This window comes from Candidatus Pantoea symbiotica, assembly GCF_056491525.1.
Map to the genome: position 1 here is coordinate 863563 of NZ_JBSZHR010000002.1, position 57671 is coordinate 921233.

Annotated in this window: 53 protein-coding genes, 1 tRNA gene and 1 pseudogene (2 of these 55 only partly in view); 16 read left to right on the forward strand and 39 right to left on the reverse strand. The window is 53.4% G+C overall.

From position 1 onward, the window contains the following. Positions 1–859, forward strand: partial view of a putative ABC transporter permease subunit YbbP gene (gene ybbP / locus ACXIZX_RS04505; protein WP_479403659.1) — the end only. Its footprint begins 1556 nt before the window's first position; 859 of the gene's 2415 nt are visible here — the last part of the coding sequence; its start codon lies beyond the left edge, outside the window; it ends in the stop codon at positions 857–859. A 123-nt stretch (positions 860–982) separates the two neighbouring features. Here the strand turns inward: ybbP and purK are convergent, their stop codons facing one another. From purK to ppiB, 4 genes are all read right to left on the reverse strand, one after another. After that, positions 983–2047 carry a 5-(carboxyamino)imidazole ribonucleotide synthase gene (gene purK, locus ACXIZX_RS04510; RefSeq protein ID WP_479403660.1) on the reverse strand — a complete coding sequence of 355 codons (1065 nt, stop codon included), beginning with the start codon at positions 2045–2047 and terminating at the stop codon, positions 983–985. Next, positions 2044–2553 carry a 5-(carboxyamino)imidazole ribonucleotide mutase gene (purE, locus tag ACXIZX_RS04515; protein WP_008103823.1) on the reverse strand — a complete coding sequence of 170 codons (510 nt, stop codon included), beginning with the start codon at positions 2551–2553 and terminating at the stop codon, positions 2044–2046. The genes purK and purE overlap by 4 nt, the downstream gene beginning before the upstream one ends. 131 nt (positions 2554–2684) lie before the next feature. Continuing rightward, positions 2685–3401 (reverse strand): UDP-2,3-diacylglucosamine diphosphatase, encoded by a 717-nt coding sequence (locus tag ACXIZX_RS04520; RefSeq protein ID WP_479403661.1) that lies wholly within the window; start codon positions 3399–3401, stop codon positions 2685–2687. After that, a complete protein-coding gene (ppiB, locus tag ACXIZX_RS04525) occupies positions 3401–3895 on the reverse strand; it encodes a peptidylprolyl isomerase B (protein WP_061717425.1) in 495 nt (164 codons plus the stop codon). Before ppiB ends, ACXIZX_RS04520 begins: the two co-directional genes overlap by 1 nt. 222 nt (positions 3896–4117) lie before the next feature. On the opposite strand from ppiB, the gene cysS reads away from it, so the two are divergent. Then, positions 4118–5503: a cysteine--tRNA ligase gene (cysS, locus tag ACXIZX_RS04530; protein WP_479403662.1), complete on the forward strand. Its 1386-nt coding sequence runs from the start codon at positions 4118–4120 to the stop codon at positions 5501–5503. A gap of 32 nt (positions 5504–5535) precedes the next feature. Continuing rightward, positions 5536–6627: an AAA family ATPase gene (locus ACXIZX_RS04535; RefSeq protein WP_479403663.1), complete on the forward strand. Its 1092-nt coding sequence runs from the start codon at positions 5536–5538 to the stop codon at positions 6625–6627. A gap of 29 nt (positions 6628–6656) precedes the next feature. On the opposite strand, the gene ybcJ is transcribed toward ACXIZX_RS04535, so the two are convergent. Together ybcJ and folD are read right to left on the reverse strand one after the other, a co-directional pair. Then, on the reverse strand, positions 6657–6869 hold the full coding sequence (gene ybcJ / locus ACXIZX_RS04540; protein WP_007890771.1) for a ribosome-associated protein YbcJ: 213 nt from the start codon (positions 6867–6869) through the stop codon (positions 6657–6659). Further along, positions 6869–7735: a bifunctional methylenetetrahydrofolate dehydrogenase/methenyltetrahydrofolate cyclohydrolase FolD gene (folD, locus tag ACXIZX_RS04545; RefSeq protein ID WP_061717422.1), complete on the reverse strand. Its 867-nt coding sequence runs from the start codon at positions 7733–7735 to the stop codon at positions 6869–6871. The genes ybcJ and folD overlap by 1 nt, the downstream gene beginning before the upstream one ends. A gap of 175 nt (positions 7736–7910) precedes the next feature. On the opposite strand from folD, the gene ACXIZX_RS04550 reads away from it, so the two are divergent. Together ACXIZX_RS04550 and ACXIZX_RS04555 are read left to right on the forward strand one after the other, a co-directional pair. Beyond that, positions 7911–8414, forward strand: a complete 504-nt coding sequence (locus tag ACXIZX_RS04550; RefSeq protein ID WP_479403664.1) for a DUF1198 family protein — start codon at positions 7911–7913, stop codon at positions 8412–8414. A 95-nt stretch (positions 8415–8509) separates the two neighbouring features. After that, positions 8510–8586 (forward strand) — tRNA-Arg (locus ACXIZX_RS04555). A 15-nt stretch (positions 8587–8601) separates the two neighbouring features. Here the strand turns inward: ACXIZX_RS04555 and ACXIZX_RS04560 are convergent. The 29 genes and pseudogenes from ACXIZX_RS04560 to ACXIZX_RS04700 form a co-directional block, all read right to left on the reverse strand. Then, positions 8602–8766 (reverse strand): annotated as a pseudogene (locus ACXIZX_RS04560) (integrase); the annotation flags it as partial. Positions 8767–9010: 244 nt separating this feature from the next. Further along, positions 9011–9397 (reverse strand): hypothetical protein, encoded by a 387-nt coding sequence (locus ACXIZX_RS04565; RefSeq protein WP_479403665.1) that lies wholly within the window; start codon positions 9395–9397, stop codon positions 9011–9013. Between the two features lie 81 nt (positions 9398–9478). Further along, positions 9479–11242, reverse strand: a complete 1764-nt coding sequence (locus ACXIZX_RS04570) for a restriction endonuclease subunit S (protein ID WP_479403666.1) — start codon at positions 11240–11242, stop codon at positions 9479–9481. Continuing rightward, entirely contained in the window at positions 11242–12720 is a 1479-nt protein-coding gene (locus tag ACXIZX_RS04575; protein WP_479403667.1) for an N-6 DNA methylase, read from the reverse strand. The genes ACXIZX_RS04570 and ACXIZX_RS04575 overlap by 1 nt, the downstream gene beginning before the upstream one ends. Before the next feature lie 73 nt (positions 12721–12793). Next, positions 12794–15226, reverse strand: coding sequence for an EcoAI/FtnUII family type I restriction enzme subunit R (hsdR, locus tag ACXIZX_RS04580; protein ID WP_479403668.1), 2433 nt, complete (start codon positions 15224–15226; stop codon positions 12794–12796). A 223-nt stretch (positions 15227–15449) separates the two neighbouring features. Continuing rightward, positions 15450–16214, reverse strand: a complete 765-nt coding sequence (locus ACXIZX_RS04585) for a hypothetical protein (RefSeq protein ID WP_479403669.1) — start codon at positions 16212–16214, stop codon at positions 15450–15452. Positions 16215–16236: 22 nt separating this feature from the next. Next, entirely contained in the window at positions 16237–17253 is a 1017-nt protein-coding gene (gene tssG / locus ACXIZX_RS04590; protein WP_479403670.1) for a type VI secretion system baseplate subunit TssG, read from the reverse strand. Next, positions 17250–19034, reverse strand: a complete 1785-nt coding sequence (tssF, locus tag ACXIZX_RS04595; protein WP_479403671.1) for a type VI secretion system baseplate subunit TssF — start codon at positions 19032–19034, stop codon at positions 17250–17252. The genes tssG and tssF overlap by 4 nt, the downstream gene beginning before the upstream one ends. Positions 19035–19041: 7 nt before the next feature. Beyond that, the gene (locus tag ACXIZX_RS04600; RefSeq protein WP_479403672.1) at positions 19042–19443 is read right to left on the reverse strand and encodes a hypothetical protein; all 402 of its coding nucleotides are present in this window, start codon (positions 19441–19443) and stop codon (positions 19042–19044) included. Further along, positions 19428–20747 carry a phosphatase PAP2/dual specificity phosphatase family protein gene (locus ACXIZX_RS04605; protein WP_479403673.1) on the reverse strand — a complete coding sequence of 440 codons (1320 nt, stop codon included), beginning with the start codon at positions 20745–20747 and terminating at the stop codon, positions 19428–19430. The genes ACXIZX_RS04600 and ACXIZX_RS04605 overlap by 16 nt, the downstream gene beginning before the upstream one ends. 1 nt (position 20748) lies before the next feature. Further along, complete coding sequence (locus tag ACXIZX_RS04610; RefSeq protein WP_179451669.1) at positions 20749–22503, reverse strand: bifunctional alpha/beta hydrolase/class I SAM-dependent methyltransferase; 1755 nt, start codon at positions 22501–22503, stop codon at positions 20749–20751. Next, complete coding sequence (locus ACXIZX_RS04615; protein WP_179451668.1) at positions 22500–23132, reverse strand: lysophospholipid acyltransferase family protein; 633 nt, start codon at positions 23130–23132, stop codon at positions 22500–22502. The genes ACXIZX_RS04610 and ACXIZX_RS04615 overlap by 4 nt, the downstream gene beginning before the upstream one ends. A 9-nt stretch (positions 23133–23141) precedes the next feature. Next, positions 23142–24071: a phosphatidate cytidylyltransferase gene (locus ACXIZX_RS04620; RefSeq protein WP_179451667.1), complete on the reverse strand. Its 930-nt coding sequence runs from the start codon at positions 24069–24071 to the stop codon at positions 23142–23144. Continuing rightward, positions 24064–24666, reverse strand: coding sequence for a CDP-alcohol phosphatidyltransferase family protein (locus ACXIZX_RS04625; protein WP_479403674.1), 603 nt, complete (start codon positions 24664–24666; stop codon positions 24064–24066). The genes ACXIZX_RS04620 and ACXIZX_RS04625 overlap by 8 nt, the downstream gene beginning before the upstream one ends. A 29-nt stretch (positions 24667–24695) precedes the next feature. Beyond that, entirely contained in the window at positions 24696–25214 is a 519-nt protein-coding gene (gene tssJ / locus ACXIZX_RS04630; protein ID WP_479403675.1) for a type VI secretion system lipoprotein TssJ, read from the reverse strand. Then, positions 25214–28549, reverse strand: coding sequence for an ImcF-related family protein (locus ACXIZX_RS04635; protein ID WP_479403676.1), 3336 nt, complete (start codon positions 28547–28549; stop codon positions 25214–25216). The genes tssJ and ACXIZX_RS04635 overlap by 1 nt, the downstream gene beginning before the upstream one ends. Further along, the gene (locus tag ACXIZX_RS04640; protein WP_479403677.1) at positions 28530–29666 is read right to left on the reverse strand and encodes a hypothetical protein; all 1137 of its coding nucleotides are present in this window, start codon (positions 29664–29666) and stop codon (positions 28530–28532) included. The genes ACXIZX_RS04635 and ACXIZX_RS04640 overlap by 20 nt, the downstream gene beginning before the upstream one ends. Continuing rightward, the gene (locus tag ACXIZX_RS04645; protein WP_312179647.1) at positions 29663–29926 is read right to left on the reverse strand and encodes a PAAR domain-containing protein; all 264 of its coding nucleotides are present in this window, start codon (positions 29924–29926) and stop codon (positions 29663–29665) included. The genes ACXIZX_RS04640 and ACXIZX_RS04645 overlap by 4 nt, the downstream gene beginning before the upstream one ends. Continuing rightward, entirely contained in the window at positions 29923–32232 is a 2310-nt protein-coding gene (locus ACXIZX_RS04650; protein ID WP_479403678.1) for a T6SS phospholipase effector Tle1-like catalytic domain-containing protein, read from the reverse strand. The genes ACXIZX_RS04645 and ACXIZX_RS04650 overlap by 4 nt, the downstream gene beginning before the upstream one ends. Next, positions 32217–32726: a DUF3304 domain-containing protein gene (locus tag ACXIZX_RS04655; protein ID WP_479403679.1), complete on the reverse strand. Its 510-nt coding sequence runs from the start codon at positions 32724–32726 to the stop codon at positions 32217–32219. The genes ACXIZX_RS04650 and ACXIZX_RS04655 overlap by 16 nt, the downstream gene beginning before the upstream one ends. Positions 32727–32732: 6 nt before the next feature. Next, positions 32733–33476, reverse strand: coding sequence for a DUF4123 domain-containing protein (locus ACXIZX_RS04660; protein ID WP_479403680.1), 744 nt, complete (start codon positions 33474–33476; stop codon positions 32733–32735). Positions 33477–33478: 2 nt separating this feature from the next. Continuing rightward, positions 33479–35863, reverse strand: a complete 2385-nt coding sequence (locus ACXIZX_RS04665) for a type VI secretion system Vgr family protein (RefSeq protein ID WP_479403681.1) — start codon at positions 35861–35863, stop codon at positions 33479–33481. A 36-nt stretch (positions 35864–35899) separates the two neighbouring features. After that, positions 35900–36556 (reverse strand): type VI secretion system protein TssL, short form, encoded by a 657-nt coding sequence (gene tssL, locus ACXIZX_RS04670; RefSeq protein ID WP_479403682.1) that lies wholly within the window; start codon positions 36554–36556, stop codon positions 35900–35902. A gap of 573 nt (positions 36557–37129) precedes the next feature. Then, on the reverse strand, positions 37130–37597 hold the full coding sequence (locus ACXIZX_RS04675; RefSeq protein WP_479403683.1) for a LysR family protein: 468 nt from the start codon (positions 37595–37597) through the stop codon (positions 37130–37132). 179 nt (positions 37598–37776) lie between these two features. After that, positions 37777–38721 carry an HpcH/HpaI aldolase/citrate lyase family protein gene (locus ACXIZX_RS04680; protein ID WP_479403684.1) on the reverse strand — a complete coding sequence of 315 codons (945 nt, stop codon included), beginning with the start codon at positions 38719–38721 and terminating at the stop codon, positions 37777–37779. After that, the gene (locus tag ACXIZX_RS04685) at positions 38721–39800 is read right to left on the reverse strand and encodes a cysteine protease StiP family protein (protein ID WP_479403685.1); all 1080 of its coding nucleotides are present in this window, start codon (positions 39798–39800) and stop codon (positions 38721–38723) included. The genes ACXIZX_RS04680 and ACXIZX_RS04685 overlap by 1 nt, the downstream gene beginning before the upstream one ends. After that, positions 39790–40575: an HAD family hydrolase gene (locus tag ACXIZX_RS04690; RefSeq protein ID WP_479403686.1), complete on the reverse strand. Its 786-nt coding sequence runs from the start codon at positions 40573–40575 to the stop codon at positions 39790–39792. The genes ACXIZX_RS04685 and ACXIZX_RS04690 overlap by 11 nt, the downstream gene beginning before the upstream one ends. Continuing rightward, on the reverse strand, positions 40568–41695 hold the full coding sequence (locus ACXIZX_RS04695) for a phosphoribosyltransferase domain-containing protein (RefSeq protein WP_479403687.1): 1128 nt from the start codon (positions 41693–41695) through the stop codon (positions 40568–40570). The genes ACXIZX_RS04690 and ACXIZX_RS04695 overlap by 8 nt, the downstream gene beginning before the upstream one ends. 10 nt (positions 41696–41705) lie before the next feature. After that, a complete protein-coding gene (locus tag ACXIZX_RS04700; RefSeq protein WP_479403688.1) occupies positions 41706–42764 on the reverse strand; it encodes an ATP-grasp domain-containing protein in 1059 nt (352 codons plus the stop codon). A gap of 320 nt (positions 42765–43084) precedes the next feature. Here ACXIZX_RS04700 and ACXIZX_RS04705 point away from each other — a divergent pair, with 320 nt between their 5' ends. From ACXIZX_RS04705 to ACXIZX_RS04730, 6 genes are read left to right on the forward strand one after another with little or no spacing between them, the layout of a single operon-like run. Further along, positions 43085–43669: a TerD family protein gene (locus ACXIZX_RS04705; protein ID WP_008103751.1), complete on the forward strand. Its 585-nt coding sequence runs from the start codon at positions 43085–43087 to the stop codon at positions 43667–43669. Continuing rightward, positions 43669–44850: a TerD family protein gene (locus ACXIZX_RS04710; RefSeq protein ID WP_479403689.1), complete on the forward strand. Its 1182-nt coding sequence runs from the start codon at positions 43669–43671 to the stop codon at positions 44848–44850. The genes ACXIZX_RS04705 and ACXIZX_RS04710 overlap by 1 nt, the downstream gene beginning before the upstream one ends. Positions 44851–44870: 20 nt before the next feature. Continuing rightward, positions 44871–45326, forward strand: coding sequence for a tellurite resistance TerB family protein (locus tag ACXIZX_RS04715; RefSeq protein WP_008103747.1), 456 nt, complete (start codon positions 44871–44873; stop codon positions 45324–45326). 25 nt (positions 45327–45351) lie between these two features. After that, positions 45352–46389 carry a TerC/Alx family metal homeostasis membrane protein gene (locus tag ACXIZX_RS04720; RefSeq protein ID WP_007890730.1) on the forward strand — a complete coding sequence of 346 codons (1038 nt, stop codon included), beginning with the start codon at positions 45352–45354 and terminating at the stop codon, positions 46387–46389. A gap of 50 nt (positions 46390–46439) precedes the next feature. Then, positions 46440–47018 (forward strand): TerD family protein, encoded by a 579-nt coding sequence (locus ACXIZX_RS04725; protein WP_137385348.1) that lies wholly within the window; start codon positions 46440–46442, stop codon positions 47016–47018. A gap of 57 nt (positions 47019–47075) precedes the next feature. Continuing rightward, positions 47076–47651: a TerD family protein gene (locus ACXIZX_RS04730; protein WP_479403690.1), complete on the forward strand. Its 576-nt coding sequence runs from the start codon at positions 47076–47078 to the stop codon at positions 47649–47651. Between the two features lie 125 nt (positions 47652–47776). Here ACXIZX_RS04730 and ACXIZX_RS04735 read toward each other — a convergent pair whose 3' ends face one another. Together ACXIZX_RS04735 and ACXIZX_RS04740 are read right to left on the reverse strand one after the other, a co-directional pair. Continuing rightward, positions 47777–48457, reverse strand: coding sequence for an HAD family hydrolase (locus ACXIZX_RS04735; RefSeq protein WP_061717412.1), 681 nt, complete (start codon positions 48455–48457; stop codon positions 47777–47779). A gap of 111 nt (positions 48458–48568) precedes the next feature. Further along, positions 48569–49693: an AI-2E family transporter gene (locus ACXIZX_RS04740; RefSeq protein WP_008103736.1), complete on the reverse strand. Its 1125-nt coding sequence runs from the start codon at positions 49691–49693 to the stop codon at positions 48569–48571. 204 nt (positions 49694–49897) lie between these two features. Between ACXIZX_RS04740 and ACXIZX_RS04745 the strand changes: the two genes are divergently transcribed. Next, positions 49898–50128, forward strand: a complete 231-nt coding sequence (locus tag ACXIZX_RS04745; protein ID WP_479403691.1) for a DUF1272 domain-containing protein — start codon at positions 49898–49900, stop codon at positions 50126–50128. On the opposite strand, the gene ACXIZX_RS04750 is transcribed toward ACXIZX_RS04745, so the two are convergent. Further along, the gene (locus tag ACXIZX_RS04750) at positions 50089–50601 is read right to left on the reverse strand and encodes a 2-thiouracil desulfurase family protein (RefSeq protein ID WP_479403692.1); all 513 of its coding nucleotides are present in this window, start codon (positions 50599–50601) and stop codon (positions 50089–50091) included. The genes ACXIZX_RS04745 and ACXIZX_RS04750 overlap by 40 nt on opposite strands. 765 nt (positions 50602–51366) lie before the next feature. Between ACXIZX_RS04750 and ACXIZX_RS04755 the strand changes: the two genes are divergently transcribed. The 3 genes from ACXIZX_RS04755 to ACXIZX_RS04765 all read left to right on the forward strand — a co-directional run bounded on the left by ACXIZX_RS04755 (position 51367) and on the right by ACXIZX_RS04765 (position 54849). Next, positions 51367–51858, forward strand: a complete 492-nt coding sequence (locus tag ACXIZX_RS04755) for an RcnB family protein (protein ID WP_479403693.1) — start codon at positions 51367–51369, stop codon at positions 51856–51858. Between the two features lie 109 nt (positions 51859–51967). Then, positions 51968–52795, forward strand: a complete 828-nt coding sequence (locus tag ACXIZX_RS04760) for a Cof-type HAD-IIB family hydrolase (RefSeq protein WP_061717410.1) — start codon at positions 51968–51970, stop codon at positions 52793–52795. A 125-nt stretch (positions 52796–52920) separates the two neighbouring features. Then, on the forward strand, positions 52921–54849 hold the full coding sequence (locus ACXIZX_RS04765) for a methyl-accepting chemotaxis protein (RefSeq protein WP_479403694.1): 1929 nt from the start codon (positions 52921–52923) through the stop codon (positions 54847–54849). A 135-nt stretch (positions 54850–54984) separates the two neighbouring features. On the opposite strand, the gene ACXIZX_RS04770 is transcribed toward ACXIZX_RS04765, so the two are convergent. Further along, a complete protein-coding gene (locus tag ACXIZX_RS04770) occupies positions 54985–56130 on the reverse strand; it encodes an iron-containing alcohol dehydrogenase (protein WP_479403695.1) in 1146 nt (381 codons plus the stop codon). A gap of 290 nt (positions 56131–56420) precedes the next feature. On the opposite strand from ACXIZX_RS04770, the gene gntT reads away from it, so the two are divergent. Next, positions 56421–57671: the 5' portion of a gluconate transporter gene (gene gntT / locus ACXIZX_RS04775; protein WP_061717408.1), read on the forward strand. 66 nt of this gene lie beyond the right edge of the window; 1251 of the gene's 1317 nt are visible here — the first part of the coding sequence; its start codon is at positions 56421–56423; its stop codon lies beyond the right edge, outside the window.

Below are 57671 nucleotides of genomic sequence, written 5' to 3' on the forward strand. Positions count from 1 at the left end.
CTACCCGATTGTGCGTGCGCGCCTGACCGAACTGAACGGCAAAGAGGCCGATCCCAAGCTGGATAACGCGCTAAATCGCGAACTCAATCTGACGTGGCAAGCAGAGCGTCCGGATCACAATCCGCTGATCTCTGGCAACTGGCCGCCGCAGGCTGGTGAAGTGTCGATGGAAGTAGAGCTGGCGGATCGCCTCGGCGTGAAGCTCGGCGATACCTTGACCTTCAGTGGCGACACGCAGCAGTTCAGCGCCAAAATCACCAGCTTGCGTAAGGTGGATTGGGAAAGTCTGCGGCCGAACTTCTTCTTTATCTTCCCGCCGGGCGCGCTCGATCAACAGCCGCAAACCTGGCTGACCAGCTTCCGCATGGAGAGCAATCCGGCGCTGCTGGCGCAACTTAATCGCGCATTCCCGACGCTGAGCCTGCTGGATATCGGCAGCATGATGCGCCAGATCGGTCAGGTGCTGACGCAGGTGAGTCAGGCGCTGGAAGTGATGGTGGTGCTGGTAACGGTATGCGGCGTGCTGCTGCTGCTGGCGCAGATTCAGGTCGGCATGCGTCAGCGTCGGCAGGAGTTGGTGGTCTATCGCACGCTCGGTGCCAGCAAGCGCTTGCTGCGCGGCACGTTATGGTGCGAGTTTGCGCTGCTTGGCGTGGTATCGGGGATTGCGGCGGCGCTGGGCGCGGAAGCGGCGCTGTGGGGCTTGCAGCGCAAGATCTTCGATTTCCCGTGGCAGCCAGACTGGACGCTGTGGATCGCCTTGCCGATCGGCGGCGCGCTGCTGCTCTCGCTGTGCGGCGCCTGGCTGGGCATTCGACTGTTAAAACAGAAGGCGCTGTTCAGAAGCTTCAGTGCCTAAATTGTCGATGGTGGCGTAACCAGGTGCGCATTAATGCGCACCCTACGAAAACCCCACAGGAATGCGCGTTCGGCAAAATCACATCAATCTACGTAGGGTCGCCATTCATGGCGACCTGGCTAATCAAAGCTTCTCAACCGCCCACGCAATCCCGCTCGCATACGCTTGCGGCAGCAGCGGCACCAGCGCATTCAGCGCTGACGCCAGACGACCATGATCGCTATCGGTCAGATTAAGATGCCCAACCTTGCGGCCTTCACGCACCTCTTTGTCGTACCAATGCAGATGCACCAGCGGCTGTTGCAGCCACGCCAGATTCACATCGGTACCAATCAGATTCACCATCACCGACGGCGCAAACACCACCGGTTTTGGCAGCGCCAAACCCAAAACCGCACGCAGATGCAGCTCGAACTGGCTAATTGACGCGCCATTCTGCGTCCAGTGACCGCTGTTGTGCACGCGCGGTGCTAACTCGTTGATCAGCAGACCTTTTGGCGTAATGAAACACTCCATCGCCATCACGCCAACATACTTCAGCTCATGCATGATGGCGCTGAGCATCGCTTCTGCCTGCTGTTGCTGTGCGGCATCGGCCTGCGGGAAAGCCACGCTGGTGCGCAGAATGCCGTCCTGATGCAGGTTATGCGTCAGCGGATAAAACACCGTGCTGCCATCGTGTCCACGCGCGCCGACCAGCGACACTTCGCCGCTGAAATTAATGCCTTGCTCAACGATGCATTCGCCGTAGCACTCATCCGGCAGCGCATCGGTTTCGTTGGCGCGCAAGCGCCACTGACCGCGGCCGTCATAGCCGCCGGTACGACGCTTCACAATCGCCAGTTCGCCCAAGGTGCTGAACACGTTTGGCCACTCGGCTTTATCGGCCAGCAGCTGCCACGGCGCGGTGGCGAGGTTCAGCTGATCGAGCAGCTGTTTTTGCGTCAGACGATCGGCCAGGCGCGGGAAAATATCGCGATTCACAAAGGCCGGATGGCTCGCCAGTTCGCGGGTTAACGCGGTTTCCGGCCAGCGCTCAATCTCGGCGGTAATCACGCTTTCGGCGATCGGCAGCGCAGAAGGTTCTGCATCCAGCCCCACCGGATACACCGCGATGCCCAGCGGTTCACCGGCCTGGCGCAGCATGCGGCCTAACTGACCATTACCTAGTACGCAAACCGGCTTCATGCGTCCTCCCGCGGATCCGGGTTGTTCAGCACTTCATCGGTTTGCGTTTGACGCCAGTTGGCGATGCGTGTTGACAGCGCGCTGTCGTGGATCGCAAGAATCTGTGCCGCCAGCAGGGCGGCGTTGGCGGCACCGGCTTTACCAATCGCCAGCGTTCCAACCGGAATACCGCGCGGCATCTGCACGATGGAGTAGAGGCTATCGACGCCGCTCAGCGCCGCGCTTTGCACTGGCACGCCCAGCACCGGCACCAGCGTTTTCGCGGCCAGCATGCCCGGCAAATGGGCGGCACCGCCAGCACCGGCGATGATCACCTGAAAACCGTTGTCGGCGGCGGTTTCCGCGAAGCTGAACAGTTTGTCGGGCGTACGGTGAGCTGAGACCACTTCAACGTGGAAGGGAACATCCAGGCTGTTAAGAATTTCCTCGGCGAACTGCATGGTAGCCCAGTCACTTTTGGAACCCATGACAATGGCGATACGGGCCGGGGCGGCGTTGGATGACATGCGGTCAACTCCTGTGAATATACAAACGAACCTGGCCGGGCGGGCAGGCGAAGAAGGGCACAGAGAATAGCATGAGATGGCAGCAAGGAAAACGGTTGCGTAGGTGGAAAACGGGCATTTACGCCCGGATTTCAGAAGGGGAATTCGATCAGGCTGACGCCGCTGGCATCAAGCTGGATCATCGATCCGTTCTCATGCCATGCACCGAGTACCGCGCGCTGGGCGTTTTCGCCGTGCAGCGTGAAGGGGTGAATGGCGGGACGATGCGTGTGGCCGTGAATCAAAATCGGCACCTGCTGGTGCGTCATCGCGGCTTCCACTGCGGACTGATTGACGTCCATGATGCTGACCGACTTGTGCTGATTCGCCTGCTTGCTGCCATTGCGCATACGCGCGGCAATGCGCATGCGCAGACGCAGCGGTAACGCGAGGAACAGGCGCTGCAACCAGCGCTGATGCACTTTGGCGCGAAAACGCTGATAGCCTTCATCGTCGGTGCACAAGGTATCGCCGTGCATGATCAACACGCGATGTCCGTAGAGATCGAGTACCTTTTCTTCCGGCAGCAGCGTCATGCCAGAAACGCGCGCAAAACGCTGGCCGAGCAGGAAGTCGCGATTACCGTGGATGAAGTATTTCGGTACCGGCAAGGCTTTGAGCGCCGCAGCGATTTGCTGATGCAGCGGATTAGGATCGTCGTCGCCGATCCAGGCTTCAAACAGATCGCCGAGGATGTAAAGCGCATCGCAGGAACGCGCTTCTCCCTGCAAAAAATGCAGAAAACCGGCAGTAATTGCCGGTTCTTCATTACACAGATGCAGATCTGCGATAAACAGCGTGCGCGACATTACTCGCTAACAGTCACTTTCTGGATGACAACGTCTTCAACCGGAACGTCCTGATGCATGCCGCTGCGGCCGGTTTTCACCGCTTTGATTTTCTCAACCACGTCCAGGCCTTCAACCACTTCAGCGAACACGCAGTAACCCCAGCCTTGCAGGCTTTCGTCACGGAAGTTCAGGAAGTCGTTGTCTGCCACGTTGATGAAGAACTGGGCAGTGGCAGAGTGTGGAGCCTGAGTACGCGCCATCGCCAGGGTGCCTTTGGTGTTTTTCAGGCCGTTATTCGCTTCGTTGCGGATGTCTGCTTTGGTATCTTTCTGCTTCATGCCAGGCTCAAAACCGCCGCCCTGAATCATGAAACCGTTGATTACGCGATGGAAGATAGTGTTATCGTAAAAACCTTCCGCGCAGTATTCCAGGAAGTTCTTCACGGTAGCCGGCGCTTTGTCATCGAAAGTTTTAATTACGATATCGCCATGGTTCGTCTGGAAAGTGACCATTATTTTCTTCCTGTCAAGGTTGTCGTCAGTGTCGCTGCCGCGCCTGCAAGGCGGCGGGGCATTTTTGTAGACGCTTCTTATATCACAATTTCCAATAACGCGTCAGTAACCGGACGGCAGTTGGCAACCGAGCGATGCACAAGTCAGAAAAATACGGCACAATAACCGGCTACATTTTTATAATGTTCGAATCCCGCACACGTAAACAAACGGAACCGTTCAATGCTAAAGATTTATAACACCCTGAGTCGACAGAAAGAGGAATTCAAACCCATCCATGCCGGTCAAATCGGTATGTACGTGTGTGGTATCACGGTTTACGACCTCTGTCATATCGGCCATGGGCGTACTTTTGTGGCATTCGACGTGGTGGCGCGCTATCTGCGTTACGTGGGCTATCAGCTGAAGTATGTGCGTAACATCACCGATATCGATGACAAAATCATCAAGCGTGCCAATCAAAACGGTGAAAGCATTGAAACGCTGACCAACCGCATGATCGCCGAGATGCACAAAGATTTCGCCGCGCTCGGCATTCTGCCGCCGGATCTGGAGCCGCGCGCGACACGCCATATCGATGAGATCATCGAGCTGGTCGGCACGCTGATTGAACGTAAGCACGCGTACGTGGCGGACAACGGCGACGTGATGTTCGACGTGATGAGCGATAAAGATTACGGCGTGCTGTCGCGTCAGGATCTGGAGCAGCTGCAGGCCGGTGCACGTGTCGAAGTGGCGGATGTGAAGCGCAATCCTATGGACTTCGTGCTGTGGAAGATGTCTAAAGCCGACGAACCGGCGTGGAACTCGCCGTGGGGCAACGGTCGTCCAGGCTGGCACATCGAATGTTCGGCGATGAACTGCAAACAGCTCGGCACTCATTTCGACATCCACGGCGGCGGTTCCGATCTGATGTTCCCGCACCATGAAAACGAAGTGGCGCAATCCACCTGTGCGCACGATGGCCCGTATGTGAATTACTGGATGCACTCCGGCATGGTGATGGTTGATCGCGAGAAGATGTCGAAATCGCTGGATAACTTCTTCACCGTGCGTGATGTGTTGCAGCATTACGATGCCGAAACCGTGCGTTACTTCCTGATGTCGGGCCACTATCGCAGCCAGCTCAACTACGGCGAAGATAACCTCAACCAGGCGCGTGCCGCGCTTGAGCGTTTGTACACCGCGCTGCGTCATACCGATGCCAACGCCACGGCGGCGGGTGGCGAAGAGTTTGAGGCGCGTTTCCGTCTTGCGATGGATGACGACTTCAACACGCCGGAAGCCTATTCCGTGTTGTTCGATATGGCGCGTGAAGTTAATCGTCTGAAGATCGAAGACAAAGCGTCTGCTGATGCGCTGGCGGCGAAACTGCGCCAGATCGCTAACGTGCTCGGCATTCTGCAGCAGGATCCCGAGTTGTTCCTGCAAAGCGGTGCGCAGGTGAATGTCGATGAAGTGGCGGAAATCGAGCATTGGGTGAAAGCCCGTTCCGACGCGCGTGCAGCCAAAGATTGGGCGCAGGCGGATGTGGCGCGCGATAAGCTCAATGAGTTGGGCGTTATCGTTGAGGATGGGCCTCAAGGTTCCAGCTGGCGACGCAAATAACCGGAGAGGGCGAGAAATCGCCCTTTTTTATTATGGCGATTGAACAGATTCATATTCACGGCTTCCGCTCGGTGCGCGATCTGACGCTACCGCTGCAGCAGCTCAACGTGGTGAGCGGCCCGAACGGCTGCGGCAAATCCAACCTGTATAAAGCGGTGCGACTTCTGCACGAAGCGGCGAGCGGACGTTTAGCGCTGGCGCTGGCGGAAGAGGGCGGCATTCAAAAAGCGATGTGGGCGGGCGGATTGCGGCGCGGCGATCGTCGGCACGATCCCAAACGTCTGGCGCTGGCGGTGGTAATGGACGATATGGATTATCAGCTCGATATCGGTTTTCCTGAGCCGCTCGTCACCAGCATGTTCAATCTCGATCCGCTGGTGAAAGAGGAGCGCTTGTGGATGAGCGGCCAACGGCGACGTCCTTCCTCCTGCATCATGCAGCGGCAAAATCAGACCGCCTTTTTGCATAATGTGCAAGGTGAGCGCGTAGCCTATCCGGCGGTGCTGTATCCCGAAGAGTCGCTGTTTGGGCAACTGGGCGAACCGCATCTGTATCCGGAGCTTTCGCAGGTGCGTGAAAGGCTACGTCAGTGGCGTTTCTATCATGAATTTGCTGTGTGGCCAGGTTCGCCGATTCGTGCGCCGCAGATTGGCGTACGCGCGCCGGTGCTAAGCCATGATGGCAGTAATTTGGCGGCGGCCTGGGCCACTATCGTTGAACGCGGTCATGTCGAGTTGCTGCACGAAGTGATTGCCGAAGCGTTTCCTGACACGGAATTTCACGTTGATGTGCAGAACGGGCGTTTTCAGATGCTGATGTCACGGCGTGGAATTTTGCGTCCGCTAGAGAGCGCCGAGTTCTCGGATGGCACGCTGCGCTTTCTCTGCTTAGTGGTGGCGCTGCTCAGCCCGCGTCCGCCGGCGTTTATGGCGCTGAACGAACCGGAGAACAGTTTGCATGAAGATTTGTTGCCGGCACTGGCGCGCCTGATTGCCGAAGCCAGCCAGTTCAGCCAGCTGTGGATCACCAGCCATTCACCGAAACTGGCGACGCTGATTGCGCAGCATACACCGGTGAATCACATCGAGCTGGAGCAAATTGAAGGGGAAACCCGCGTCTTGTAGGGTCGCCATTCATGGCGACCGCCACCTAATTACGCTACAACCGTAATCTTAAAACCTGCAAACTCAACCTTCTGGCCTTCAACAATCTTGCAGCGCTTACGCGTTTCAACCGCGCCATCGACGCGCACTTCGCCTTCCGCGATCACGGCTTTCGCCTGCGCACCGCTTTGCACCCAACCTTCGAGTTTCAGCAGGTCGCACAAATCAACGTGGGCATGTTTACCGAGAGAAAAACTGGCCATTATGCCTCCTCAATGTCGTGAAATTCTTCACACGCCGTCAGCGTGTTTTGGATCAGTGTAGCAACCGTCATTGGACCGACGCCGCCTGGAACCGGCGTGATGTACGAGGCGCGCTCAGAAGCTGCTTCGAACTCCACATCGCCCACCACTTTGCCGCTGTCGAGACGGTTGATACCTACATCAATGACTACCGCGCCCGGCTTGATCCAGTCGCCCGGAATAAAGCCCGGCTTGCCGACTGCAACCACCAGCAGATCGGCGTGCTCAACGTGATGACGCAGATCTTTGGTGAAACGGTGCGTGACAGTGGTGGTGCAACCGGCGAGCAGCAGCTCCATGCTCATCGGACGGCCAACGATATTCGATGCGCCAACCACCACGGCGTTCAGGCCGTAAGTATCGATATTGTAGCGCTCCAGCAAGGTGACGATGCCGCGCGGCGTACACGGACGCAGTTTTGGCGCGCGCTGGCACAGACGACCGACGTTGTACGGATGGAATCCATCCACGTCTTTGTCTGGCACGATGCGCTCCAGCACTTTGACGTTATCGATGCCGGCTGGCAGCGGCAGCTGCACCAGAATGCCGTCGATATCGTTGTCGTTGTTGAGCGTATCAATCAGCTCCAGCAGCTCGGCTTCGCTGGTGGTGGCGGGCAGATCGTACGAGCGGGAGATGAAGCCCACTTCATCACAAGCACGACGTTTGCTGGCGACATAGATCTGTGAAGCCGGGTTTTCACCCACCAGCACAACTGCCAAACCGGGCGCACGTTTACCGGCCGCCAGACGCTGCTGTACTTTTTCGGCAACCTCAAGGCGCACCTGCTGCGCAATCGTTTTACCGTCAATAATTTTTGCTGCCATCAGAGAGGAAATCCATCTGTAGAGGGTTAGATCGGGGATAGCGCCTATTCTGTCAGAAGCGCGTGCGGCTGTCAGGTAGAGATTCGCCATCAACGCCGCTTTCCCGATTTTTCGCCGTGGCGCCCGCCCGCGTTAGCGCTTATGATGCCCGGCAGTGAATGAGATGGATGACGTGATGATTTGGTTAATTCTCGCCACGCTGGCGGTGGTGTTCGTGGTAGGTTTTCAGCTGCTGACGGCCAGCTCGCGCCATGCGGTGCAGGCGCTCAATAAACGGTTGCAACTGCCGCCGGTGCATATCGAATCAATGTTGTCGCTGATGGGCAAAGAAGCGGCAAAAGAGTTTACCGATTACATCGCGGGCGATAACGACACGCATCAGCACAATGGCGCGGCGGTACTGCTGATTTGGCAGGTGCTGATTGTCGATGGCAGCGACGAAAACAGGCAGCGCTGGCATGGCATTTTGAGCCGGGCTGGATTTTCTGCGTTGATTTCACGTCAGCAGCTGTTGTTGGCGTTGGGATTTCTGCGCCAGCTGGAGCCGGACAGCCAGGAACTGCATGCGCTGCGTGACCAGTACAATGCGCACTTCACGCAGCAAGGGATTGAGCTGGAAGGCGAAACGGAGCAGGGCGGGAATCTGGTGTCAATGAGCGAATGGCGCAAGCGGCATTAAGGGGTTTTGGTTAATCTGGCAGCACTCCGCTTCTGTTCAAGGGCAAAAACGTTGACGCGCGAGCCGCTGGACGTATAATCCGACCCAATCACTATGCGCCCTTAGCTCAGTTGGATAGAGCACCGGCCTTCTAAGCCGTAGGTCACAGGTTCGAATCCTGTAGGGCGTACCAATTACTTTCAATGACTTACGCCAGCTTCAATCCTACCTGATCTTCCCCTTGTGTCGTATTTGTGTCGTAAACTCCGAAAAGTGAGTCAATTTTGCGCGTGCTCCGCTGAATGATTCAGTGGCTAAGCGCGTAGCGACGAACCCTCTCAATGCTTTCCCATCCCCCCATTATGTTGATGACGAAGGTTATTAAATCATCAAGGATGTGCTCGATAGTGAAGTTGTTAATTGAAATCGATAAAGAGTGCTGAGGATATTATTTGGCAGTTATGGCGATTCACCACTAAAAAAATCATGAAAACGAAGTCATAAAATAAGCTATCGAAATAATTTCCAAACAAGTTGGGCTGATGGGCATGGCAGTAATTGAGCTGTCAACTGCTAATCGAATTAATTCTATAAACCGCCCGCAGGCGGTTTCTTTATTAACATTTCCCTATAACATCGCCGACAAAAGACTTTGTACCATCTAAATCATCAATGAAACCAGTTCTGGTCAATGTGTAAAATACCTTTTTATCATCATCAGAAATATTCCATGTTTCAACGGTGCGGCTCTGCCCATTAAGGAAGGTGCCCAAAACAGACTTGCGATTGAGCCCAACGTAGTTAAGGTCGCTGTTTGTCACAGACGAGTGATCTTTATCAGCAATTACATGGAATATTTTTCCTGAGAAGGCATCTTCAGAGTATCTATATGATTGTGATTTTATGGCGCTCATGCCATGAAGATTGCCGACAATCCAACAGTCTGCATATGAATTAAATGCTGAAAAAGATAATGCATAAGCTATAAGTAATTTAAATTTCATCTATTCAATTGCCTCCTGAAAGTATGGCACGCGCCGACAAACAAGAAATGTTCTATCGCGAGTGCCGTCATCGTATGTTTCTTAGTTTAAGGCTACGTCAGTGAGGGCATCCGCCAACTGGAGCTGAGTTTGTTGGGCAGAGTGCAGGCGGGATTTGAGGTGATCACAAACTTCCATAAGCTCATTAGTTTTCATGATTATTTTGTTCTGCTCATTTTGAGATAATAATGGGAAAAGTGTCATCTCAAGCTGTTTTGTTGAAATATGTGGCACACCATTACTTCTACCTGGGTCAATAGCATTAATAAAATAATTAGACTCCAGCCATTTGCTTAAAAAACCACTAAGAATATTTTTTCCAAAACTACTAAATTTAGCCACTCGTTGTAATAAAAGACAGGGTAAATCACACTCCCGTATGAATGCATATTTCAACCCAGTATTAATTACCGGTCTATCCAGAGATATAACCACATCTCCTGTATTCAAAATAAAATCTTTAAACGCTGAGAGCATGGGTTCAGGTAAACTCACTGAATCAGACCAATTAATAAACCCATGGGATATATTGGTGTTTCTTACCAATCGAATTCCATTATCGCTAAACCATTCACTTTTAAATGCATAGCCATTTTTAAAACTAAACAGCGTTCCTAAACGACACCACTCCCAACCTTCCGGCAGCTCAAAAGGTAATTCTTCATCGCTAACGGGCGGAAGCGATTTATGTTTTTTAATTTTGCCTTCTTTCACCAGTTGCGTTTTTTCCTGCTCAATACGTTTAAGCAGTTCGGATGCGGGTTCATCGTTCGAGTCTTGTGGTACCAGTTTTCCCATTACCGCCAGTTGCAGGATGGTTTGCTTAAGCGCATCGATACTCGCTTCGGTAGTAAATAGCGTGTCGAAATGCTGGCTAATTCGCGCCCAGTTTTCGGTGAGTTCTGCAGCATTTTTGCTGGCGGTCAGCGATGTCAGCAGGGTTTCAACCAGTTGCTGATGTGCCTCCAAACTGATCAGGGATTGCTGTTCCAGTTGGTCACAGGTGGACATTAACTCATTAACTTTTGAAACAATTCGCTGCTGCTCAGTTAATGAAGGAATAAGGATGAATGTTTCACGTACTTTATCTGCGTTAAGGTTCAATACAACTGCACCAGACGCTTTCTCTTTAAAAGCTTTTATAATAAATGGTGAAGACAGTAATAGGTAAAGAAAATCTTTGTTTAATAATGATGGAGGAGATATTCTTAACCAGCCATCATGTATGCAACCTTCGATAAGAGTTATGTAAGGTCGTCCGAAACTCATTGAATTTGTAAGTAGAAAATCTCCAGGGTATACCATGCGTGTTTTGTGAAGACCTAAGGGTTTTATTTTTTCATCTGCAGAATAAATATATTTCCCACCAATATCGGTATCGCCAATTTTTATCCAGTTAAGGCCGTCTTCATCGGTGGTTATATAATCTTTAATAGGTCTTGGTGATCCACCTCTTTCTATTTCAGCAATGTCTCCAAATCTTACCCATTCCCATCCCACCGGTAATTCAAACGGCTTTTTATCTTCGCTTATCTTTGGCAGCGGCTTCTGCTTCTTGATTTTTCCTTGCTTCACCAGCTCCGCTTTTTCAGCCGCAATATGCTTCACTAACTCAGACGCCGGTTCATCATTCGGGTCATGCGGCACCAGTTTGCCGCGTACTGCCAGTTCCAGAATCAGCTCGCGCAGTTTCTTAATGCCATAAAGATCGATTTTGCCATTATTGCCACGCCCGGCGGTGGAGCGGGTTTGAAGGGCAGAAGACCAGATATCGATATGATCGGTGATCAGCTTCTCAACGGTCATCAGTTCGCCCTCTTATTGCCTACCAGCGCAGCTCCAAGGATGTCACGCAACTGGTTACGCAGTTCGCTGATTTCCGCCTGTTGTGTCTGATACTGCGCCAGCAATTCATCCGGGTCATGGCTGATAATTTCGCCTTGATACGGGTTCTTGATATCCAGGTTGAAGTTACGCGCGATGATGTCGTCGATACTGACTTTCCATGCCTGGTTGCTCTCTTCACGGCTGGCAAAACCGTCGGCTTCATTGCCCCACCAATCGATTTCCGTCTGGAACTCATCAAACTTCATCGGTTTGGTTTTGCTGTAGTTCTTCACACCATCTGGGTAAGGATGTTCGTAGAACCAAATATCCTTAGTCGGCTGGCCTTTGGTGAAGAACAGAATATTGGTTTTAATACCGGTATACGGGTTAAACACGCCGTTCGGCAAACGCACGATGGTGTGCAGGTTACACTCTTCCGTAAGCAGCTTTTTAATCTTGGTTTTCACTCCTTCACCAAACAGCGTGCCATCCGGCAGCACGACAGCAGCGCGACCTTGGTCCGCTAGTACTTCCACAATCAGTTGCAGAAAGAGATCAGCGGTTTCGCGCGTTTGCATTTCAGAAGGGAAATTTTTCTCAATACCGTCTTCTTCTGTACCACCAAACGGCGGGTTCGTAACGATGACATCGAATTGCTCGTCCCAGGAAGAGAGCGGCTTACTCAGCGTGTTGTCATGGCGAATCTGCACCGGGACTTCAATACCGTGCAGCAGCATATTGGTGGTACAAAGCAAGTGCGGGAGCTGTTTCTTCTCAACACCGTGAATCTGCTTCTGCAGCGTTTGGTGATCGTCGGTGTTATGGACGTAATTTTCTCGTATGTGATCAACGGTACAGGCCAGAAATCCGCCGGTGCCGCAGGCAGGATCAATAACTCGCTCACCCAATTTAGGGTCGATGCGGTTAACCATAAAACGGGTTACGGCACGTGGTGTATAAAATTCACCAGCGTTACCTGCGCTCTGCAAATCCCGCAGAATTTGTTCGTAGATGTCGCCAAACATATGGCGTTCGTTGCTGTCCCCGAGGTTGATCTCGTTAAGTTTATTGATCACCTGACGCAACAGCGTACCGTTTTTCATGTAGTTATAGGCATCGCTGAAGGCTTCCCGCACCACAAAGCCGCGCGGATTTTTATCGCGAGGTGCAGTCAGGTTTTTCAGGGCAGGGAAGAGATCATCATTCACAAACTCAAGCAGTGCGTCGCCCGTGATTCCTTCTGCATCAGCTGCCCAGTTGCGCCAAAGATATCTTGCAGGAACAGGCAGACGATATTCTTCAGCATCCATTTCCAGCTCAAGCTCTTCTTCCTGAGTATCGAAAATTTTCAAAAACAGTAGCCATGAAAGCTGACCCAAGCGCTGCGCATCGCCATCAACACCGGCATCTTTACGCATGATGTCCTGTAAGGACTTGATCACTGAGCTGATAGACATGTTTGTTGCGGTTTCCGTAATAAAAAAAGTCTGCCACCGTGCATTTGCCACGATGACAGACATTGAAAGAGGATCAGGCCGAGCGAGGGGGCAGATCGTAGATTTCTTTTTCCAAATCGCTAACGGCACTCATGTAGCTTTCCTTGTCACCAAAGTTCTTTTTGATGATTTCTAAAGGGCGGCCCATGGTATCAAAAGGACGGAGCTTCAGTACCTGGATATCTTCGATTTCTTTCACGCCAGCATCGGCATATTTGTCGAGCAAGCTACTCAGCACAGCTTGCGCCGATTCAGAATACTTAGTGAAGTAGTTGCGCTTGCGTACGTTATCCGCGCGTTCACGGCGGGTAAGCGGCGGCTGTCCATAAACGACATGGCAAAGCATATCAAAGGGATCCAGATCTTTGCCGACTTCTTCGGTCAGTACATCCCAGATAATGCCTTGCTGTTCCAGCTCTTCGATAATGGCCTGCTTACGCTCAGCACCTTGCCAACGCTGAACAAAGTCATTCAATGATGCGTACTCTTTCATCAGCGTGCGGCGGGTGTAATCCTGGAAAGACTCGGTGACCAGTTTGCCATCAGCGTCGTAATACTGAACACGTTTAGAAAGAACGTTAACAACAACACCTCTTACGTAAAACTTCTTACGTCGTTCTTCGTCAGACTCCGGCAGTTCACCTTCAGGTTCCGCTTCCGTTGCCGAGTCAGATGGATAACTTGGTGATATATCTTCTGCATGATCAGGTTGACTATCGGCATCCAGCGCTTCGTCTTCTAGTTGTTCATCAAAATCGGAATCAGGATCGGCAACCTCTTCTTGCGTAGTGGTTATGACTTTCACCGGCAAGCCATCAAAGCGCTCATCTGCGAACAGCTCGGTCGCTTTTCGGAAATCCAGAATGGTAAACCAGAGTTTGTTGTAGCGTTCATCGATACGCGTACCGCGTCCGATGATCTGCTTAAACTTGGTCATCGATTGGATATTTTGCTCAAGCACAACCAGCTTACAGGTTTTGGCATCCACGCCAGTTGTCATCAGTTCCGATGTTACGGTGATGACTGGGTATGGCTTCTTCGGATTAATAAAGTTATCGAGCTGGTTTTTACCCTCAATCTCATCACCTGTGATGCGCATGATGTATTTGTCGTTTTCTTTCATTTGCGCAGCGTTGAGATTTACCAGTGCACGCCGCATCCGCTCTGCATGGGGAATGTCATTACAGAAGACGATGGTTTTATCCATTGGATTGGTGCGCTTGAGGTAATCCGTGATGGTTTCCGCCACCAGTTGGGTGCGCTCATCAATCACTAAATTGCGATCGAAATCTTTTTGGTTGTAGATGCGGTCTTCTATCAACTCGCCATTTTTATCGACTTCCCCTTTCGATGGACGCCAACCCTGCAAGTCTACATTGATATCGACGCGTACCACTTTATAAGGAGCCAGGAAACCATCCTCAATACCTTGCTTAAGCGAATAGGTATAAACCGGCTCACCAAAGTAATCGGTGTTTGAAACCTCATGCGTTTCCTTCGGTGTTGCGGTCAAGCCAACCTGTGTTGCACTACTGAAATATTCCAATATTTCGCGCCAGGCGCTGTCATCAGCGGCGCTGCCACGATGGCATTCGTCAATGATGATCAGGTCGAAAAAGTCACGGGCAACTTGCTTATAAGCCTTATCTTGCTCTTCGGGTCCAGTCAATGCCTGATATAACGCCAGATGAATTTCATAAGCGGGATCAACCGTGCGGCCAGTGATTTTTGTCATAGCTTGGCCGAAAGGCTGGAAATCGTTGATGCGGGTTTGATCTACCAGAATGTTACGATCGGCTAGAAATAGAATGCGTTTCTTATGTTTGCCTTTCCACAATCGCCAGATGATTTGGAACGCTGTATACGTTTTTCCGGTTCCAGTAGCCATTACCAACAATATGCGACTTTGGCCTGCTGAGATAGCCTCAAGGGTTTTATTGATTGCCTGAAGCTGATAATAGCGTGGTGACTTATCGGAACCATCATCATGGTAATCCTGGGAGATGATAGGCAACTGTTCGGCGGTATAACCTTTCCAGATACAGAACTTTTCCCATAACTCGGTTGGTGTTGGAAAATCATCTAGTGTAATTTCACGTTCGAGCTGAGTAGGGTGGGTTTTATCGTGAAAGATGAAGCCATCGCCATTGGACGCGAAGATGAATGGGACTTCTAACAAAGCGGCATAGCCTAACCCTTGCTGCATGCCTTTGCCGATTTCATGCTGGTTGGCTTTCGCTTCAATGACTGCCAACGGTATGCCGGGCTTGTAATAGAGAACAATGTCGGCAGATTTCACTTTTTGGCGGGATGCTAACTTGCCACGAACGACGACTTTGCCATCTCGTAGCTTCACCTCTTGGCGAATCTGCGTCATGTCATCCCAACCAACAGCCTTGACTGCTGGTAGGATGAATTTCGTCACGATATCGGTTTCAGTCAGTTGAGCTTTGTTCACGCCAGCCATAGCATTTCCGGTTAGGTTGAGTTCATGAAAGTGTGATGATTTTACACAAATTAGGCGTTTCGTTAATGTATTTCAATCATACAATTGGAGTTGGGCATTTTTACAAAACTAAGCCAAATATAAAGCTACCTATTATTAAAGGTACATAAGCGTTCAGTTGTTACCAGTCGAAATATTACTATCGTCTGGATGGTGCATTCCAGGATCGTAACCCAAAAGACGATTACTCATAAAAGTGATGTAGCATTTGCGTGTCTGTGCGCAAATATCTATTCTGCCAGTTCAGCTTCTGTTGTTGTTTTATCTGAATATCAGCTTCCTCACGCAATTTTTGTTGCAGCCATGGAGAAAATGTTCTGTAAAAAATCCTTGCTCTTCTGAATCTTTCAAACTGACTCATCATGAAAAGGAACCAAAACACATTTAAAAAATAGGCTGACATAGCGAGTGCAATGAAAAACACTTGTTCGGTACCTGATGAGGTTTTAGCTATTTCTGCAAATATAAATAAAGCAGTGAGAAGAATCAGCGAAATGATACTGATGAATGCGAGTTGCAAACCTCTTAACTTCCTGTACCGTTTATTGTAACTATTAAACGAGTCGTTCTGAATGTCCTTGATGCAAGGGGTTTTAATAAAGCCTTGAAAGTCTCGGTCTTCATAGCTGATGTTTCGCTCTCTAAGGAATGTCAAAAGCAGCTCGTTTATTTTTACCGAGTACTGCATTCCTATTACATCATATAGTGCCTTAACAGCATTCTCCGTGGCGGTATTTATACTTTTTGTGTACAGCTCGGAAATGCAGCTAAGTGCTTTTGCTCTTTTTTCAGTGACAGTGGCTTTCTCAGCATAATGAATACCTGCCAACCTTTTTATAAGGGGCCACGCGGCTTTAATTAACCCAGGGATAAGTACACCTAGAGATAGCTTAAGCGACTCGGTGCTTATTAAAGTTGAGAAGTTAATTGTTGAGTTTATTTCTTCCATTGATTCACTCTCGATGTTTATGTTATTTAATGTGACTTTTCCGCAGCTTTCCCACTTTGATACGAACCGTTTCCGGCATCGCACTCAGATTATCCTCCCTCAACCCCAGCATCATATTGTATCCATCAAACAACCCGGCATCACCCAGTCGCGGCATTGGCAGCAATCTAGTTGGAATAGTCAGCCAAAACCGCAAATCATAGTCACAGCCCAGATACGTGCGCAGTAGCGCCATCACATCCTGCCTGAGCTGTCCATCAGGCATCCAACCCTTTGCCTCATCAGGATCGTCTGTTGAAAGCTCAACCCGTGAGCAGTAATCAGCCACGCGGGTTTCATCGCCTAGTATCGGATTCTGATCGAGCGTCATGCCGCTGCACATTGCAAGCTGGGCGCGTTTTGCCACCGGCATCGTCACCGGATGGTGTGCGAACACTTCAACTTTGGTGTTCGGTGCCTGGCTGCGTATAACCGCAGCGATGCCTTCAGCAGTGTGCGTGGTATGCAGCAACGGTTTTAGTATCGCCAGCAGGCGTGACGAAGGTTGGTCACCGCTGTGGGCTATGCCGGTTAACGCCATCAGGCTTTGCGAAACCGCATCCGTACCGCCCGGCTCAAAGGTGGCCGGATAGCTGTACTTGCGCCAGATGCGGTAAAACTGCGTCATCAGCCGATGATTGAAGATATCCAGAAACGCCGCCATCGCATCAGCTCCGTCACGCCCTTGGTTGATATCATCGATGATGCTGGTGGGCAGCGGCGAATCAACACCGTACAAGCCGAAGAAGTTGGTTCGGACCGTTGGTATCGCATACGGATTATCGGCGTCACTTTCTGTGCGTTTCAACTCTCCAGCGGGAAAGCCCAGATGCGGATTGGGACGAAAGCGCACCGGATCGCTCTCTGGCGTGCGGCCCGTGCCAAGACGGCTGCCGGTCGTCTGCTCCAGCAGCTGGCAGAAGCGGTAAAAGTTGTACTGCGCGGTCTGGTCATTGCCGTTATCGTCCAGCCAGAACGGTTTTTTGTTTTCTTCGCTCACATCAGCACCCTGTCAATGCGCCGCTCCGGCCAGGCCCACTCGGTGCCCGAAGCGGTCAGCAGCACCGTCAGCTGGGTAAAACGCACAACGCTGGCGTACTGCGTCAGGAACTGCTCCAGCAGCTCGCAGAACAGGCGGGCATCGCCGATGCCGCTGAACTGGGTTTCATCGAGCGCCACGCGAATACGCACGCCGTGCCAGTGATACGATGAGTTATAGTCCTGATGCCAGCTGACGTGACGAATACCGCTGATGCGACGGCGATTGTTATCGTCATTACTCCAGTCAAACAGCGCCAGCACGGCTCGGAGGCTTTCAGCGTCGTTAATCATCTGGCTCAGCGCGCGCGGATGCAGCAGCGACATCACATGCCACTGATACAACTGCGTGGTTGGCGGGTAATAAGGCATAGAAGGGGGATGACGCGTTGTGCACTGCAACGTCAGGTTGCCGGTTACCGCGATTCCATCAAACACGGCTTTCTCCAGCGCCATGCGCGGATAGTTACCATTGGTGCAGGTGATGTTCATAAATAGCGTGGCATCATCCTCGGCCAGATCGGTCTCGCTTTCATCGCCACCCAACATCAGCAAGGTTTCATAAAGACCGCTGACACCCCGCCAGACACGCGTATGGAAATATCGCTCCGGCCAGGATTCTTTGCGTTGCAACATGCCACCTTTTTGCCGGAATTGCCGATACGGCACATAACGCCGTTTATCCAGTATTTCGCTGGCGGCAACTTCATCAACACTGTAAATCTCAGTGTGCAGATCGTGCAGGCGGTGCGGACGCAGACGATAATCGAGCACCGCAGGTTTCACCTTCAGCGGCTCGGCGTTCAGCGTAAACAGGTTAATTACCGGCACGCAGTGAATGCGCAGCGCATCTGCCGGCAGCAAAATATCACGCGGAAGTGGCTGACTGAGGTGAATATCGAGAATCACCTCGCGGCAGCTTTCGTTGAAGAGAAGCGTGTTGAGCCCCGATAGAGTAAAGAAGGCGTAGCGAGCCGGGAAACTGAAATATTCCAGCAGTGGGCGCACTTCGCCGCACAAGGCTGGGCTATCGCTTTCCGGCCAGACCGAGTGCCAGTGCTGCTGCCAGCGGGCGCGGATGTCGCCACTAAAGGGTTTTGGATCACAGTTATCGCTCTGCGGCTGACGAACAGTAATTCTTTCAATTTGGTTGGTTAGAGCCTGATACATCATTGACTGCACCGGGCGATCTCCGTGGATGTAGAGCGGGATATCGCTGAGATCGATTTGGCTCGGATCTGCCTGAGGGCTAAGTGAAAACCGCAGGGAGATCATCTGGTGTCCATCAGGATGGAAGGGCGTCGTTATCTCGCCCAGCGTCAGCGGATGCAACTTTAGCGCATCGATAGTGCGATACGGGCAGCGCAGGCCAGTGATATCCATCGGTCGGGTCAGCAGCATTGTGCCTTCCGGCAGCAGCGCATCACGTACCTTAGCGACGCTATCGGGCGTAAGTTCCACCACTGACATTGATGGCAGCGTGCGGTTCACCACGGGCAGCAGATGCCCGAGCAGCGGCTCCGTCAGCTCAGGAATATCGTCATCAATCTTGCGACGCATCTGCGCCATCATCAGCGAGAAGCCTTGAAACAGTTGCTCGACTGAGTCATCCATCTTCAGAGATTTTCCGTCTACGCCCAGTCGCCGTCCCGCCTCCGGATACTGCTCCGCAAACTCCTGCGCAGCCGCTTTCAGATAACGCATTTCGCTGTCGAAATATTTTAGGAAATCATGATCGTTCATTGTTCACCTACTCACCCAGCGTGAGTGCCAGATAAATCACTGAGCAGAGTGAAACCAACCACAACACCAGTAAGGAGATCATTGCCCGGTAAAACATGACTCTTGTTCCGTGCAGGCGATCTGCCAGAGAACGCGGCCGGGCAAATTTTTTCGGCCACAGCTGCGCCATGCCCAGGTCAAACTCAGCAAGGTCGTCTTCGTTGTTGAGCAAGGCGAAGAGCCGTTCATCAAGCCATAAACGCCAGCAGTAGTAATGTGTGATGAAAAACAACAACATCAACGGCAGACTCAGCGCGGAGTAGAAAAGGCTGAGTATCAGCGCCAGCGGTGGCAGCGTCAGAGCGGCAAAGTAGCGCCAGCTTGCCAGATGAATTTGCACAATTCGGTTGGTCATCATGATGTCTGACATAGCTGTTCCTTGCTGAAGGCTTCCAGGATTTCAATGTGTGCAGGGGTGAGTACAATCTGCGGGCGTCGGGACTTAATGAGTTCAACGGCCTGAACGACAGAAGCTGCATGTCCTTCCGCCAGCAGCCACGCCGCTATCACCGTGGCACTGCGCGATAAACCCAGCGCGCAGCAAACCAACACCTTGTCACTTTCCCGATGCAGTTGCTGGAGCTGTCTTACTGCAGTGCGCAAATGCTCAATGTCTGGCACCAGTAGATCCATCAGCGGATAGGCCTGCCATCTCTGTGCGTTCCGGTTGCCTTTGTGAAATTCTGCAGTCAGATCAAAAACGGCAAAATCTTGCTCCGCCTTGTCCGGAAACCTGCCCAACGATACGCCAGCGACAATCTCATTACTTTGCGCGGTATGCCGGGAAAACCAGCGGCGGGAAATCCCTGCACCTGCCAAATAAGGCAGAAGCAGCAGGCGTGCGGAGAGAGATAAGTTGCCGCAACGGCTTTTCTGGAATACCGTCACGCCCAATCCGGCATAGCCCGCAGCCACTGCCAGCAGCGCCATGGCAGGCCACAACAGCAAATAACCACTGGGAATCGCTATCCCCGCCAGTAAAAACAGCATTCCACCCAGGCAATATTTGCCAGCAAGACGTCGCGCGTGCAGAGTTGGCCGCTGCCAGCGCCATTCTCCTCTAATCGGAATCAGGTAGCTGATGATGACCGCGACCACAATCCCGCTAATTACATCGATAAAATGGTGCTGCCAGGTGGTCAGTACGGATACAGCAATCAGCAGGAACCAACTGGTCGCAACGATTCTCGCATTGCTATTTAGATGCTGGCGAAAGCGCAGCCAGAGCAGCCAGGTCAGAATAATGTGCAGCGAAGGGGCCTGGTTATAGGGCAAATCAAACTGTTCAAGCTGGCGGAACAACCAGCCGAAGGCACCCTGGGTTTCCGGGCGCGTAAAGGTAAACTTCAGCGGGAAAAGTAAAAACGCTGCACACGCCACCAGCGATGCTGCAAGCAGGCGATAGCCGTGACGCATCAGCTCTTGTCTTGATGTGCAGATGAACAGCGAAATACCGTAAAGCAGGTCGATGCTCCAGTAAGGCACGATAGTCCAGGGAACAAATGGAATCGAACGTTCCCAGGCAAACACCAGGCTTTCTACATCATCGCGGGTCGCGGTGTAGGTATTAACCTGCCCATAGCTGAGAAAAAACAGTGGCCCCAGCAACATAAGCCAGCAAAGCCCCTGTTTCCAGGGGCTAAAAGGGCGTTGTGTCAGCAACGATTCAGTCATGCTATTTTCTTACCGCCAGCGACACGGTAAAGATGCCAAACTCATCGATCAGCTGGTGGCACTTCTCAAATCCAGCGTCTTCGACCAGCGTATCCATCTCATTCTGGCTGCGCACGCGCATCAACCAGGGAATGCCGTTCTGGTGGCTGGTTAAGGTCCATGCGATGGTTTTCAACTGCGGATGCCACGGTTGCCCGGTATAAACCAGCACGCCGCCCGGCGGAATGGCTGCGGCTAACCCGGCCAACGATGTTTTGATTAATTGGTTGCTCGGGAACAGTTCATACAGGCCGGAGACAATGCCCAGCGTTGGCGCAGGCGCGAGTGTGGCGAGCGAGTCATAATCAAAGGCATTGCCTTTTTTAAACTGCGCGAGGTGGCCTAATTGACGCGCTTCAATCATCGCCTGGCCTTTCTCCACATTCAGATCGCTGTAATCTCGCAGCAAGATACTTTCAATTCCCGGCTGTTTCTCCAGCGCATCAAGAACGTAGCGGCCATGTCCCGCGGCAATATCGACCACGCGAACCGGCAAATTGTGCTCTTGCAGTTTTGCTACGGCCTGCGCAATCACCTGCTGGATATTTTCTTTGCGCATGCGAATGCCGCGCCAGCCAATGCTGTTGAGGTACTGCCGGTCGATGATGCGACCAACAATGCCGGTGCCTTCAGGCGTGTTGCGGTAGACGTAATCCAGCGTGCTGCCAGAGTCAAAACCGGTTTCATATCCCAGGCGCATGCCTTTAGACAGCCTGCCAATGGTTTTCATGCCAAAACTCAGTGAAGCGTAAGACATGCCTTGTAGTGAGCAGCGCTTAGGTGGTGCCTGCAACTCACGGTATGCATCAGCGCCCGGACTCCACTGATCTTCATTGCTGTAATCGAAGGTGTAAGGTGCAGCGTGGTAAAGCTGTTCGATAAACGGCTTCATTTTATCGAAGGCAAGCTGGCGATCCTTTTCTCCCAGCGTGTCGTGATAAAAACCGGGCAGAATATGCTGCTCTTTAATGGCGCTACGCAGAGCCTGATAGAACTTTTTCTGCGGTTGGGTGTGCACCACAAAATCATCGCCGGAAATCAGCAGCTGTGTTGGCACGGTGATGGCGGCAGAATCAGAAACAATGCGCTCCGCCGTTTTATACAGATCCAGCAGAATATTCACCGCAATCTGACGGGTGATGAGTTTATCCTGCTCAAAGCTGCTAATACGCTCTGGGTCGTGGCTGAGAAATTTCCCTTTGACGTAAGAGTTCACATAAAATAGACCGCGAATACGTTGCAGCAAACCTAAACCCGCGCGAGCGAAAGGCACATACAACTTCACCTTAAACGCTGGCGATGCCAGCACCATACCGCGGATTTTAGGCGCGTAGTCATGCACCCAGGTGGCAACCAACACCGCACCGACGCTTTGCGCAATCACAACAATGTCTTCAATGTTTACCTTTGCTTGTTCAGCGACAAAGCGAACAAATTCATCGACGTCCTGCACTGAGCGAGCCAGGCTTGGGCTGTAACCTCGCTCTCCCGGCGAATGTCCGTGTCCACGCGCATCCCAGGCGTAAAAATGGGCATCCGGCATCAGCAACTCATCGACAACATGCTGCAAACGACCTGAGTGCTCATGCCCGCGATGAAATAGTACAATCACTTTTTTGCTCTGCGCATCCTGCGCGGGCCAGTGGCGAAAATAGAGAGATTCACCGTCGCTGGTTGAAAAAGATCCTTCCTGAAATAAACGTCCTTCCTGGCTCATGATGATTTCCTTATGGCTTGCTGTTGTAATTCGACAAAACGATTTAATAACGCGCTTTTAAATTCAGCCTTGTTGTCCTGATAACGCAGCGGATCGTCGATATAAATATCGATAAAGAACGGCACCGGTATTTTTTGACCTTTACCCATTGAGCGATCCAGTCCGTGCATATAGACCGGAATGATGGGCACATCCGGGCACTGCTGGCTGAGATGCCACAGGCCAGATTTAATTTCTGACAGTTTCCCCGGCTCGCCGCGCGTGCCTTCCGGGAAAATAATCACGATTTTCTTTTCCGCCAGTGCATCGACGCAGGCCTGCAACGGATTAGCCTGATGCGCCCCGCGATATACCGGGATGATGCCAATCACCTTGAGCGCAAACCAACCCACCACTTTGTTTTTCAGGAAGTAATCAGCCGCAGCAACCGGCTGTACATTCACCAGCGTCGAAAGGGGAAACAGCGTGAACAGCGTCAGCACATCCAGATGGCTGTTATGGTTCGCCACAATCATCGCCGGGCCTGTTTTCGGTAGCTTCTTGCGGTTGGCAACGGCGACACCCAGCCAGATCCACACCACCGGATAAGCGATGCAAAGGGTAAAGATCCAGCGCAGCATTCGGTTCATGTGCGCCTCCTACACGTAGAAGTAGTAATAGAAGTGGAAGAACAGCGGCGCGGTGTAGATCAGTGAATCGAGTCGATCCAAAATGCCACCGTGTCCGGGCAGCAATTTGCCGGAATCCTTCACACCAAAATCGCGCTTGATCGCCGACATCACCACATCGCCGCAAAAGCCGCTTGCACCAATAATCAACCCAGCACCCAGCGAGTGGAGATAACTCATCGGTGTAAGCAGTGGGCCAAGAATCACAGCCAGCAACATGGTGGTAAAGATGCCACCTAGTAGACCGGCCAGCGTCTTATTCGGGCTAACTTTGGGCGTCACTCGAATCCTGCCCAGCGATTTACCCCACAGGTACTGGGCAATATCATTCAGCTCAGTCAGCGCAACGAGGAAGAACACCAATAGCGCACCGGCACTGGCGTCGGCACCGGGTAAGGTCATCAGGTAGGCAACGTGGCTCAGAGCGAACACGGTGGTCATCATGCCCCAGTGCATCACCGATGCAGAGTGCAGAAAACCTTTGGTATCACCGGCAATCACCATGCGAGCCGGCAGGAACAGGAAGACGTAAACCGGGATAAAAATGATGAACATGCCGTACCAGGCCATGCCGGTCCAGAGATATTGCACCGGGATCGCGGCATACATCCACAGCAGCGGCATACTGTCAGAACGCCGCGTGGGGGCTAGCGTCAGATACTCTTTTAACGACAGGAAGCTGATGAAGCCGAAAAAGGTCAGCGCCAGCCACTTCGGCGACAGCATTGCTAACGAGAACAGGCAGATGATTACCCACCAGCTATTCACGCGCTGCTGCAATTCCACCCAGTTGCGTTGTGGGCGGCACTTTCTCAGCACAAAAATAATCAGCGTTGCCAGAATGAGAACGCCGAAGATACCGCCCAGGCAGTAATAAAGCACGTGTCTGGAGTCAGCCATTTTTCGCCTCCATCGCATTGCGGCAGCGATTCAGGCTGGTCCAACACAGCAACAGGGCGGCAAGGACAAACACTGCGTCAGCGTAGCCGATAGACTGCGGCCACAGCGCAATCGCCAGGCCGAGAGCACCAAAAATAAATGCGCGATCACTTTTGCCCAACGGACCACGGTAGCTACGCATGCCGTTCAGCGTCTGGCACATCACACCGCAAAATTCGCTCAGCCAGGAAAGTAGCACCACCAGCACAACCCACCAGGGAGAGATGCCTGTAACAAACGCGAAAGCGAGGTAGAGTGCGGCGTCGGAGATAATGTCACCCACCTCGTTGAGCATTGCCCCAAGGGTGGATTGCTGATTGAATTCCCTGGCTAACATGCCATCAATGGCGTTTAACGCCATGCGGAAAAACAGGAAAACGGGCAGGGTGATAAAAAAGCGCGGATCGGGAAAACACATCAACAATGCGCCCAGCACCACAGAGGTGAGCATGGCAAACAACGTTACCTGGTTCGCAGTGATACTCTGCGCATGTAACCTGACGACCAGCGGTCTTAATAAATTCTGAAACTTCGGTTTTATATCGTATAGCGTCACTTTGTGGCTCCTGCCGTTAAATTGAATAGTTACTTCAACAATTCCAAACTCAGGGTGTTATCCCTTACTTCAATCGTGCGCGGTGTGTCCGGATCAAGCTCCTCACGGCTCAGCACCCGTTTCCATGTGCCGCGCTCCCGGTCCGGCTGGCGAAACAAGCCCACGACTGCGACGAACTGCGCCTGCTTCTCCATTGGCATATCCAGGCTGACACTTTGTCCCGGCATGACGCTGAGCTGACGTTGCGCCACCAGACTCTCTTTCAGCACCCAATCTGGCTGTACCAGCAGGCTGCTATATTCGGCTTCATCGAAACGTTGACGCGTGCTGAGCTGCAAAATAATCAGGCGCAAAGACATCGACTGCTGGGCGTCGTCCTGATTGATCGCTGTACGCGCAGTGAAGGTCAGGTGCAGGGTGTTGACCTGGCGATAAAACACGGCATCGGCAATGCTTGCTGTTCCCTGTTTGGTTTTTTGCCATGCGCCACAACTGCTCAGCAATGTTGCCGCGCAGCAAATCAACAACACATGGGCGAAACGAGCCATTATTGTTCACCTCGCTGATGCGCAACTTCACTCTGTGTATCGGAAATAAATATCCGCGCAGGCATGCGGAATCCACGCAACTCGAGTAGCGCCAGCGGGCCGCTGCCGAGTTCCGTGCGAATCTGGTAGTTAAGCGCCAGCCCGTCCGGCGTCGGCCAGACAACACGGTAGATGTTGCTGCCCAGATCGGTGATGCGGGCTCTATCCAGCAGGCGGATCAGGCCCCAGCTTCCAGGGTGATCGGCATAAATGCGGGTTCCGGTACGGGTGCTGCGCCAGGTCAGCGTGGTTTGTGGCTGCCAGCGGTTGTCTGGCCAGTTCAGCGTTTGCCAGCTCTCTTCCTGATTAAAATATTGCAGCTTCTGGCGATCCACCGTCAGCTCCGATTCCACTATGTCGCGGGAAGGTTTTGCCATCATCTGGAAATGCAGTTCCACATCTCCCCGGACAAATGCGGTGTTCGCGATGTGCGTCAGTTTATTAAGCGCGCTGAGAAAAGCAGGATCGAACGTCAGTCCCTGGCTGTTCATTGCATCCGGCACCCAGCGATCGCCTTCGAGCCGTAGCAGGCCACCGAGGCGACTGTTAACGAACTGCGCGATACGCCCGGTGTCGGTACGCATAAACTGCGCTAAATGCGGTAAGGAGACGTCGCTTTGCCGGTTGGCAAACGGGTAGCGGTCGGCAAACGATTGATCCCACGGCGTGACAACATCGTTCTGCCACTGGCTGTTAATGCTTTCAGCGGTGGGGCTGAGCACCTGCTCCCACGCCTGCACCATCGGTTCGACAAATACCGCCTGACCAAACCCGCTCCACTCCTGCCCGAGGCTGGCAGCAATCAGACTGCCGTAATCGCGGGTGTCAGTGAGATCAACGGCTTTGCCCTGAAACACCGTCAATGCTAACGACTGCATCATGGCCTGCGGATCCGGCGCGTTGGTTACCTGCTGCAGTCGCAGACGAACACGGGTGATACGTGTCAGGAATGTTTGCAGGCTGAGGCTATCTTTAGCCGCTGCGCCGGTATCGGTAAGTGCCAGCAAGGGGCCAAAAGCGTCATCCATTGGACCACTTGCACCTTGCGGTCTTGCGATGGCGTGGGTTTTGTCACTGCTGAGCAGATTCTTTGCAGAGCTCACCAGCGAATCGGTAAGATTACCGCCAGTTTGCCCCGTCCGGCCCTGCATATTCAGCGTGTTCATCAGCGCAATCAAAGGTGACTGGCGTATATCGGCCAGCAGGATTAACTGTTCAATCGATTCCGACAGGCTCTCCGCCCGCTGCCATTGCAGGCTGTTGAGAAATTTCAGCCAGGCTCCGGCGTAATCGGAGAAATAGCGATCTGTCAGCCGCGCTTGCAGCGTTTCCGGAGAGAGATCATTGTTGCTGGCAGTTTTGTTATCACTCAGCACCCAGTCGATTTCATCGCGCCGTACTTTCGCTGCTTGCTCAATCGCCGGTTGCACTGCTTCTTCCCACGCTTTGCGGGTAAAGATGCCCGGCACGGTTTCATCGGTATTGAACAACCTGCTGCTGTCGGTGCCGCTGACCATCTCACTGAGCGTCATATCGGCATAATCACGGGACACCAGTTCAATAAGCTTCTGATAGCGCGAGGTCTCTGCATTGCTGGCACCAATCTGACGCAGCAGCGCTGAGCGCATACTGCTGACCAGTCGCAAATCCGGTTGTAACTGCCATTCTGGGTGCGCAGGCAGATTCGTCATCATAAAGGCCAGCATAGCGCCGCCATTGTTGCGCCAGCTGGCGTCCTGAATGCCATCACGCAGTTGCCAGATTTTCATTACCGTGGCGCTGAAAAACGCCGGGTCGGATTGTTCGGGATGTGCCAGCATCAGGTACGCCTTGAGCAGGTCATACATGCTTTTAGCATCATCGGCCCGCAGCGGGCTGTCGGGCGGCAGGTTACGCCAGCCGCTCATCAGCATAGTCAGGCGCTTGACGGATGCATCACGCAGCAGCGGCATTGCCGCCTGCTGCCATTGTTGCCACAGAGAATCCAACAGTGCGTCATTCTGGCTGAGGCCAAAACGCATATACCAGGGCGCACCATATTGCTGACGATGCTGCAGACGCTCGATCTCTTTCTGCAACTCGCGCAAAGCTGAAAGTTGCTGCTGCAGCGGCTGACGGGAATCTGTTGCGGCGGCGGCAAGATGCTGATCTGCCTGTATAAGGCGAAAATTGGTAATCCAGGAAAACACCAGGCAGGCCATCCACATAATCAGCAGGCAGGAGCAGAGCGTCAGCAACGTTTTCCGCCATGAGGCACCATTAGTTACCGGCCTGCGCCAGCGTAGCGCTAATAAATCCAGCCAGGCTTTTCCCGGCTGCCAGGCATGACGGAATGAAGCGCTTCCGGTGGTCTCCGGCTGGCTGAGTACCACGCCAGCCAGCGGCAGCGCCCTTGCACCTACGGAGAGCTGCGACAAGGTTCGTGTCAGGCGATCCGCTCCACCGCTGCGCAGCACGTGCGCCAGTTCCAGTAAGAAACTGTGCTGGCGATTACGCTCAGTCTGCTGCATGCCGCGCTCAACCAGCTGGTGCTCAAGATCATTCAGTGACTGACGGTAATCGTCCGCACTGTCGCCTTGCGCGATGGTGAATCCGATCCCCTGCGCGGTGGCGCTATGCAAAGAGGGTGCGTGAATTTCCCATAGCCACAGCGGGATATCCTGGCCCAACAGGCTGTAACGCTTCTGCATCTGGCGAGCCGTAGTATCCAGCACATCCTGGGTCATTTCAGCTTCGGCGTTCACGACCCAGACCACAGCATCTGCCAGCTGGCGACGAATTTTACGCAACGCCCGTAGCTGCGCGGGTAGCGGATTTTCCTGCGGACTGCCGTGCCAGAGCAGCAAGGTATTATGCCCCTCAAGCCAGTGCTGAGTTGTAAGGCCAGGGATACTCCGTTCAACCAGATGTTCATCGCCGACCACCAGCAGAATGCGTACCCGGCTGCGCCAGCGCCACCGATACTGGTAGCGCATCTGGGTAATAATATCCTGCACCCACTGATATTCTGCAGGACGCTGTTTCTGCGAATCTGCTGCGCCTGTTGCTTCACGCGCATTGAGTCGCACCAGCCCGCGCCAGGCGAGAATAAACAGTGGGCAAAACCACACCAGCGCCAGCCAGACCATCAATGACCAGAAAGCAATCTGGCGCGGCAGAGCCTCCGGTAGATCAATGCTGCTGCCTGCGAAGTAATAGAGCCCTGCGCCAGTCAGCACCAGCAGGGTTACGGCAAGCAAATAGCCACAAACCAGCCAGAACAGCGAGTGCCGGTGATTAGTGCGGGATGTTTCCACGGGGAATACAAACTCCTGTAATGTATTGAGATTCCATTTCTGCGGCGATCCAGCCGCAGGACTGGCCGTTGAGCGCCGAGAGCAGCGCCAGCGACCGTAACGTAAACGGTGTTATTTGCCCGGCATGGCCAAGCCATGGGGCAAGTACGTGATCCAGCGCGGACCAGCCGCCATCCAGCAACGCTTCCATGGCGGGGGCATCCGCCGCGATCACCGTATCCGGCGTATCACTTAATCCGGCATAACGGGAAAGCTGTGCGACGGCCAGAGTGGCCGTTTCACCCAACGCCGGTTGCCAGCGCTCCGATCGATGCATCAACGCAGTCCCCTGCGCCGAGCAGAGCCAGGCAAAGGCCGCTTCCCCGGCAACCGGGGTGCAATCAGACAATCCTTCGCCACTTCCGGAACACAGCAGCAAAGTCGGAGCTGTCTTGGCGAGCAGATCGATAACGCTGTCTTCGCCATCAATCGCATTAAGTCGAATGGTTTCTTCAGGCAAAATCATGCCCGCTGCCAGCAGCGTTTCACGAAAGGCGAGCAGACTTTGGTCATCACCGAGCCAACAGAGATGCGTGACCGGGCGTGTATCACCTGACTGATGCACATGCATCACCAGGCGATTGGCGAGATAAGCCGCCAGCATGACAGGACGACTGCGGGCGCTGTTAAGCACCAGTGGGCAACGCAACTGAGCGTAACCTTCTGCGTTGATGCCCGGTTGTGGAGCGTCCGCTGGTTGCGACAACAGCGCCAGATGTTCCGACGCGTCGTCTCCAACTGGCGTCACCAGCAACACGGCTTCAACCGGCAAGGCCTGGCTGCGCTGACGCCACCAGGCGTCGAGCGCCAGCGAGGTTTCCGCATAGTGCGTGCGGCTGTTATCGCTAGATTGCAGCCACACCAGCCAGCGCAGCGTCACCGCCAGCAACCAGCACAGCAGCGGCAAGACCAGCGCGCAGAACCAGAAAAGCGGCGAACGAGTCGGCTTTCCCTCCGGCCACAACAGCATGGTAGTCATCGCAGATATAAACAGCAGCACGGGCAATGCCACCCACCAGCGCCGCCAGCGGGCCGGGTGAATGGTGGCGTAGTCGGCATAAACCGGCGGCTGGTTCATCCGCAGACATCCATATCCGGTAGTGAACTGACCAGCGTGCAACCACAGGCACATTTATGCCCATCCAGCGCCACCGCTTTACCGTTTACGGTGCTGTTGGTTGCTCCCTGAATGAGGGTGGTCATGCCGTGCTCGTTGCATTTCGCTTTGTCATTTACGCAGGCCACCGGCTTGCCAAACGCGTCAAAACTCCCGCTGAGCACTTCACCACCGTAAGGTTTGAGCGTATCGCCCACGCGCACCAGTTTTTTAAGTGTCATACCACTCGCGCTCCCGATGATTTCAGCATATCGATGGCAGAGGTCATCATGGCCTGGTGCTGTTCGCTAATCACACTGGTGCGAGCCAGGGCAACTGCAGCGCCTGGTTGGGTGGTTGCCTCTGGTGGAGTGAGTGTTTGAACGACACCGGTCGCCATATCCTTCACTTTATAAGTCACATTGTTATAAGCGGTTTTCGGCTCGATAAAATAGATGACGTTACTGGAGGTTGGCGCGGCGTTGATAACTTTGCCTTCGACGGAAATCAAACGGAGGTTCTTATTGGTCTGGTTGCCGCAGTAAAGCATGCGATAGCGGAAATAACCGCCCCAGGGTTCACGTCCCCCCAATGCACTTTGCATAAACCAGGCGCGGGAATCGTGGATTTGTTCATCGTAAAGGGCTAACAAGTCAGCACGCGGTTGAGTACGAATGCCGTTGCCCAGCTTGTCGATAAACAGCTGCGGATAACGACGATTGCCATCGGTTTTCATCTGCGCGTATTCCGCGTCTTCATCGTCACCGTTGATCAGGAAGATGGCGTGCTTGGGGATCACATCCAGAACGATCTGCGCAGTTTTATCTATCAAGCCACCATTAATGTCTCGCCGCCACAGCTTATAGTCGTGTTGGAATTCACGCGCAGCTTCGCGGAGTTGATATTGAGCGTTAGTCGGATCTAGATCGGGTTTGCCCTGCAAGCTTTCGTCCAGCGGCAAGCGGCTCTTTTTGGCCTCTGCTCGGCGTGAGTTAAGCGCTTTTACCGCTGCTTTATGATCTTCAGCTTCTTTTTTAAGCCCTTCAGGAGTTAGCTGAGGTGCTTTGTTAAAGAAACTGTTGGCAAACTTATCGCCCTGAGGAAGCATGCTGCCGTGAGCGTAGCGGCCAATGCGCCAGGCAGTGATCCAGCCAATCTGATCGATCAGCGCGCTTTCAAGTGTCTGAGAAAGTTGATAGGCGCGATAACCTTCCGATGTATCTCCAGCCTCTTCGCTGCCTTGCAGAGTGGTGTTGAGCAGGGTTTGACGCCAGATGTTGAAGCGTTTAATCAGTGTTTTACTGAAATCAAATTCATCTCGTACACTGGCTGTCAATACGCGAGTCGGGGATATATCTCTAATAACTTCAGTAACATTGGATTCATCTATAGCCAGTGGTGCTCCTGCTTCAAACGCCGCTGCGTACATATCGTGGAGAACGACTTGCGATAAAATTTCACCTACGCTATTGCATGATTTTCCTTGGTCTCCAGGAGGATAGCCGCCGCCAACATCTGAGTGCATCCCAGGATAAATAACTTCCTGAGTGTTGCTTGGATAACTGCCATCAGGGCGACGAACTGAGTCAAGAGGGAAACATAAGCGCTGTTCGTGTGCGGCAACGAAATGTCGGCAACACTTAATCAATTCAGGGAATTTACGCTCATCAGGTAATTGCTGGCTATTATCCGCCCAGCCCATATGACCTGCAGCACCCGGCATAATGTGAGCTGCCCCAACAGACGCCACCGTATCCAGTAATCCCAGAAACTCAATACTGATGGGTAAACCAGCAAGTTTCAGATGATCGTTTTTTAATTTGGGGTCGGGTAACTGGGTTAACCAGTTCACAAAAGTGCGCGCTTCGGCAGCTCCACGAGAAAAGCCGTAGATAAATAACTTAATACCCAGAATATGGGGCTGCTGGGTCTGCACTGCCTGACTTTCCAACGCCTTTAACAAGGGGGTGATCGCATTACGTCGGTTCACTTCGCCTGAAAAAGCTCCGCGAGCCTGCATGCTGGACAGCATTCCCTTCGCCACACTATCGTCAAGCCGTTTAGCCCCTTTGCTGATGGCATAAGTCAAAGCATCCACTAATCTCAGCAGCGCCCAATTAATTCGATCCTCTCCACCAGCGGCGAAAGCCAGACCGTCATTGCTATAATCCATTTCGCCGATTTTAGGAAATGGTGTGCCTACACCAGGAATGTAGTAGCGGAAATAACCATCACCGTCAGCATTCTGATATGTCGCGTGATACAACTTAGCAATATTGGTCGGATGCGATGGTTTAGCTATACGCGTATCGTTCTCTTCATTATTTCCCGTCCCATCGAAAAATAAGCTGATATGTAGGCTTATACAGCAAGGTACGATACCTTTCTTCCCGGTTTCTTCAGCCAGGCTGGCTCGGTAATCACTTTCTTCGCGGATCTGCTTTTTATAATTGGCATTAACCTGTGATTCACTTAGCGGCAAGCGACCACTATCAGGAAACATTGGAGGCGCAAAGCAGGGCAGAGCGAGGCTCATTTCACGGGACATGATGTAGGCTCCTTCATGTTAAGCGGTTCCTTGATCGGATAGTTTTCAGTGCCGTATCCGTAGCAAGCCGTTGTTACTTTTACCTGGTTACAGGGCAGAAAGTGCACGGTTAAACCACAGCGTTCTTTGCCGTATTGGGGGATATCAACGATGATGCTGTGTTGCCGATAATTTGCTTTATGAAGCGCATATGCCTTTCGATATTCGTCAGTACCCAAAGGTGGCAAATGTACATAGGGTTCAGGATCTGTTTCCCATTCAACCCGAGCTTTCAATTCAGGCGTCCACTTTTCAGGAAGCATGATGCAGCAATATCCCCCTCCTAAACCTGGAACGTGATATCCATTCACTGAAAAACCATTTATACCCTGTCCCTCGACATGGTTTACTGCACGAAGATCGCCAGCTGTATAGCCATCATCACTGTTTGCCTGCGAGCAACCAGCCATCATCGATAAAATCAGTAGTGAGCAACTAACCGCAATTTTTTTCATGACTTTTCAATCCCTAAAATCAGCCAAATCACCAACGTAGCCAGACTTGCTTGCCCGCATTGCAATTGCCAAACAGTCTGTAAAATGTGCTTCTCGCGAAAGAGTTGAAGTTGCTTGCTCCTTCATCAACATCTCGGCATCACTGATACATCCCATCACCTCAACCTGCGCATCGCTTACACGATTCATTTCCGGCGCATCAGCAAGTTGTCGACCCGGATTCCAGGTACCGGTTTTCCAAACCACTTCGTTATCACGATCCCGCCAGCTCCAGAACAGCGCAATATCGGTGAAAGCCGCCTGCTGCTCTGGCGTCAGGACGTGATCAAGTAACGAGGGAAATACGCGATTGTCGTAGTAACGCAGCAAGCCAGTTTGTTCTTCCCAGTGAACCTGTGACAGTGCCTGCAAATGGCTACTCAGCAGGTCGAATGCCAGTGGCGATATCAGCAAGGTCAAACGCGGCGTGGTGGAAAAGTGCTCCACCAGCTGTTCCAGCCAGCGTTGGTGGTTGCTGATGCTAAAATGCAATCGCATCACCAGCGGTGAATATTCTGGCGTTGCCGCTTCCGGCGTATTTGCAAACAGCTCAAACCAGCGTAATGGTGGGGTGATCTGGTTCAGTGCCTGCTGCAGCGGCTGTGCTGTGCCCGCCTGATCAACCAGCACATCGAGATAATCCTGTCCGGCAGCAGTGCAAAGCGCGGTGGCCTGTTTCAACCATCCTGCACCCTTATTCATATCCGTCATGGTTATCCCCTTGGCGCGAAAGCAAGCGCGGCTTCCTGCGCCTTTTTCAGGCACTCTTTGCACACGGATTTAGGCAGGTCCGGCAGCGCTGTTTCTTCGCTGGCAGGAGAATTCCAGGCATGGACGCCACGGATGCTGGTTTTACCCGGTGAATGAATTTGGATATCACCCTGCGGCGTAATCCTGATGGTTGCGCCGCCGCAACCCAGCACAATGCCGTTTTTCGCGGTCAGGCGCAGTTCACCCTGAACGGTTTGCACGCTGATATCTTTCATCGCCGTCAGTCCCAGGGTATCGCCGTGCGATTCCACCGTCAGTGGGCCTTGTCCCGACACCATGCGAATCCCTTCTTGTTGTGACAGCAAAGAAATCGCCTGGCTGGCGTTGACCTGAATGCGTTTGCCACTGGCAATGCTGGTTTCCGTCTTGCTTTGCAGATGCAGAGTGCTGCCTGAGTTGAGCAGGATGCTTTTGGGGCTGACAACGCCAATCCCTTCCGGCGCACTCAGCAACATGGCAGGGGATTTGAGCTGGTCGACGGCGGCCAGATAAGCCCTGAGATGCGTGGCATCAGGCTGGAGATTATGGTGAGACTGAGTGATCGACTGCCAGTCGCTCATCTGGCTGATCGCACCTTTGACCAGACTTACTGCCGATGTCATTTCCAGTACCGGCCCGGTTGCAGTGGTCTGCGCATCAGCCGTCAGGAAAAGGCCCTTACCGGCTCGCAGCGTACCGGTGCTGTCTGTACGCAGCTCAAACCCTTCACCGCGCTTGCTACGTGAACTGTCGACGATATGTCCGAGTGAGAGTTGGCTCTTACCGCCAAATTCCGTCGACAGTTTGACATGCTCATATCCACGGCGATCCTCAAATCGGAGTTTGTTATTCGCCGGAGTTCTCAGCACATTGCGTTGATAGTTATAGAGATTGACATGATCTTCATGACGAGAGTCATGTACCGAGCACAGAATATAAGGCCTGTCAGGATCGCCGTTGGTGAAGGCAATCATCACCTGCGTTCCGGCTATCAGCGGAAAGTGCCAGCCATAGACATTGCCTGCATAAGGCTTCGCCAGCCGCACCGGTACGCTTTCAAAACCAGACTGCCAGGATTCGTTCAGATCGAACTGAAAGCGCACCCGATAACGGCCATGTTCATCAAGTTCAGCATATTGCGCATTTTCTACCGGGCTGGTGACGCGAGCCAGCAGCGTGCCTGCAATTTGCGGCCAGCTTTTCAACGGTGGGCGATAAGTGCTTTGCGGGCGAACGGGCACGGCGGTAAAGCGAATTACATAGGCGGTATCGCGCGAAATACGGTTTGATGAGGTAGTCACCACCAGCAGGCCATCCGGCGCATCCGGCCACGTCTTGCCCTGTGGCGAGATCACCATGCCCGGACGGATATCCATGCCGTTGCTCATACCGTCGAAAGTGACCTGCTCGGTTATCAGGCGTTCCTGACGGCGTTTGACAAACCACTGTCCCTGCTCCGGCAGAGCCTGGTACTCCTTACCCAGCGACTGATAGTTTTCACCGTAGCGATATAGCTCTCCCGTAAGCGCAGGTTTATCAGGATCGGTTTCCGCCCGCGCCTGCATGTCATTTTGCGCGTTGCGGTAATACTCATCATTAAGTCGTGTGCTGGCGGTAACGGATTGACGATTAACTGAAATATCCCAGAGTGATTCCTGGCCGCCATCAAATAACCCTGACGGATGGCGAAAGACGATGTTTTGCTCAGCACCATAGGCCTGCGCGCTATCACCGAGGACCAGCACATCGCGATGATTTTCTTCATCCCAGGTGAAGTAATAAAAGACACCAATGCGCGAAAGATGACGCTCAATAAAGGCGAGATCGCTCTCCGCATATGAGATATAGAAATCGCGAATCGGATACTGCGTATTCAGGCGAAAGTGATAATCCAGCGAGGAATATTCCCAGCGTTTGAGGATATCCTCTACCGCACCCGGTACGCTTTTATGCTGGTAAACGGCATAGGTCAGGCTGTTTTTTAGCAGCGCAAGGCGCGATTCCAGCGTTACCACATACCGTGTTTCGTCAGCAGAGGATTCACACTGCTGGAAAGCCGTCACTACACCGCGCAAAATGCGGGGTTCTACTGGCTGCCAGGGTTGGCCATCAGGATAAAACAATAGCTGGGCCGTGCTGTTAATCAGAATATCGGCGGGAATATCGCGTGTAGCGCTGGTGAGTTCAATGCTGTACTTCCACGGCGTATTTAATGCCTCTTCACCGCTAAAACGCAGCACCGACAACAGGATATCGGGACGCTGACTTTTCAGCGTCTGGATGCTCAGTTGATAGTGGTTATATACCGGCGTCTTGCCGCCTGGAATAACAAAATCCTTTTTGCCCATTTACAGATTCCTTCCTGAAATTTGTTTGCCCGAAGCCTAGCCTTTGACTAACAGATATTGCAGATGACCGTTCATGATGAAAGTGACGACAATAATGGCAACCAGCACACTGCTGCGAATAAGCCAGGGAGAACGTTGCCTGAAAGATGTTTTATATTTTGAACGCTGGATAATTACCGCTGAGTCGGCAGATCCGTTCTGCTGCGGCAACCGCGCTTTTAGCTGCTGCATCAGCGACTGACGCTCCTCAACTTCTTCCGTTCGGTATTTTCCGGCATACCCAAAATGCAGCATTCTGTAGTAACAGCTAACGGCGGCTTCAGCTACTGCAGGTTCACGAAGCAGTTTTTGGATGCGTTCGTAGAAATGCTCACCTCCATTGAGGTGCCCGAGAAAGTGCCCCTGCAAAGGTGTGCGTTTCCACCAGGCAGAGATATCAGTTTCCGGAATGGTCATGATCAGTTCGTCAAGAAACACGCAGTGCGCAAATTTGATTTCTTCGCAGAGAGAAGCTGGTACTCCCGCTGTAGTGAGTTGATCCTGAACCTGTTGAATCATATTGAAGCAACGCTGGTAGAGCGCATCATCAATTGTGATCGATTGCCCATTGCGGACCGCGAGCGCCAATAGCCAGGTATTCTGCATCAGCGCATCGAGAGTATTGGCTGTGATGTTATGTTGTGAAAACGTCATGGGTACCTTCCTGGTAACGCCTGAACATTGTTAATCCATTAACCCAATTACCGATTTCAATTGGGGAGTTGTTGTTGCTCACGCTGCTTACTTAGCCGAGCAAATGTGGACTATCTGACCTAAAAAAGCGGCCTCTACCTATCAACGGCACTGATGATATTACATTGAGTGATAGTTGATCAAACTAACAATTTGAGTTTATGAAACAGGATTCCAATTTTCTACCAGTTTTTACACTCGATATTAAAAAGAGCTTTAACGCGATTCGGTTACTGCGAGATTTTTATTTTAAATATTGATTTTGAATGATTTATTTATAATTTAACAAAGGAGAAAGGCTGTTCTGTGTTAGTCATCATGTGGGGCGATGATGTGAATGTTAATGATGAATATTACGATCGATGAAACGTGATTACGTTAACAGTTTTGGTAGGTTAGGGGACAATGTCCAGGCCGATGAGGTCCATTAAACATTTAAGGGAGTGAGGTAGGTTTGCATCGCTGAGGTTAGTTGGTAATTATCGCGGCAATAAACGTCATTAAACCACTGCTGAAATATTACAGCCGTTTGAACTAATTCTTTTTAAGCATTAACTTCTCAATCAACTCATCCAGCCCGCTCTCAACCAGCATCTCCACCGCATCACTTCTTGTCGTTTCACTTAGTCTTACAACCTGATCAATCTTCCTCAAAACCGACATACGCAACGACAGTGACACCGCTTTCTTTTTCTCTTTATCCAGAAATACTCGGCTGACGGTTTCGCTCTGTTGCAGTTCGGCATTGAGTTTGAGCGCTTCATTAATATGGCGCAGGCTTTTCTTGTCGAGTTTGCCGGGTTCAGTAAGTTGGTAGCAATGGGTGAGGCGGCTGTATTTGATCTCCGCAGACCAGGATTCACGTAGCTCTTTTAGCGCGCGCGTCAGCGTGGGTTCGGAGCAGTTGAGTGAGGCGAGAATGCGGCTGGATGCAACCGGTTTGCCGCTGCTGAGCAGTGAGGCGAGCATGAATACGCGTGTCTGTCGGGTACTGAGTTGCATGGTCGATTGAGGCCTGCGTTAGTGGTCAATGATCTGTATCGCCCTCCTGGCAAACGGTTTTCGACAGTATCAGAGGGTATTTAAATATCAGGTAAATAGGGTGCGAAAATTCTTACGTCTGGTCTTTAGTTTGGTGGTAAAGCGGTGGGCATGAATGCCCACCCTACGGGGTTTGTCATTTAGGTTACCAGCATCAATGCGCCATCTGAGCGGGTATCAGGTGCGATGCCGTATTCCTGCGCGCGGGCCAGGATGGCGGCGGCCCAGCGGCGATGCGTCGTCGGTTCGCACATCGCGCCCTGCGATTTAAATACTGCCTGGCTTGAGTTGAGGATGCGGAAGGCATCCGCCTGATCGCTGGCGGAAACCATCAGCATGTCCTGAATCTTGCCAATCTGGCTCGGGTGAATGGCGGTTTTGCCCACCAATCCGTGCGCGATATCCAGCGCCAGTTCCTGATCCATAATCTGCTGATCGTCGATGTGCTCGCACACCGGCGCAGTTAGCGCAAAATCCCGCGACGCGAATACCGCTACCAGCATTTTAATGGTGTAACCCATCGGGCTGTCATAGAGCGTGAAGTGGCGCGAGCGACGCAGCGACAGCACATTCATTAAGTCGTTACCGCCGATGCGCAAGGCGATCACGCGCTCGCGGCAAGCATGGTTTTGCAGCGTGAGGGCCAGCTCGCGCATCGCCACCACGTCGAATACCTCTTCGGTTTCCAGCGTCGGCATCATGCACAGATGGCTCGGTTCGAGAATCTTCCACCAAACCTGCAAAGAATCGGCGGTGAATTTCGGCAACACGAAACCGTCTATCGCGCTGAGGTTAAGGTTTTCCACCAGCCACGCGCCCATCTCGCTGTTACGCGGACGGATAAACACCAGCGGCCACTGCACGTTGCCATTGGCGCGCTGTTCGGCATTCAACACCTGCAGGATTTGCTGGAGATTGTGTAGCGCCTGCGGCAAATCCGCATCACTGACCGCATCTTCCAGGCAGATCACCAGCGAGCGCAGGCCACTGATTTTATTGTGCAGAATGGCATCGACGATATCGTTGCGCACCGCCGGCATATACAGCGTTGCGCCCAAACGCCATGGAGAGAGACGGCCGTTCATCACAGCACCTTTTTGATTATCGTCACGGCGCGGTATTGCCCAAGATCGGCTCCCGCTTCTGTGATGGTCAGCCCTTTTTGTTGGGCAAGATAGACCAGCAGCGCCACGTCGGGATCGTTCATCGAACGCACCAGCACCTGATCCGGCACGCGACGCAGCACGGCGCGCGTGGCTTCGGCGATGCCCGGCTTGATGCGGTTGATGCTGTTCACCTGATAACGTGCCGCCAGCATGGCGATCACCGCTTCACTTTGCGCCACAAGTTGTTGTTGATGTTGTGGATCCTGCAGGCAAGCGGGCAGGGCGCTGATGTCCAGCGAACGCGCGTATTCCGCCACGGTGTTCACCAGTTGCTGGCTGCAATCGTATTGCGCCAGATGGTCGCACTGCACGCAGCCGTGCAGGCCTTCTTCCGACCACAACGAGCGCGAGATCAAGCCCGACACCGGCGCGCCCATAATACCAAACGGGATCAGCCAGTCATCATCGCTGGCCGAAAGCCACGCCTTGCCGCAAGGATCGGCCAGTACCACCAAGCGCGGTTGCGCCGGATAGCCGGGACGATGTTCGAGGCTGCGGATCAGCTCGCCGGTGATGGCGCCTTTGCCGGTCCAGCCATCAACGAACACAATGCCTGCGGTGCCGTGGCGCGCTTCGATGATCTCCAGCGCGGCCTCATCAATCCCGCGATCGCGGATGATGCTGATGCCGTAATGGTAGGATTCGCGGCCCATCGCGCGCAGCGCCTGTTGCAGCATCACGCCGAGCGGCACGCCCGCGCGCACCAGGCTTGCGAGCACAATCGGCGTGTCACCAAACTGGTGTGCCAGCGTGCGTGCCAGCATGGTGACTTCTTTCGCCAGGCGTCCGGCACCTTCGTCAAGCGCGCGGGAAAACAGCTCAAGGTGCCAGCGCGTCGGTTCCGGTTCCTGGCTCAACATCTCGGAATAGTGGCGCGCGCCGGATTGGATCAGCTGCTCTTTTTGCTCCACCGGCGTCATGTCGATCTCGACGGGCTTGAGCAGGAATTCGACGTCGCCGGCTTGGTACGATCCAGAGAAAGGCAAATTATTCACCATCTGATTGTTCTCCGAATATGGATTGGTTGATGCGTTCGGCAAACTGGCTTTGACGCGGAATGCCGTACCAGCTGCACAGCTTCATAAAGCGGTGATCGCTGAGGCTGTCGCCGAGGCCGATCACCGGGAAGACGCCGCGCTCGTTACGCAGTTTTTCCAGCAGGTAGCTGACGGCTAAGCCTTTTTCCACCACGTTCGGCAGCCAGGCGACGTTGTTGCTGTTGCGATGGATGTAATAGCCGGCGGTGGGGAAGCGTTGCTCAATTTCATCGGCGATGGCGTAAAGCTCCTCGAGGCGCGTGCTGTCACGGTGTTTCATCACCAGATAGATCGGCGTTACGCCATATTCATAGTTGATGCGCGCCCAGCCGTTGATGTCGCGCTCTGCCATCAGGTCGGTGATCGCCTGCTGCATCGAGAGCAGCGCCGGGCCGTACGGCGTCAGTTTTTCCAGCATGTGCGCGCGCCATGCGGCATCTTCCTCGCCTTGCGGGTTGAGGATCACCGCGCCATGCGTGGTCACCGCCCATGAACGGAATGGGATCTGCACGCGCGCGATCTCTTCGGTGCCGCGTGCGGTGACCGGGATCAAATCGGCCTGCTCGATCATCCAGTCGACCAGCATCGACTGCTCTTCGGTCATAAAGCTGCGCGGCTGCAGGCTGAGATCGAGCGCGCCGGTGCGGAACGGCTCAAGATCCAGCTCGTCCACCATTTTGCGGCGCGTCTGAAATAGCGTGTCGTCGAGGTCGGAAAAAATTACAGGTTTATTCATAGCTGATCACTTCCACCTGTGGCGCAACCTTGGCCAGTGCCGTGGTTAACAGCGGATCCACGCTGTCGACCGGCGTTTCGATGCACAGCAAAATGCGGTCAAACTGCTGATGTGCCACGTTGTAAACGAAATTGGCGATGCCGAGACCGTAGTTATCGCCAAAGGCGATAGCCGATTCGATGGCAAATCCGGTGGCGATTGGCGAGCGCGTAGTGGAGCTGTATTTCACCTCAGCGCCTTGTGCTGCCAGACGTTCGGCCAGCAAGAAGGGCTCCCAGACAAATTCGCTGCTGCCGAGCACGAGGATTTTTTCTCCCGGCTGCGCCTGAATCGCACGGCCAAGATCGCCCGCTGGCGTTTCCATGCCGAGTCGGCCCCAGCTTTGTTTGCCGGTTATTGGCACGGTAGCGGCGTCGTTAAGCGCCACCGCTGGCATCGGCGGTAGCGCGGCGTCGGGATCCTGCTGCCAGTGCCAGTCGCCTTGCACCAGCGACACGGTGTGCACCGGCACCGGACAGCGCGCGGGTAACGCATCGCCGCTCCAGTCGGTGAGCGTGACGGCGATAACCTGCTCGATCTGTTTTAAGCCGCCGTCGTTGCGCAGCGCTTCGAGCAGGTTAATAAAGGTGTTGCCGGTGGTGGCTTCGTCATCGATCATCACCAGCGTGCGCGCGTTGAGCACGCGCTGGCGCAGCTGCACATCATCGGGCAGATAGATAAGGTGATCGGTAGCGTGGCTGTGATTCTCTTTGAACTCGCACAGCAAATCCGCCTGCTGCGGATGGCGCGTCGAGGTGAGATAAACCGGTTCGCTCACGCGCTGGCGCACTTCATCAAATACGCCTGCGCCCAGACCAACGGCGGTTTCCGCCATGCCGATAAACAGCACCGGGCCGTCAGAAAGCGGCGGGAACTGCTCCGCCAGCTGGCGATAAACGGCGCGCATTTTCTCCGGCGCGACCGGAATGTGGCGGCCAAGGACTTTACTGACGAACAGAAAAGCGCGCTTGGGATTGCGGCGCTCGGCGATCTCAAACAGATCGTCGATGGCGTTGATGCCGCCGGTTGGCGTGACGCTCAGCGTGCCGCATGAAAGCGTCCTGCTCCAAAGTGTGGTCATGGATAATTCCTCATTGAACCTGGTTGGACAGGACGGGGTTGTACGCCACCACGTCGCTCAGCGCGCGGACGGTTGCTGGCGTGAAGTCGCGGTGTGCGTCATCGATCACCTGCTGCTGACTGATCAAGCCTAGCTGGCGCAGGGCAAACAAGCCGGGAAGATTTACGCCGCTGAAACGGGTGTAACCAATGCCGCCGGAAGGGCGCATATTGATCTCCAGTAATAGCGGTTTGCCGCTGGCATCATTGCGCGTCTGCACGTTGATCAAACCATCTGCGCCCATCGCGGCGGCGCAGGCTTGCGCCAGCTCAAAGGCTTCGCCGCTGTTCTCCAGATACTGCAGCGCACCTTCTTTACGCCGCGCGACGGCAGCCAGCACCTTGCCGTTTTCCGCCAGCATATCAACCGAATATTCCGGGCCCGGCAGATACGGCATCAGGACCAGCGGTTCCATGCTGGCGGCGGCTTCCAGCGCCTGTAAGTAAAATTCGGCTTTCACCCGGCGCGCATCCGGATGGGTAAACGCCGCCATCGGTGAGACGCTTTCATCAAACTGCCAGAATCCCATGCCATAAATACCGGTAACCGGCTTAACGCACAGCGGCAGATCGCCAAAGGGCTTACGGGCGATCAACTCGCGCAACTGTACGGGTGAATCAACGCGCAGTGAAGGCACCACCGGCAAATTCAGGCTTTTCATATGGTGGGCAAACGCGACTTTGTCATCGGCCAGATTCAGCATGGCGACGTCACGTGCGCCGGTGGTTAAGCGCGCACCGCTGGCTTCAATAGCGGCACGATGGGCTTCAAACCAATGCGCATGTCGACCGGTATGGATCGCCTGAATGGCGTATTTTTTGACGGTAGAAAGAATAAATTCGAGGCGCTGATTAATATCACCAGGTTCAATTAATGCATGATCGGCCAGAGAAAGTATTTCATTACGCGATTGGCGATGTGATGCATAAATCGACACGTTGTAGTTATGTTTTTTAGCTGTAGATGTAATGCCATTAATTATATCGCGTTGGGAGGATAAACCTTCCATTAGCCAAATTTTTTGAGACATTTCTAATTATTTCCGCAAGAGGCTGGTGGCTGGGTTATGACTGGCGAGTTTATTTCTCACCTCGAAACGAGTCAATCATAATATGATTTTTTACCCTAACGTAACCTTATGAATTTTAATGTAAAGAATTGTCATGTTTAGTGCGTTGTCTCTTTGGGTTGGATTCTCTTAAGTTGTTCTTCTGCAACGCTTTATTGTGTTTCATAAAATTGCTGTGAAAATTAATGCTGATCATGAATATCCTCATGATATGATTTTGCCCTCATGGAATTTGATGCAAATATAAAACCCTTTTCAAACCTGTTTGAAGGAATTATGACATGGTTTCATTAAGCAAGAATCAGACGGTCTCACTCAGCAAACAAACCGCTTCGCTGAATAAATTACATTTCGGCTTAGGCTGGGATCCAATTAAAAAGAAAGGCTTGTTAGGCAAGCTATTTGGCGGCGGCGGAGATTCAATCGATCTCGATGCCAGCTGCGTATTATTGGATCAATCCGGTAATGCCATTGATACCATCTGGTTCCGCGCATTAACCTCCAAATGTGGTGCGGTTAAACACAGCGGCGATAACCGTACTGGCGAAGGCGATGGCGACGATGAAGTGATCAACGTTGAGTTATCACGTCTGCCTGCCAACGTTGAGTATCTGGCGTTTACCGTGAACAGCTTCCAGGGCCAAACCTTCAACGAAGTGGAAAATGCCTTCTGCCGCGTGGTTGATCAAAACGGCAAAGAGCTGGCGCGCTATGAGCTGACTGAGCAAGGCAGCCATACCGGCATCGTGATTGCTTCGCTGCACCGCAATGGCGGATTGTGGGACTTCACGGCGCACGGCCGCGCAAGTGCCGGCCGTACCATCGATGCGATGCAAAACGACATCGTTGCCGCAGTGGTGCGCTAATGAATATGACGCCGGGGAGCAATGCTCCCGTTCCCGCTAATCTGCTGACGGTGCGCGTGCTCGCTGGCGCCGCGGTTGATGCTTCCGCCTTTCGTCTGTTCGCCAGCGGCAAAGTCAATGGCGATGCCGATATGGTGTTCTACGGCCAGCCGGATAACGATGACCGCACCATCAGCCTGAAAAGCGAAGGGCACAATTCCGCCTTTTCTGTCGATCTCACCCACTTGCGTCCTGACGTGCAGAAAGTGGCCTTTACCGTCACCTGTGACGGCGGCCGCAACGTGTCGGGTCTGCAACGTCTGGCGATTCAGGTGGAGCAGGGCGGCAACGTGCTGCTGAGCGGTAACGTGGAGCTGGTGGGACGTCAGGAAGCGGCGTTGATCCTCGGCGAACTTTACCGTCGCAATAATGAGTGGAAATTCCGCTTTATTGCGCAGGGTTTCAACGGCGGCTTGCAGCCGCTGGCGGAACATTTTGGTGTGGATATAGCGGAACCTGCGCCTGCACCAACGCCTTCTCCTGCTCCGCAGGCGGCACCGGCTCCAGCACCCACGCCAGCACCAGCAAAAATCAATCTGAGCAAAGTTTCTCTCACCAAAGAGAAGCCCGCCATCAGCCTGACTAAGCGCGATAACTTCGGTGAGATCCGCATTAATCTGAACTGGCACCGTGAAACTAATAGCGGTGGCGGCGGATTGCGCGGGTTGTTCGGCGGCAACAAAGGCGTGGATCTCGATCTCGGTGCCTTCGTTGAGCTGCAAGACGGTTCGCGCGGTGTGATCCAGGCGCTGGGCGGCAATTTTGGCGCCATGCATGCCAAACCTTTCGTACACTTGCAGGGCGATGATCGTACCGGCGAAGTGACCGATGGCGAATGGCTGCACATCAACGGTCGCGAATGGAGTCAGATTCGCGAAGTGTTGGTTTTCGCCTTCATCTATCAAGGTGCGGCGAGCTGGGACAAAACGGATGGCGCAGTCACGCTGCACATTCCAGACCAGCCACCGATTGAAACGCGTATGACTGAAGGGGAGAATCGCCGCAACATGTGTGCGATTGCTCGCCTGGTCAATGAGAACGGCAGTATCCGCGTCGAGCGTATCAATCAGTTCTTTAACGGGCATTCCGATATGGATAAAGCTTTCGGTTGGGGATTCAACTGGCGAGCCGGTTCCAAATAATTTCAGACAGAGGATTCACTATGAGCTTTTTCAACAAGGTTAAAGGCGCATTTAATTCCGGCCGCGATGAATTAACCAAACAAGTTAGCCGCTTTAAGAACAAGAAATTTATGCAGGGTACGGTAGCGGTTTGCGCACGCATTGCGGTGGCAGACGGCAGCGTGAGCGCGGAAGAGAAGCAGAAGATGATCGGTTTCCTACGCGCCTCTGAAGAATTGAAAGTCTTTGATACTAATGAAGTGATTGAGTTCTTCAACAAGCTGGTGAGCAGCTTCGATTTCGATCTGGAAATCGGCAAGGGCGAAACCATGAAGTACATCATGGCGTTGAAAGATCAGCCGGAAGCCGCGCAGTTGGCGATCCGCGTAGGTATTGCTGTCGGTAAGAGTGATGGTGATTTTGATGCTGACGAGCAGAAAGCGGTGCGCGAGATCGCCGTCGCTTTGGGCTTTGATCCAGCAATATTTGGTCTGTAATTTTTTTATCTTTTAAGGGTTCATCATGGTGTCTACGCACATTGGCTTCCCCGCTGAAACAGTCGCGGTTTTCATCGCGCTGTCAGTAGGAGCTATTTTTATCGACCTGTTCATGCACCGCGGCGACAAGCCGATTTCGCTGAAAAGCGCGGCGCTGTGGTCGGTGTTCTGGGTAGCTGTGGCGATGGGTTTCGCCGGTTTCCTCTATATCCATCACGGCGCTGAAGTTGCCAGCCTGTTCGTGACCGGTTACGCGCTGGAGAAAGTACTCTCCGTCGATAACCTGTTCGTCATGATGGCGATCTTCTCGTGGTTTGCTGTTCCGGATCGCTACCGTCACCGCGTGCTCTATTGGGGCATCATCGGTGCCATCGTATTCCGTGGCATCTTCGTGGCCATCGGTACCGGCTTGCTGAGCCTCGGCCCGTACGTCGAGATCGTGTTTGCGCTGATCGTAGCCTGGACCGCCGTGATGATGTTGAAAAGCGGCGACGATAGCGACGAGATCGAAGATTACTCGCAGCACCTTGCCTATCGCGGCGTGAAGCGCTTCTTCCCAATCTGGCCAAAAATGCGCGGTAACGCCTTCCTGCTGAATCAGAAAGAAGTTGATGAAGAGCTGCAGAAGCCAGAAAACAAAGATGTGACGGTTGGTCGCGGCAAGAAAGCGGCGCTGTATGCCACGCCGTTGATGCTGTGTGTGGCGGTGGTTGAACTCTCTGACGTAATGTTCGCCTTTGACTCCGTGCCGGCGATTATTGCGGTAAGCCGTGAACCGCTGATCGTGTATAGCGCCATGATGTTCGCCATCCTCGGCTTGCGTACGCTGTACTTCGTACTTGAAGCATTGAAGCAGTATCTGGTTCACCTCGAGAAAGCCGTTATCGTGCTGCTGTTCTTCATCGCGGTGAAACTGGGTCTGAATGCTACCGATCATATCTGGCATCACGGCTACAGCATCTCTGCTAGCGCCAGCCTGTTTGTGGTACTCGGCGTGTTGGCTGTCGGTATCGTACTCAGCGTGATGTTCCCCGGTAAACCCGAGGAAAAAGAAGAGAGCTGATCTTCTGCCAGTAATGTGTCTGAAAAATCATTAACCAAGAGGTAATTACAATGAGCGTTTCTCTTTCTAAAGGCGGTAACGTTTCGCTGAGCAAAGCGGCACCAACCATGAAAAACGTCCTCGTTGGCCTTGGCTGGGATGCACGTTCCACCGATGGTCAGGACTTTGACCTTGATGCGTCAGCGTTCTTGCTGTCCGCCAGCGGCAAAGTTCGTGGCGATGCTGACTTCATTTTCTATAACAACCTGGTCTCTTCCGACGGTTCTGTTTCGCACACCGGTGACAACCGTACCGGTGAAGGCGATGGCGATGATGAGTCGCTGAAAATCAAACTGGACCTGATTCCAGCCGACGTCGACAAGATCGTGTTTGTGGTCACCATCCACGATGCGCAGACTCGTCGTCAGAGCTTCGGCCAGGTTTCCGGCGCGTTTATCCGCCTGGTTAACGATGACGATCGCAGTGAAGTGGCGCGTTACGATTTGACCGAAGATGCTTCCACCGAAACCGCGATGCTGTTTGGTGAGCTGTACCGTAACGGTGCCGAGTGGAAATTCCGCGCGGTAGGCCAGGGTTATGCTGGCGGCCTCGCCTCGGTGTGTGCTCAGTACGGCATCAACGCATCTTAATTAACACGGGCAGCCACGCGCTGCCCGCATCATCCAATTAAAAGCAGGAGCTTTAAAATGGCAGTTTCTCTGGTAAAAGGCGGTAACGTTTCCCTGACTAAAGAAGCACCAACCATGAATGTTGCCATGGCGGGTCTGGGTTGGGATGCACGTGTAACAGATGGTCAGGACTTCGATCTCGATGCGTCAGTATTTATGGTCGGTGACGATGGTAAAGTGCTGAGTGATGCTAGCTTTATCTTCTTCAACAACAAGCAGAGCGCTTGTGGTTCCGTTGAGCATCAGGGCGATAACCGCACCGGTGCAGGCGATGGCGATGACGAGCAGGTTAAAATCACCTTGTCTAAAGTACCGGCTGATGTGAAGAAGCTGGTATTTGCGATCACCATTTATGATGCAGAAGCGCGTAAGCAGAACTTCGGCATGGTGAGCAATAGCTTCATGCGTATCTTCAACAATGACAACGGCGCTGAAATCGCCCGTTTCGACCTGTCTGAAGATGCGTCTACCGAAACCGCGATGGTGTTCGGTGAGCTGTATCGCAACGGTGCTGAGTGGAAATTCAAAGCCGTTGGTCAGGGCTTCGCAGGCGGTCTGTCAGCGCTGGCTTCGCAGCACGGCGTGAGCGTCTGATTTAAAGCATTGCTAACAAAGCCCCGGCTGGTCCGGGGCTTTTTGCTGTCTAAATAACGGATCAAAACCACAAAGTGCTTATTGCGTAGCGGCGAAGTGTAAATCGGTCGCCATGAATGGCGACCCTACGGATCCAGACGCAGCATGCGCAGTTTTTCCATCGGCACGCGGCGTTTTTTCCAGGTTGGATGGAAATGACGCCAGTGTGGATCCTGCGCGGCGGCCAGTAACTCAAAATCACCGCGCGTATCGCCCCAGGCGCGCAGGTGATAGTTATGCAACGGGCCGTAAACGCTTTCCAGTCGCTTAACCTTTTGCCCGCAGCGGCAGTTGTGGCCGGTAATCTTTCCGGTAAGAATGCCGTCCACCACTTCTAATTGGGTGCCGATCAGGTTGATGCCCAGACGCTCGGCGAACGGTTCTAATACCATCGCAGGCGAGGCGGAACAGATGGTCACTTCCGCGCTGGAGTTCACTTCAGCGGCAACCGCTAACAGGCCGGCTGGACGCATCAACTTGTTCCAGTTGGCCGCGCAGAACAGTTGCGCCTGCTGGCGAATCCATTTCTCCTCAACGCCGGTTAAAAAGGTGTGGATCAACACTTCTTTTAACTCATCACGCGTTAGCTTTTTACGCATGCAGCGCAGCGTTGGCAGTGCCAGTCGGGCAATTTTGCGTGCGAACGCACGTTTGCCAAAGCTGAAGCGCAGAAAGGGGATAAAGCTGTCGTGAATAGTCAGCGTGCCGTCGAAATCGAATACTGACAGAACCTGATTTTCACGCGCTAAGGAGGATTCCATGGACATGTTGTTCTCTTTTGTCGCAAGCCGTAATCAATGCAACGATGATAGCAAATGGCGGGACGATATTCTCATGCGGGAATGCGGCTACCGATAAACGGTAGCCGTTTGAAACACTTACTCGCGGATTTTGCCCTCTTCCTCGCGGGTTTTACCCTCTTCGATAAACTCTTCGTCGATCTCTTCCGAGTTCTCGCGGTTATCGCGACCGGAAAGCAGATTCCAGCAGGCAATAAACAGTGCAGCGATCAGCGGACCAATGACAAAGCCGTTGATGCCGTACACTTCCATGCCGCCCAGCGTGGAGATCAGGATCAGATAGTCCGGCATTTTGGTGTCTTTACCGACCAGCAGCGGACGCAGGATGTTATCGACCAGGCCAACCACCACCACGAAGAAGCCAATCAGGAACAGGGCTTTCCAGATGGCGCTGGTGGCGAAGAAGAAGATGGTTGCCGGAACCCAAACAATCGCGGAACCGACCGCCGGAATCAGTGACAGGAACGCCATCAAGGTGCCCCACAGCAAGCTGCCGTCAATGCCGGTGATCCAGAAGGCGATGCCCCCCAACACACCTTGCACCACTGCAACCACCACCGTGCCTTTAACCGTGGCACGTGAGACCGCTGCGAACTTCATCATCAGATGATGTTTCACGTAGGTAGAAAGTGGCAGCGCTTCCAGAATCAAGTTCACCAGCCAGGCGCCATCTTTCAATAGGAAGAACAGCAGATAGAGCATCACGCCAAAGCCAACGGTAAAGGTGAAGGTCCCTTTGCCGATCAGGAATACGCTGCCCGCCATATACTGGCCGCCTTTCAGCGCAAAACCAGAGAGCTTCTGCTGAATCTCCTGCGCGTTGTTCAGGTTGTTATCGGCGAGATAGTTACGCGCCCACGAAGGCAGATGTTGCAGCAAATCGGCAAACACCGTCGGGAACTGCGCGGAGTTGTTCTGCAGCTTGGTGTACACCGTGTTGACTTCAACCACCATCGAAGAGGTGATCAGCGCCAGCGGCGTGAACACAATCAGGCAGATAATCAGCAGCGTGGCAAACGCAGCCAGACCGTTACGATCGCCCATTTTACGACGCAACAGCGACTTCAGCGGATGGAAGATCACCGCCAGAATCGCGGCCCAGAAAATGGCAGAAAAATACGGTGTCAGCACATCAAAAAAGGCGTAGGTGACAATCGCCAAAATAACGATAAAGAAGCCTAAATTAAGTCCTTTAATACGCATTACAGTGTCTCGTTAGTAGATAAGGCGATTGAACTATAGAACGCCTTTCGGGGAATGTAATGTTTTTAGGTCAGATGGTTCGCTTAAGCGCCTGACGAGAGCAGACAAACGATGTCCCGATTTGTCCGCCTGATGTCTGTTCACTGGCTGGTGCAGCGGCATTATTACAGTGATGATGGTGGCTGAAACTCACCGGAGGAAATCATGCTGGAACTACGTCCTAACTGCGAATGCTGCGATAAAGATCTGCCGCCGGAGTCGCTTGATGCACGCATCTGTTCGTTTGAATGCACCTTTTGTGTTGCCTGCGCGGAAGGATCGTTGGCGCAGCGCTGCCCTAATTGCAGCGGTGAACTGGTGCGTCGTCCGATTCGTCCTGCTGCGGCGTTAGCGCGTCATCCGGCATCGACCACGCGACATTTATCGGCTTCATAGATCCGCTGAATCAACTCAATGAGCTGTGATTCGGCAAACACTTCAATCCCGTGCTGACGCAGCAATGCAGTTGCGACGCCCTGACCGGATCGCTGCTGGCCGCTAAAGCTGCCGTCATAGATGCGCTGGCTGCCGCAGGTTGGGCTGCCATCGGTGAGCAGGGCAAAGCGACAGCGCGCGTCTTGCGCCGCACGCAGCGCTAGCCACGCCGCCAGCACGTAATGTTGTGTGACATCGCGGCCATCCGATTCAAGGATGCGCGCCGCGCCGGTTAATACCTGTTCTGCGCTGCCGCCGTGAATTTCCGCGGGTAAACGTGGCGTATTTAAGCCCGCAGCCAGTTCAGGGCAATGGATGACCAGACGTTGTTCGCTGCGCCAGCGCGCTAAGGTGTCGGAGATAAGTTTCTTATCGCTGCCGTTATAGCGCACCGCGTATCCCATCAGGCAGGCACTGACTAATATTCTTTCCATGTAAACGTTTTCCTTAAATAACGACGCTGTCGAAATCACAGTATTAACGTGTTGCGCAACAGAGAATATATTAAGCGCGATATTAATCACTGGTGTGAATTAATGGGGGCAGGAAAGGGATTGTATCGTAATAATGGCGGGTGAATGATGAATTACACTGAACTCTGATCGCATAATGCAGCATGAAAAGTGGGTGCTCGGTCAAAATTCATTGATTTTATGGGTTATTCTTCTTTCTTATTATGACGTTAATGTTGCTTTCTGGCGGTCGTATTTATGTCGCTTTGAATCTGGTCAGAGCACAGACCTTATTTAACCTGAAACAACGTTTCGCAAAATATTATTTCATCTTGTTGGTTAATTTTTACGTATTTTTCTGAAAAGTAGCCCTTCTCAAAAGAACTTTTCAATTTTAAATGGTATTGTTTACTGGCAATGCTAGTGATGTGGCGTTGTGTGCTTCAGTTTTACCCTCACTTTTGCAGGGTTTACCCCTTTATGCAATTTATGGAAATTGAATTATCCTCCCGATCCTTGCGATCGGGTTTTTCTTTATTTTCCCCGCTTTCTCCCCAATAAACGAGCATGCGTCCGTTCGATCCAGCTAATGTCAGAAAATACACAATCGTTAAGAAAGTGATAAGTTGACGTAATTTCCTGTAAGTATCCGGTTTTTAAGAGTTTTGGAAATGCTTTTCTGTCTCCATTTAATCAATAGTAATGCTCAACGGCACAGCAACCGCCGTTATCCTTGGAGGCAACACCATGAAAAAAACAACACTAAGTCTTATTGCGTCATTTATTGCATGCAGCACACTGTTTTCAAGCGTCTCTTGGGCAGACGGCCCAGGTGACCAGCGCTGGCAGTCGCACGGCGGCGACCAGCATCAGGACCATGGACGTGGCCCTGATCATGGCGGCGACCGCGGACCGGATCGCGGTGATAATCACGACCGTGGCCACGATCACGATCGCGGACCTGGCCCGGATCGTCACGACCATTATGCTGAACATCGGATGCCGGAAGGGCATCGTGGCGGCGACCGCTTCGCCTGGGGCGGCCATGACTTCCGTCGCGGCTATCCGGCACCGCCGGAGTTTCGTGGTCCGCACTATCGCGTAGATGACTGGCGCGACCGTGGTCTGTATGAGCCACCGCGTGGTGAGCATTGGGCTTATATCGATGGTAATTACGTGCTGGTGGCCGCAGCAACCGGCATCATCACCGCGATTCTGCTAAACGGCGCCTTCAACTAATCTTCCCCAGCGGATGGCTTCGGCCATCCGTGTTTCTCTCCGCTTTATCCGCTCACCAGGTTATTCTCTCTGCGACCCGTTTTTCCTTTCGATACGTTAAGGAGTGATGATGACCGTGGTAAAAATGGTGGCGGTGGATAAAGACGGCACCTTTCTCGACGACAATAAACAGTACAATCGCGCGCGTTTTAACGCCTGCTATCAGGAAATGAAGCAGCGCGGCATTAAGTTTGTGGTAGCCAGCGGCAACCAATATTACCAACTCAAATCCTTCTTCCCTGATATCGCCAGCGAAATTGCCTTCGTGGCGGAGAACGGCGCATGGATTATCGATCGTGATGAAGAGTTATTCTGCGGCGAGTTCTCCCGTCAGGATATTGATGCGGTGCTGGATACGCTGCACAACGGTAATTATCCCGAACTGCGCTACATCCTGTGCGGACGCGACAGCGCCTACTACTTCGAAGGCCTCGATGAAAAGTGGCTGGTGAAAATGCGTCACTACTGCCATCGCCTGAAGGCGATTCGCAGCCTCGATGAAGTGGCGGGCGATAAGCTGTTTAAGTTCGCGTTAAATCTGTCTGATGATTACGTGGAACCGCTGATGGCGGACATTGAGCGTCTGCATCAGGGTGCGGCGGCCGCCACGTCCAGCGGTCACGGATCGGTGGATTTGATTGTGCCTGGCAACCATAAAGGCCACGGCCTTGATCTGTTGGGCAAACGCTGGGGCATCGAACGCAGTGAAATTCTGGTGTTTGGTGATGGCGGTAACGACCTCGAAATGCTGCAGCAGTCTGGTTTCAGCTTTGCCATGGCGAACGCACCGCAGAAGGTCAAAGATGCGGCGCGCTTTGAAGCGCCGAGTAATAACGACGAGGGCGTTTTACAGGTAATTGAGCAGATGCTGGCCGGCAAACCACCGTTTGTCATCTAATCATCATTTATAGCTGAATTTATTCTTTGCTTTGCCGATATTCGATTGTGACGGAACGCACAATTCGCCGCTGAGCGGCACTTCTTATCTCAATCGTTAATGCAGTCGGTTAGAAAGGATAAATTATGTTGCCAACCCGTTTGGCTACCCGCATGACGCTGGGTGGCCTGCTATTACTGTGCGTCACAACCGCAGTGGTATTCTCCGTTCTGTTGTTGCGCGGCCAACCGCGCGTCATCGAGGCCAGCCATACGCTGATTGAGCAGGCCGGTAGCAATCTGGTCAGCCAATTAAATCAGCAGCTGGTGCGCATTGAAGGCGAAGCCGTCAGCATGGCGCGCCTTGCCGAAGTGTTGCCGCACGATGCTACGTTGTGGCAGCAAAGTTTCCCGCAAATCATCAATAGCAGCGGCAATAAAACCATTGCCGGCGGCGGCGTGTGGCCGGAACCCGATGCTTTTAGCGCCGGTGTGCAGCGTCGCAGCTTCTTCTGGGCGCGGCAGAGTGATGGCGCGCTGGCCTATTCCGATGACTACAACCTGCCTGCGGGCAACGGCTATCAACAGGAAAGCTGGTACAGCGCGGTGCGCAATGGACCACGCGATCGTTGCGGCTGGTCTGAGGTTTATCAGGATCCGGTATCCGGCGTGAAAATGGTGACCTGCAGCGTGCCGTACGCGGCGGGCGATCGTTTTGCCGGTGTCGCGACGCTGGATGTGCAGCTGGATAACCTCGCGGGCTTTATGCAGCAGAAAGGGCAGGTGACTGGCGGCTATGCCTTTGCGCTCGATAGCGCGGGCAATCTGCTCTATTACCCAGGCCAGGATGTGAAATCGCTCACCACCCTAAGCAGCCTGGCGGAAAAATCCAACTGGCTGGCACCGTTGGCCGCACGTATCGCTCAGTTAAAAGGCGATGGCAAGGTGTTGCAGCTGTCGGATTTCAATGACGACTACTTGCACACCAGCGCGCAGGTCACGCTGTTCCGCATGCCCGGAACCGGTTGGGTGATTGGCCTCGTAACACCGGAAAGTGCGGTTAGCGGTCTTGCGCGCACCATGATGCGCGACATCTTCACCTTCCTGATTCCGGCGATGATCGTGCTGCTGCTGTTAACCTGGGCGTTTACCAAACGTATTGGCCAGCGCCTGAAGGCCACGCATGCTGCGCTGGATGAGATTGCCAATGGCGATGGCGATTTAACCCGCCGCCTGACCAAAAGTGGGCGCGATGAGCTGGCGGATATCGCCGGTGCGTTCAACAGCTTTGTCGATAAGATCGCGGGCGTGATTACTCGCGTGCAGGGCAGCGGCGAAACGGTGGCGGCCAATGCATCAGGATTGGCGCACAGTAACACCGCGCTGTCGGAGAAAATTGCCGAACAGGCCGCAGCACTTGAACAGAGCGCCGCAGCGATGGAGCAGCTTAACGCGACCGTGCAGCAAAACGCCGAAAATACCCGACTGGCTGATGCTGCCGCCGAACAGACCGCGCAGATTGCCCGCAGCAGCAGCGATGTGATGGGCGAAGTGGTGAGCACCATGGGCGCTATCCAATCCTCGTCGCGCCGTGTGGCGGAGATCCTGACGGTGATCGATAGCATCGCGTTTCAAACCAACATCCTTGCGCTGAATGCGGCGGTGGAAGCGGCACGCGCCGGTGAGCAGGGACGCGGATTTGCGGTGGTGGCGTCTGAAGTGCGGGCCTTAGCCCAGCGCAGCGCCACGGCGGCGCAGGAGATCAAAGCGCTGATCGCCGATTCCGATAGCAACGTGCTGGCCGGCAGTAAGCTGGTGCAAGGCGCGGGGCAGCAGCTTTCGCAACTGGTCACTGACGTGCATAAAGTGAAGCAAGTGGTAAGCGAGATGCGCGTGGCCGGCGATGAGCAGAGCAAAGGTATCGCCGAAGTTACGCTGGCGGTGTCGCAGATGGAGCGCGGTATTCAGCAAAACCTGATGCTGGTGACGCAAACCGCCGAAAATACCCAGGCGCTGCGTGATGAAGCGGCGCAGCTGGCGCAAGAGATCGCGATGTTTAAAGTGGCTGAGCGTTAATTTCCATATGCATGCAGGTGCGCATGAATGCGCACCCTACGAAAAACGCGCCAATCCTTGTAGCGTCGCCATTTAGGGTGACCGAAAAACGCTTAACTGACGAGCATGAGGGCAGCGTTGGCTGCCCGTTATCATTTAGACGATGCGCCAGGCCGCGGCGATCATCTCGGTTAACGTGGGTGCGTCGTAGCTGACCCAACCGTTTTTGCTATTGGCGCGCGACACAATCCAATCCACGTCGGTGGCTGACAGCGTTGGGCCGTCTAACCAGAACGGCACGATCGCCTGCTGCTGGATCCAGGCTTTCAACGCCAACGCGGGCGGCGCGGGATCGTCCGGCAACAGCTGTTGACCGAGCTGCGCCATCAAACATTGCTGCTCAGCATATTCGGTTTCCGCCAGCACATCGAGGAACGGGAACAGTAAGCGTCCGCACACTTCGCCGTGATGGAACGGTTTGATCGCCCCCAACTCTCCAGCAATACCGTGGATCACGCCCAATCCGGCACTGCTCAGACACACGCCACCCAACCATGACGCCATCATCATCGCTTCTCGCGCGGCATCACCACGCTCGTCGTCACGGTTTAAATCCGGCCACGCTTTGAAGAACAGTCGCAGCCCATTCAGCGCGGTTTGCTGGGTAAACAAATTACCTTTGCGCGACAGATAGGCTTCGAATAAATGGGTGAAGGCATCGATGGCGCAGGTTGCCAGTACGCTGTCTGGCGCGCCTTTTAGCAGATCGGGATCGAGAATCGCGACCTGCGGCACAAAGACTGGATGGCGCAGCGACGCTTTGACCTGAATGTGCTGCTGATCGGTCACTACCGCATTCTGCGTGGCTTCGCTGCCGGTGCCCGCCGTGGTAGGAATGGCGATCAGCGGCAGAGTCACCGCTTGCACTGGCGTATCACCGACTTTCTCCAGATAGCGTGCGGTATTCAGCGGATGTTGCATCATCGCGCTAAAAGCTTTGGCCGCATCCAGCACGCTGCCGCCGCCAATCGCCACCACGCGATCAATATGGCCGCGCCAGCGTCGCACCCAACCATCAATCTCATCCGGCGAGGCTTCATGGCTGACGATCTCGTAACCGATGATCTGATCGTTGAGCGCGGCGCCCAGGCGCGCCCAGGCTGGACCGTTAAGGAATGAGCGGCCGCAAAACAGTAGCGTCGGCTGGGTACTGGCCGCCAGCAGCGGAATCAGCTGGTCAATACTGCCGCTACCAAACAGGGTTTGTTGATTACTGTACAACTCGATCAGATTCTCACTCACCTGCATGTCCTTCTTGTTTGGCGTAAAGACCTTAGTGTAACCAAAAGCCGTGACACTCCCGCTGCAAACATTCTGATAACGCGCAGGCAAAAAGTTGATCACCTTCGCAAAACAGAAATTCCGCCGCTGCGGCTGGTGCTTTGTACGCAATGTTACCCTTAACATGATACCCGTAACATTGCTCAGCAGGATGTTTTCCTGCGGCGCACGCTGTTGATTCTCATGTCCTCTGGGATAACCAAAATAAACCGCTGCCGGTGATTCACCGCGCGCAAAAGTGGAGAAAAATTATGCCATTACTCTATGTGGCGATTGGCGTAGCGTTACTGCTGCTGCTGATGATTCGTTTCAAACTGAACGGATTTATCGCGCTGATTCTGGTGGCGCTGGCCGTAGGCATGATGCAGGGCATGCCGGTCAACAAAGTTATCGTTTCGATTAAAACCGGTGTCGGCGGCACCTTGGGCAGCCTCGCGCTGATCATGGGCTTCGGCGCGATGCTGGGTAAACTGCTGGCAGATTGCGGCGGGGCGCAGCGCATCGCCACCACGTTAATCGCTAAGTTCGGCGAGAAGCATATTCAGTGGGCGCTGGTGCTGACCGGCTTCACCGTCGGCTTTGCGCTGTTCTATGAAGTGGGCTTTGTGCTGATGCTGCCGCTGGTGTTCAGTATCGCTGCCTCCGCGCGCGTGCCGCTGCTGTACGTGGGTGTGCCAATGGCGGCAGCACTTTCCGTAACGCACGGCTTCCTGCCACCGCATCCGGGCCCAACCGCGATCGCCACGCTATTCAATGCCGATATGGGTAAAACGCTGCTGTACGGAACGCTGCTGGGAATTCCAACCGTTATTCTTGCCGGTCCGGTTTATGCGCGCTTCCTGAAAGGCATTGATAAGCCGATCCCGGAAGGCTTGTGGAACCCGAAAACCTTTACTGAAGCTGAGATGCCTGGCTTTGGCGTCAGCGTCTGGACGGCGTTGGTGCCGGTGGTGCTGATGGCTCTTCGTGCGGTGGCGGAGATGTTGCTGCCGAAAGGTCACGTGTTATTGCCGTATGCCGAGTTCTTTGGCGACCCGATCATGGCAACCTTGATAGCGGTGCTGATCGCCATCTTCACTTTCGGTCTGAACCGTGGCCGCAGCATGGATGAAGTGATGGGCACCATCACCGATTCGATCAAGATCATCGCGATGATGCTGTTAGTGATTGGCGGTGGCGGGGCGTTTAAACAGGTGCTGGTGGACAGCGGCGTCGATAAATACATCGCCAGCATGATGCATGAAACTAATCTGTCGCCCATCTTCATGGCGTGGTCGATTGCAGCCGTGCTGCGTATTGCGCTGGGCTCCGCGACCGTGGCGGCGATTACGGCTGGCGGTATTGTCGCACCGTTGATCGTCACCAGCGGCGCCAGCCCGGAACTGATGGTGATTGCGGTCGGCTCAGGCAGCGTGATTTTCTCTCACGTCAACGATCCAGGCTTCTGGCTGTTTAAGGAGTATTTCAACCTGACCATCGGCGAGACTTTCCGTTCATGGTCG

What these genes read in the sequence shown, in the direction of transcription:
- ACXIZX_RS04680 (WP_479403684.1), bottom strand. Translation starts at nt 38,721, where the DNA reads ATGAACGGCCGTCTCTCTCCATGGCGTTTGGGCGCAACGCTGTATATG.
- ACXIZX_RS04735 (WP_061717412.1), bottom strand. Translation starts at nt 48,457, where the DNA reads ATGTCCATGGAATCCTCCTTAGCGCGTGAAAATCAGGTTCTGTCAGTA.
- purK (WP_479403660.1), bottom strand. Translation starts at nt 2,047, where the DNA reads ATGAAGCCGGTTTGCGTACTAGGTAATGGTCAGTTAGGCCGCATGCTG.
- ACXIZX_RS04690 (WP_479403686.1), bottom strand. Translation starts at nt 40,575, where the DNA reads ATGAATAAACCTGTAATTTTTTCCGACCTCGACGACACGCTATTTCAG.
- ACXIZX_RS04610 (WP_179451669.1), bottom strand. Translation starts at nt 22,503, where the DNA reads ATGAGCCAGGAAGGACGTTTATTTCAGGAAGGATCTTTTTCAACCAGC.
- hsdR (WP_479403668.1), bottom strand. Translation starts at nt 15,226, where the DNA reads ATGGCTGGCGTGAACAAAGCTCAACTGACTGAAACCGATATCGTGACG.
- ACXIZX_RS04615 (WP_179451668.1), bottom strand. Translation starts at nt 23,132, where the DNA reads ATGAACCGAATGCTGCGCTGGATCTTTACCCTTTGCATCGCTTATCCG.
- ACXIZX_RS04720 (WP_007890730.1), top strand. Translation starts at nt 45,352, where the DNA reads ATGGTGTCTACGCACATTGGCTTCCCCGCTGAAACAGTCGCGGTTTTC.
- ACXIZX_RS04715 (WP_008103747.1), top strand. Translation starts at nt 44,871, where the DNA reads ATGAGCTTTTTCAACAAGGTTAAAGGCGCATTTAATTCCGGCCGCGAT.
- ACXIZX_RS04695 (WP_479403687.1), bottom strand. Translation starts at nt 41,695, where the DNA reads ATGACCACACTTTGGAGCAGGACGCTTTCATGCGGCACGCTGAGCGTC.
- tssJ (WP_479403675.1), bottom strand. Translation starts at nt 25,214, where the DNA reads ATGGCTCGTTTCGCCCATGTGTTGTTGATTTGCTGCGCGGCAACATTG.
- purE (WP_008103823.1), bottom strand. Translation starts at nt 2,553, where the DNA reads ATGTCATCCAACGCCGCCCCGGCCCGTATCGCCATTGTCATGGGTTCC.
- tssF (WP_479403671.1), bottom strand. Translation starts at nt 19,034, where the DNA reads ATGAACGATCATGATTTCCTAAAATATTTCGACAGCGAAATGCGTTAT.
- ACXIZX_RS04585 (WP_479403669.1), bottom strand. Translation starts at nt 16,214, where the DNA reads ATGGAAGAAATAAACTCAACAATTAACTTCTCAACTTTAATAAGCACC.
- ACXIZX_RS04740 (WP_008103736.1), bottom strand. Translation starts at nt 49,693, where the DNA reads ATGCGTATTAAAGGACTTAATTTAGGCTTCTTTATCGTTATTTTGGCG.
- ybcJ (WP_007890771.1), bottom strand. Translation starts at nt 6,869, where the DNA reads ATGGCCAGTTTTTCTCTCGGTAAACATGCCCACGTTGATTTGTGCGAC.
- ACXIZX_RS04605 (WP_479403673.1), bottom strand. Translation starts at nt 20,747, where the DNA reads ATGACTGAATCGTTGCTGACACAACGCCCTTTTAGCCCCTGGAAACAG.
- ACXIZX_RS04520 (WP_479403661.1), bottom strand. Translation starts at nt 3,401, where the DNA reads ATGTCGCGCACGCTGTTTATCGCAGATCTGCATCTGTGTAATGAAGAA.
- ACXIZX_RS04575 (WP_479403667.1), bottom strand. Translation starts at nt 12,720, where the DNA reads ATGTCTATCAGCTCAGTGATCAAGTCCTTACAGGACATCATGCGTAAA.
- tssL (WP_479403682.1), bottom strand. Translation starts at nt 36,556, where the DNA reads ATGACGTTTTCACAACATAACATCACAGCCAATACTCTCGATGCGCTG.
- ACXIZX_RS04760 (WP_061717410.1), top strand. Translation starts at nt 51,968, where the DNA reads ATGACCGTGGTAAAAATGGTGGCGGTGGATAAAGACGGCACCTTTCTC.
- ACXIZX_RS04700 (WP_479403688.1), bottom strand. Translation starts at nt 42,764, where the DNA reads ATGTCTCAAAAAATTTGGCTAATGGAAGGTTTATCCTCCCAACGCGAT.
- ACXIZX_RS04660 (WP_479403680.1), bottom strand. Translation starts at nt 33,476, where the DNA reads ATGACGGATATGAATAAGGGTGCAGGATGGTTGAAACAGGCCACCGCG.
- ppiB (WP_061717425.1), bottom strand. Translation starts at nt 3,895, where the DNA reads ATGGTCACTTTCCAGACGAACCATGGCGATATCGTAATTAAAACTTTC.
- ACXIZX_RS04565 (WP_479403665.1), bottom strand. Translation starts at nt 9,397, where the DNA reads ATGAAATTTAAATTACTTATAGCTTATGCATTATCTTTTTCAGCATTT.
- ACXIZX_RS04600 (WP_479403672.1), bottom strand. Translation starts at nt 19,443, where the DNA reads ATGTCAGACATCATGATGACCAACCGAATTGTGCAAATTCATCTGGCA.
- ACXIZX_RS04675 (WP_479403683.1), bottom strand. Translation starts at nt 37,597, where the DNA reads ATGCAACTCAGTACCCGACAGACACGCGTATTCATGCTCGCCTCACTG.
- ACXIZX_RS04645 (WP_312179647.1), bottom strand. Translation starts at nt 29,926, where the DNA reads ATGACACTTAAAAAACTGGTGCGCGTGGGCGATACGCTCAAACCTTAC.
- ACXIZX_RS04725 (WP_137385348.1), top strand. Translation starts at nt 46,440, where the DNA reads ATGAGCGTTTCTCTTTCTAAAGGCGGTAACGTTTCGCTGAGCAAAGCG.
- folD (WP_061717422.1), bottom strand. Translation starts at nt 7,735, where the DNA reads ATGGCAGCAAAAATTATTGACGGTAAAACGATTGCGCAGCAGGTGCGC.
- ACXIZX_RS04750 (WP_479403692.1), bottom strand. Translation starts at nt 50,601, where the DNA reads ATGGAAAGAATATTAGTCAGTGCCTGCCTGATGGGATACGCGGTGCGC.
- ACXIZX_RS04640 (WP_479403677.1), bottom strand. Translation starts at nt 29,666, where the DNA reads ATGAACCAGCCGCCGGTTTATGCCGACTACGCCACCATTCACCCGGCC.
- ACXIZX_RS04730 (WP_479403690.1), top strand. Translation starts at nt 47,076, where the DNA reads ATGGCAGTTTCTCTGGTAAAAGGCGGTAACGTTTCCCTGACTAAAGAA.
- ACXIZX_RS04745 (WP_479403691.1), top strand. Translation starts at nt 49,898, where the DNA reads ATGCTGGAACTACGTCCTAACTGCGAATGCTGCGATAAAGATCTGCCG.
- ACXIZX_RS04550 (WP_479403664.1), top strand. Translation starts at nt 7,911, where the DNA reads ATGATTTGGTTAATTCTCGCCACGCTGGCGGTGGTGTTCGTGGTAGGT.
- ACXIZX_RS04650 (WP_479403678.1), bottom strand. Translation starts at nt 32,232, where the DNA reads ATGTCCCGTGAAATGAGCCTCGCTCTGCCCTGCTTTGCGCCTCCAATG.
- ACXIZX_RS04685 (WP_479403685.1), bottom strand. Translation starts at nt 39,800, where the DNA reads ATGGTGAATAATTTGCCTTTCTCTGGATCGTACCAAGCCGGCGACGTC.
- ACXIZX_RS04655 (WP_479403679.1), bottom strand. Translation starts at nt 32,726, where the DNA reads ATGAAAAAAATTGCGGTTAGTTGCTCACTACTGATTTTATCGATGATG.
- ACXIZX_RS04665 (WP_479403681.1), bottom strand. Translation starts at nt 35,863, where the DNA reads ATGGGCAAAAAGGATTTTGTTATTCCAGGCGGCAAGACGCCGGTATAT.
- cysS (WP_479403662.1), top strand. Translation starts at nt 4,118, where the DNA reads ATGCTAAAGATTTATAACACCCTGAGTCGACAGAAAGAGGAATTCAAA.
- ACXIZX_RS04765 (WP_479403694.1), top strand. Translation starts at nt 52,921, where the DNA reads ATGTTGCCAACCCGTTTGGCTACCCGCATGACGCTGGGTGGCCTGCTA.
- ACXIZX_RS04535 (WP_479403663.1), top strand. Translation starts at nt 5,536, where the DNA reads ATGGCGATTGAACAGATTCATATTCACGGCTTCCGCTCGGTGCGCGAT.
- ACXIZX_RS04570 (WP_479403666.1), bottom strand. Translation starts at nt 11,242, where the DNA reads ATGACCGTTGAGAAGCTGATCACCGATCATATCGATATCTGGTCTTCT.
- ACXIZX_RS04710 (WP_479403689.1), top strand. Translation starts at nt 43,669, where the DNA reads ATGAATATGACGCCGGGGAGCAATGCTCCCGTTCCCGCTAATCTGCTG.
- ACXIZX_RS04705 (WP_008103751.1), top strand. Translation starts at nt 43,085, where the DNA reads ATGGTTTCATTAAGCAAGAATCAGACGGTCTCACTCAGCAAACAAACC.
- ACXIZX_RS04755 (WP_479403693.1), top strand. Translation starts at nt 51,367, where the DNA reads ATGAAAAAAACAACACTAAGTCTTATTGCGTCATTTATTGCATGCAGC.
- ACXIZX_RS04620 (WP_179451667.1), bottom strand. Translation starts at nt 24,071, where the DNA reads ATGGCTGACTCCAGACACGTGCTTTATTACTGCCTGGGCGGTATCTTC.